Consider the following 57,671-nt stretch of genomic DNA (forward strand, 5'->3'; position numbering starts at 1 on the left):
ATTGATATTACAAATGTAGAAGCTTTTAAAAAAGACCCTAAAATAAATAACCTACTAAAATCAGGAGGAGCAATTGGCGCTTATTATGTGGAGTCTCCAGCTATGAGAGGCTTAATGCAACAACTACAAACACAAGATTATTTAGGATTAGTAGCAGCAAGTTCTATTATCAGACCAGGTGTATCTGGTTCAGGAATGAAAGAAGAATTTATTAAAAGACATCGTCACCCAGAAAAGCGTAGAGAGGCACATCCAATATTATATAGTATTATGCCAGAAACTTATGGTGTAATGGTGTATCAAGAAGATGTTTTGAAAGTAGCAAATCAGTTTGCAGATTTAACTTTAGGCGAAGCAGATGTACTTAGGAGAGGGATGAGTGGTAAGTTTAGATCTAGAAAAGAATTTGAAGCAGTCGAAGAAAAGTTTATTCATAATTGCAGAAATAAAGGGTATGCGGACGATTTAATTTTTGAAGTGTGGAGTCAAATTAAAAGTTTTGCAGGTTATGCATTTGCAAAAGGACATTCGGCGTCTTATGCTGTAGAAAGTTACCAAAGTTTATATTTAAAATGTTATTTTCCATTAGAGTTTATGACTGCTGTGCTTAATAATGGCGGTGGTTTTTATAGTGCAGAACATTATTTTCATGAAGCCAGACAACAAGGTGCAACTGTTTGTTTGCCTTGTATAAACACAAGTGATCATCCAAATAAACTAATTGGTTCCTCAATTTATTTAGGTTTTGGTTATTTAAAAAAATTAGAAACATACACAGTAAAAAGAGTTTTAACAGAAAGGCAATTGCATGGTTATTTTAAATCGTTAGATGATTTTATTGATAGGGTTTTGATTAGTATTGAACAATTAACAATTTTAATAAGAATAGATGCTTTTAGATTTACTAATAAACCTAAAGTAAAATTACTTTGGGAAGCTATATTTAAATTGAATGCTAAAGGAAAAGAAAGCATACAATCTAAATTATTTAACACAGAACATAAGCAATTTTTTTTACCTAAATTAGATAATAATTGGATTGAAAACGCTTATGACGAAATGGAGTTGATTGGTTTTCCTTTATGTAATTATTTTGATTTAGTTGATCAACCTATGGAAGCCGGACATTTAGCTTCTGAAATGAATCAGTTTATTGGTAGAAATATGCTTATTTATGGAAACCTAGTAACTACGCGTTATAATAAAACATCACAAGGCAAATTAATGAGGTTAAGTACTTTTGTAGACCGAAAAGGGGCTTATTTTGATGCTGTTCATTTTACTGATGTAGTCAATCAGTATCCAATTAATGGATTAGGTGTTTATGCATGTTACGGTAAAATAACAGGTAGATTTGGATTTTATAGCATGAGTATTATTTGGAGCAAAAAACAAGCAATACTTAAAGATCCTAGAAATGAATAATTTTAAAAAGTATTTAAATATACTAAACTCTTTGTTTCTATATCATAAAAAGGAGATTGTCCATGTTGATTTTTTTCTAAATTATTAATTGGCAAATAGCGTTGCGTTATTAGTGACTTTAAATCTAATATGTCTTTTTTGGTAGCAGGTTTGTTTTCTGATGATGTAAGTAAAGCTTTTAAACCGTCTGCAAGTATGTTTCCAGCAGCAGCATTTCCAATTCCAATAGCACTAATGGATTCATTTTTGGTTTGTTGTGGAGTTGAAGTAGTGCTTATGTTTTTACTTTTTAGTTGAGAAGTGGTTAATGTATTAGGTACAACTTGTCTATAATGGTAAGCTTTAGATCGGCATGAGTTGCTACAGTATTTTTGTACACGTCTACGTGTTGGTTCAAACTCTTTATAACAATATTCACAAGTGTACAGTTTCATTTTTATGTAATTTAGCGTAAAACAAACGTTTGTTTTACGCTAAATTACATGTTATTCCTGAATATTGAAAATCTGATTTAATATCGCTTTCTCAGCTTGTTGTTCAGAAACTAATATTTTCAGCTTTGGTTTTACTGTTTTATTAGGATTATATTCTTTAGTTTTTTCTAATAAATTATCAAAAAAATCATTACTACTAATAGGATATTCTTTTTTACTATTAAGTTCTGAGATTTCTTTAGTTACAGTTAAGTTTATATCAGATTTAATATTTTTAAAATTTGTTTTAATTAAATGTAATACATCTAGCCTGTCATTAGGCATTATTTTTTGATTAGGGTAAAATTGTTTTACAAAGTCTTCAAAATGTTTTCTATAAGAGTTGAATTGAATAGTGAAAATGCCCAATATTTTGTTATCTAAATTACGTATTTGAGACGTGTTATTTCTGATCCAATTAGCAACATATAAAGCGCCTTCAGCTTGTTCGTAATATTTGTCTAATAAGTAAGAGAACTCAATCTCTTTTAGTACGCTTTTCATTTGTATGAGATCAAAAATAATTTCTCTAAGATTAGTAATTTGCTTCATGAATTTATTGCCATCAGTATCAAGGTCGAACTCATAAATATTGATAGATTCACTAATAATTAATAATTTTTGATCAAAGACATTTTTCATTACAGTTTTACTTCGTTCTTCTAAAATATCTGATTCAAATAAAAAAATTGGCACATAAAATATTAAATTGCTCCAAGTTTTAAATGTCAATTCATTATAGTAATTATTTAAATCTAGTTTGCTCATTTATTCATTCGTATTTTTTAACATTTCAGAATAATCATTAGGTAACTCAGCATCAATATCTCGTAAGTATTTTTCTAAAGCGGACATACTTAAATGACCCGTAATTAACATTAATTTACTTTTAGCTTCAAAAGGTGACGACTCTTTAACTAAGGCTCTATACAATTTAGTAATGTATGTGTGTCTAAAACTATATAGTCCATAGTCTATACCTAAATCAAATTTTTGTTTTACACTTTTTTTAAATCTTTTAGAATAAAAATCTCTTCTATTGTTAAGTTTAGCTTCCCATTTACCTCCAATTTTATCACCTGCAAATAATAAGTCATCAGGATCAAATAGAGTAAGGTCAGGTAATTCTCTCCATAATAATTCAGGAATGATTTTAGTTTTTAAAGGACTGTTTTTAGCTTTAAATTGTATGGTTTTGTTAGCGATATTTATATTTTTTATTTGCAGTCGACAAACTTCTATAGGTCTTAATAAATTATAGGATATAAATTTTATAAAAAGTAAAAGTACTTTGTCATTTTCTTCTAAATGATTAAAAATAGCCTCTTGAGTTTCTTGCGTGTATGTTTTATTTCTGTTGGGTATCGTTTTTAAAGTCGGAATTTTTTTGACAAAGTTTGATTTAATAATTTCATTGTCTTCTAATACTTGAATAATACTACTTAATTCTGTTCTGTAATTATTTCTATTTCTAGCACTTGTGTTTTCTAAAATATTATTTAAAAATTCAAAAGTGATTTTTTTAGTTAATTCATCAATCGTTTTTAATGCTGGATAAGTTTTATTTAACCATTTTAAAAATACATCAATTCTGTTTTTATAACCTCTAAAGGTTGTTACACTAACTAATTGCTTTTTATAATTAAGCGCAAAACCAAAAGCTTCTTGAATATTTATTTTAGGAGTCTCAATCTTCTCTTTCAATTGTGGTGTTGAAGTTTCTTTAACTTCTTCGACATGCTTTATTTCAGTATTAACATAATTAAATGTTACTTCAGGTTTTTTTGTTTTCTTTTTTAAACTAGAATGTAATTGGCTATTATCCTCAAAAGGTGAATACCCTTGTTGTAAAAATTTAAGTAGTGTTTTTCTATATTGAGTTAAAACTTGTAGACGATCTTCTTTGGTTTTATACTTATTAGCATCACCATAAAAAGGAGTGACACGTTTTAATTTATCGGTTTGAGGATCTCTGTAAGAGAAATAAACGTACCATCGCTTAGATAAATCACCTTTGGCGTCGTAAATTTTTGGTGTTGAATATTGTTTTTTCTTTTTCAAATCGTATGCACTATCGTATTCACTTTCGTATGCAAATGTAATGATCTGTTTAAAATTAAGCATAAAAAAAACGGTTTAGAAGACTAAACCGTTTAAATACAGTGATTTAATTTGTAGCGAGAACGAGATTTGAACTCGTGACCTCCGGGTTATGAATCCGACGCTCTAACCAACTGAGCTACCTCGCCATAATTTTGAGAGTGCAAATATATAAAGAATATTGAATGTGGCAAATAAAATTTCAAATAAAAATTTTTATTTCAATTTTTTTCTAAACTTATTAATTAATGTATATATTGGACAAATAATAATAGACAAGAATACAATTAAATGGAAGATAAAATAAAGTACGAGATGGAATTTGTAGTACATGCTTCTCCATCATTACTATACCAATATATATCAACACCTTCTGGATTATCTGAATGGTTTGCAGATAATGTAAACTCTCGTGGAGAATTATTCAAATTTATTTGGGACGGTTCTGAAGAGCAGGCTAAATTAATTACAAAAAAATCAGGAGAACGTATTAAATTTAAGTGGTTGGTAGATGAAGATGATTCATATTACTTTGAAATAAAAATTCAAGTAGACGAAATAACTAAAGATGTTTCAATTATTATTACTGATTTTGCAGAGGAAGATGAGGTAGAAGAAGCAAAAATGCTTTGGACCAATCAAATCTCAGACTTAAAACAAGTCATAGGTTCTGCTTAAAAATACATTCAATTAAAGTATATTTGTCCCATTGAAAAATGGGACTTTTTTTATGATAAATTTTAACGGAACACTTCAAGATAATAACGTAGTAATATCTAATACAAATCGTGGTTACTCTTATGGTGATGGACTTTTTGAAACCATCAAAGCTGTACATGGTAAGCTATTGTTTTTTGAAGATCATTATTTTAGACTAATGGCTTCAATGCGTATTTTACGTATGAAAATACCAATGAGTTTTACAATGGAATTTTTTGAAGAAGAAATAAAAAACACCCTTGAAGCTAATGGTTTACTTAGTAAATCTGCAAGAGTTAAAATTCAAATCGATAGATTAGAAGGTGGTTTATACTTACCAAAATCTGATGGTGTAAACTATATTATAGATGTTAACGCTTTAGACGAAGATTTTTACTTGCTAAATGATAATAAATATGAAGTCGATTTATATAAAGATCATTACTTGTCACCAAGTTTGTTGTCTACTTTAAAGTCTAGTAATAAGGCTATTAATGTCATAGGTAGTATTTATGCTAAAGAAAACAGACTAGATAACTGTTTGCTGATTAACACTAATAAAAGTGTTGTAGAGGCTTTAAATGGAAACCTGTTTTTGGTCAAAGGACAGACCATAAAAACGCCACCATTATCTGATGGTTGTTTAAAAGGAATTTTAAGACAACAATTATTAGAAATTATCAAACTAATACCAGAATATACTTTAGAAGAAGCTTCAATATCTCCTTTTGAGTTACAAAAGGCAGATGAACTGTTTACAACTAACGTTATTAAAGGAATACAGCCAATTACTAAATACCGTAAAAAAATCTTTACAAACGAAGTTGCTAAAATGCTACTACAAAAGTTAAATGTAAAAGTTAGATTAGGTTAGTTGTAACTTGGGTTTTCTGGAGCATTAGACCAAATAGAATAATCTTCACCAAGTTCAATCATTTTTTCTTTCCAAAAGGTTTCATAGCTTTTTTCAATGATATCCTTTTTGTAAGTATTTTTGGTAACAACCCATGCATTAGATTTTAATTCGGTCTCAAGTTGGTTACTATCCCAACCAGAGTATCCTAAAAAGAATTTAATGTCATTTGCTGTAATTTGATTATTTGCAATTAAATCTGCAACAATATTAAAATCTCCTCCCCAAAATATACCTAAAGATATTTCCACACTATTTGGTATTAGGTCAGGACGTTTGTGTATAAAGTAAAGATTGTCTTGTTCAACAGGTCCACCATTATAGACATCAAAAGAGGCATCTATTTGTGGTATCAAGTCGCTTATCGAGTAATTTAAAGGCTTATTTAAAATAAAACCAATAGCGCCTTCTTTATTATAATCTGTTAGAAGTACTATTGATCTATTAAATGATATATCTCCAATAATTGAAGGTTCAGCAATTAATAAGTCACCCTTTTTTGGTTTGGTTGTAGTCATTGTAAAAGGATTAGGTTATTTAAATGTAGTATTTTTTTTGTTAAAAAACAATTATTATCAATTATATCAAATAAAAAAAGCCTTCATATTGAAGGCTTTTTTGAAAATATTTTAAGCAAAGGTTTAGTTTACAGCGTTTGCTAAATCAGAACCAGCTTTAAACTTAACTACGTTTTTAGCTTTTATTTTGATAGTTTTTCCAGTCTGAGGATTTCTTCCGTCTCTAGCAGCTCTTTTAGATACTGACCAAGAACCAAATCCTACTAATGAAACTCTATTACCCTTTTGTAAAGATCCTTCAATTTCGATTAACGCACATTCTAAAGCTTTCTTTGCAGCTGCTTTAGTAATTCCTGCGTGTTCTGCCATAGCATCGATTAAATCTGTTTTGTTCATAATTTTAATTTTAATTATTAATAAATAGTTGATTAAACACTTTTTTGTTAAATCCTTTACAAATTTATACGGATTATGCTACTATGCAAGTAATAGCAAGGGAAAAGCATGTATTTGTTAATAACTTTAGTCATTTGTTAATAAACAAGGTGTGTTTTTGTTAATTTATTGTAACATCAATGGTGATAAGGGTTTACAGCATTTTTGCTTGCTGGTCAAATTGGTAACCATTTAAAAGTGATTTGATATCCATGTTACGTTTTCCTGGTAATTTAATATCTAATATATTTATAAAACCCTCTTTTACAGCAACCTTAAGTGTGGACTTGTCACTTATAATTGTCCCAATATTAAGATTGTGTGATTCTATTTGTTTTTCGGCTTTATAAATTTTAATATCCAATTGGTCGTCGTTGTTATGTAATTTACACCAAGCTGCAGGATATGGGCTTAATCCACGTATCTTATTATATATATTGTCTATAGTATCTGTAAAATCTATTTTACAATTGTCTTTATTTAGTTTGTACGCAGTTTTACTTATTGCATCTTCTGGTTGTGGTGTGGTTTTGACCTCTCCAGTTTCAATTAATTTAATAGTTTCAATCACAAGACTACTACCAATATGCATTAATTTGTCATGAAGGCTTCCTGCGTTTTCATTTGGATTAATATCTAACTCCTGTTGTAAAATCATTTCACCAGTATCAATTTTTTCATCAATAAAAAAAGTAGATACGCCTGTTTTTGTTTCACCATTAATAATAGCCCAATTAATTGGCGCTGCACCACGATAATTAGGTAATAAAGAGGCATGAAGATTAAAAGTTCCATGTTTAGGCATTGCCCATACAACTTTTGGTAACATTCTAAAGGCTACAATAATTTGTAAATCGGCCTTTAAAGCTTTTAACTGTTCTAAAAAAGCTTCACTTTTAAGATTTGTAGGTTGTAAAATAGTTAGACCCTTTGATTTTGCAAATACTTTTACAGCAGATTCGTTTAGTTTACGTCCTCGTCCAGCAGGTCTGTCTGGTGCAGTAATCACTCCAACGACATTATAGTTATGTTCTAAAATGGTTTTTAAAGTGGTCACCGCAAAATCTGGTGTTCCCATAAAAACAATTTTTAAGTCCTTTTTCATAAATGTTTTAATTTGTAACTATTAGTTTTTGTAATTTCAATAGTATTGTCTTCCAATAATATTTTTATTGTAGCATTAATTTGTGCTTCTGTAAAGGGTAAAGCAGTAAATAAAGCTTTTGATGTTTTTGCACCAAATTCTAAATTAGTAATTATACCATGTTTTACTGTTTTAATGTTTGTTTTTGGTTTTGCTTTCGCGGAAATACAAACACTACAAATTCCGCATTTGTCAACGTCTTTTTCACCAAAATAGGTTAATAATTGAATGCTTTTGCAAATTTGGTCATTATTAACGTAATCTAAAACAGCTTTTACTTGTTTTTGTTTTAGTAAGTTTTGTTGTTTAATAATGGTAGCAACACGGTTTATTGTTTTTTCGTCTTCACGAGGTTCAATAAAAGTGATTTGAGCATCAGTTTTATTAATGTTTAAGGTTATAATTTGATCTTTTTCTAACTGTGTCAAAACCGAAATTAGTTTTTGTTCTTGCACATTAGCTTTTTCGGCAATTAGGCTACTATTTATTTTGGTGCTATGTTCAAAAATTCCACCATAGGTTCTTAAAATAGATTTAGTAATAATTTCAAAACTTTTATGTGTTTCTAAATATCTAAATAACGTATTGCTTGACACTGTAAACTGTACTTCAATACGTTTATTAAACTGTTTGCTTAAAGTTATAATACTTGTATTATTAAGTATGTTTAGTGTGTTGTAAGTCGTTACAGTGTTAAACTTATAGGTTTTACAAAAGTCATTAAAATTAAAATCAAAAGTTTGATAGGTCCCTTCACCATATGAGATTTGAAAATAACTACACAATTTACGGTATACCAATTTAGTGAAGTCCACAGTTGGTAATACATTTAAAAACTGTTTGTTTAATGCGTTATCATCATTTTTGTTTTTAAGTATAACAGCATAAGCCTTAGTCTCATCACGACCTGCACGTCCAGCTTCTTGAAAATAGCTTTCAATACTATCCGGAAGGTTAATGTGTATAACGGTTTTAACATCAGACTTGTCAATACCCATTCCAAAAGCATTTGTAGCAACCATAACTTGTTTTTTACCTAAAAGCCAATCATTTAAATGTTGATCTTTTAGCGTGTTATTTAAGCCTCCATGATAATAAGTGCTAGTGATGTTTTTTTGTTCTAAATATTGAGTGATTTCAAGAGACAAGCGTCTGTTTCTAACATAAATTATGGATGGTTGTTTGTTTTTATTTAATATGGCTTCAAGTCTAAAGTATTTGTCTTCTTCTTCAAAAACCATATAAGCTATGTTTGGTCTGTAAAAAGATTGCTTAAATACTTTAGGGCTAATAAAATCTAATTCGGTTTTAATATCCTCGATAACTTCGGGAGTAGCACTTGCTGTTAAAGCAATAACATTAACCGTAGGATGTAACTGACGTAAAATAGTTATGTTTTTGTAAGCAGGTCTAAAGTCATTTCCCCATTGACTAATACAATGGGCTTCATCTACAGCAATAAGGTTAACATTCATTTGTCTTATACGATCTTGAACTAATTCTTGTTGCAAGCGTTCTGGAGACAAATACAAAAACTTATAATTACCATAAATACAATTATCCAATAGAGTGTCTATATCTTTGCTGGATATTCCGCTAGTTAAAGCAATTGCTTTAACGCCTTTTTTTTGTAGCGCTTTAACCTGATCTTTCATTAAAGCCACTAAAGGCGAAATAACAATACATATTCCTTCTTTAGCTAAAGCAGGAACTTGGAAACACACACTTTTTCCTCCACCAGTTGGTAGTAAGGCAAAAGTGTCTTCATTAGCAATAACAGCATTAATAATATCTTCTTGAAGTGGTCTAAAGGCTGTAAATTTCCAATAACGTTCTAATATGTTAATTGGATGTTTCATTTACAAAGCTTTAACGACATCTAAAATATGTTGCGCTCTAGTTTCGATACTTCCAAAAGGCACATCTTGCAGATTGTAATCGTATTTTTGATACGTTTCTAATAGATTTTGGTGTATTATTTTGGCTTGTTCAAAACTTTCGTAACGTACAGCGTCACTTTTATATATTTCTTGCCAAGGTGCTAAAATAAAAACATAATCATAAGTGTTTTCTTGACATGACTTTACAAAGTTTTCTGGATAGTCTTCTTTTGCATATTCCATGTATGCCACAACGTCAGGTATACCTCTATCTAAAAACACAAACTCATTAGTGCTATTTGTAGCATCAATATATTGTTGCTCGCGACCTTTAAGTAACAACTCGCTAAATAATAAAGGCTGAGTTAAAAACATTTGATCAATGCCTTTTTCTCTAGCTTCCAGCGTTACTTGACGTGAAATCTCTTCGTAACATGTGTAACCACGTTTGTTTAACTCGTTAATAATTGCCGATTTTCCTGTACTTGGGCCTCCTGTAATGACTATCTTTTTTGCTTTCAATTGAAAAAAATTTATTGGTAAAAATCCGAAATAAATTCATTAAAAAAAAATCTAAACAAAATGGTATATTTGTTGCTTATTAAATAGCTATGAATAAGACACCAAATCCAGAAGAATTTTACGCAAAATTAAAAGAACAATTACAAGATACTGCGCTTTGGCCAAATGAGTATTTGTATAAATTTATAGTGTTATCTGATTTACAGAAAATAGCAGAAGTAGAAGCTATTTTTGATAACATGGGAGCAGTTATTAAAACTAAAGAATCTAGTAATGGTAAATACACCAGTGTATCTATTAACGTTAGAATGAAAAATCCTGATCACGTTATTGAAAAGTACCTTGAAGTTACAGAAAAAGTAGAAGGCGTGATAAGTCTTTAATTTTTTTTTGTATTTTGCACAAGCATTATAAAAACTTCAATGCACACTTATAAATTCTACACTTTTTTATTTTGATAGACGACATAGAGTATAACACAGAGCGTGAACATTTAATTATTCCAGAATATGGTCGCCATATTCAAAAAATGATTAATCATGCCAAAGCACAAGACACTAAAGAAGAGCGCAACAAATTAGCAAAATCAATAATTGCAGTAATGGGTAACATGCAACCACATTTGCGTGATGTACCAGATTTCCAGCACAAACTTTGGGATCAATTATTTATCATGTCTAATTTTGAGTTAGATGCTGATTCGCCATATGGAGCACCTTCTAAAGAAGAATTATCAGAACGACCTCAACCTTTAAAATATCCTCAGAACTTTCCTAAATATCGTTTTTATGGTAATAATATAAAAACAATGATTGATGTTGCCAAAACATGGGAAGAAGGTGAAATGAAAGAGGCTTTGACATATACCATTGCCAATCACATGAAAAAGTGCTTTTTAAATTGGAACAAAGACACTGTTGAAGATAAAGTGATTTTTGACCACTTATTTGAACTATCAAATGGTGAAATTAATCTTAAAAACTCTGAAGAAGATTTGACTGATTCTTCTAGATTAATGAAAGCATCAAGCGGAAAAAAATACTCCAATAACAATAATAAAAAAGGAGGTCACAAAAAAAATAATAATCAAAACCGAAACCGAAAAAGATACTAATCACATTTATGGGAACATTTAAAATTGAAGGTGGTCACCAACTAAAAGGAAACATACAACCTCAAGGTGCCAAAAATGAAGCGTTACAAATATTATGTGCAGTTTTATTAACTCCAGAAAAAGTAACCATAAATAACATACCTGATATTATTGATATTAATAAGCTAATATCACTTTTAAGTAACTTAGGGGTTAAGGTTGAAAAATTATCAGAAAGTACATACTCTTTTCAAGCGGACGATTTAAATTTAGAATATTTAGAATCTGCTCAGTTTAAAAAAGAAGGTAGTTCTTTAAGAGGGTCTATTATGATTGTTGGACCTTTATTAGCACGTTTTGGTAAAGGGTACATTCCAAAACCTGGAGGTGATAAAATTGGACGTCGTCGTTTGGATACTCACTTTGAGGGTTTTATAAATTTAGGAGCAAAGTTTAGATATAATCGTGAAGATTATTTTTATGGTGTAGAAGCCGATAAATTAATTGGTACAGATATGCTTTTAGATGAAGCTTCTGTAACAGGAACAGCAAACATTGTAATGGCTGCTGTATTAGCAGAAGGTACAACAACTATATACAATGCAGCTTGTGAGCCTTATTTACAGCAACTATGTAAGATGCTGAATAGAATGGGAGCAAAAATTTCGGGTGTTGGATCTAATTTACTAACTATTGAAGGTGTTGATAGTTTAGGTGGAACAGAGCATACTATGTTACCTGATATGATTGAAATTGGTAGTTGGATAGGTTTAGCTGCTATGACAAAATCAGAACTTACAATTAAAAATGTAAGTTGGGACGATTTAGGACAAATACCAGATGTGTTTAGAAAATTAGGTATTACTGTTGAGCGTAAAGGAGATGATATTTATATTCCTGCTCATAAAGATGGTTACCAAATACAAAATTATATTGATGGTTCTATTTTAACTATTGCAGATGCACCTTGGCCAGGATTTACTCCTGACTTATTAAGTATTGTTTTGGTTGTAGCTACACAAGCAAAAGGTGAAGTTTTAGTGCATCAAAAAATGTTTGAGAGTCGTCTGTTTTTTGTGGATAAATTAATTGACATGGGAGCAAAAATTATACTTTGCGATCCACACAGAGCCACAGTAATGGGACATGATTTTAAATCACAATTAAAGGCAACAACAATGGTATCTCCAGATATTAGAGCAGGTATATCGTTATTAATTGCTGCATTATCTGCAAAAGGAACTTCTACAATACACAACATCGAGCAAATTGATAGAGGTTATCAAAAAATTGTAGAACGTTTACAAGCTATTGGAGCCAAAATAGAACGTATAGAAGGAAATTAAAATTAAATAAAAAGACATAAAAAAAGCTTCAGTTTTGCTGAAGCTTTTTTTATGCATTATTTTTTCTATTGATCCATGTTATAAAAATACTGTTCGCTAGCAATTTTGCCATCTTTTACTTCATATACACAAACCTCTTCCATTTGTTGTCTTCCACCTTCTTTAAAGGTACAATCAAAGCTCATTTTTGCAGTAAAAAAGTTTCCTGCAACTATTGGTTCTCCAATCTCACTTGAATGAAGGTTTTCAACGTTCTCATACCATTGTTTACTTTTATTCCAAACGTTTTCTTTTCCAGAAACAATTTCTCCTGGCATTCCTGGCATTTCTCTGCTAACTACATTATCAGCGTAAAGTTCTGTAACGCAGTCTAAGTTTTAACCTTCTCTGCACATATTAGCCCATTTTTGAGCAACTTCTTGTGTGTTCATAATATTTAGTTATTTGTTTTATTAAATATATTAAAATTTTGATTTACAAAGTGTTAGCTTAGTGTTATTCTGGTGTTAAACAAAAAAGTATCCATTAAAACTTAATGGATGCTTTTATTTAAACTATATTTTATATTACGGATTAGTAGACCATAAAGCTGCACTTTTTAGCATAGCTCGTCTAGGTAATTTTAATCCAGCAACAACTAATTCTGCAAAATCTTCAGGCTGTAAGACACTGTCTTCTGAGTCTTTATTAGCAATACCAAGATCTATAGACATGTCTGACGCTATTGTACTTGGTGTTAACGTACATACTCTAATATTGTTTTTACGGACTTCTTTCATTAAAGATTCTGACATACCAATAACTGCAAATTTTGAAGCAGAATAGGCAGATGTACTAGCGTTTCCGTTTAATCCTGCAGTTGATGAGACGTTAATTATATCACCTTCATTTTTATTAATTAAAATAGGCAATACTTCTTTAGTAACATAATACATACCTAAAAGGTTAGTTTGTATAATTTTTGTCCATTGGCTAACTTCCATATCATTAAAAGTTCCAAAAGCAGCAATACCTGCATTATTAACTAAAATATCTACTGTGCCAAAAGTTTCAATAATTTTAGCAATACCATTTTTAACTTCGTCATAATTACCAACATCAAAAATTGAATATGTGGCTTTCACTCCATAAGTTTCTAACTCAGTAACTGTCTCTTTTAGTGTGCTTTCTGTACGTCCAGTAATGGCTACGTCAATACCTTCTTTGGCAAATGCAATAGCTGTTGCTTTGCCTAATCCTTTACCACCACCTGTGATTATTGCTTTTTTATTTCTTAAACTACTCATTGTATTTGTTTTATTGTGTCAAAATTAAACTAGTTTAAATGTACAGAAATCTAAAAACCGAAGCTAAGTTTTAATCAAGGTTAACATATAATTAATATTAAGGTTAATTAAAACTTTTGAGAAAAGTAAGCAATTAAAAATATCCAAGATAAGTATAGTGTAGTATAAAAGGTAGCATACATTAAAGAAAGGCCTAAGTTGTTTTTTGTAGTTTTAGATTTAGAAAACACTAATTTTAAAGCTCTAAAAAAGACCCAATATAACATAGCTAAAAGGATAAAAATAGAAAACCAAAATATAGCTTCTATTAAAATTAAAAACAGAAAAAGTAAAACTGAAGTTACTATCCAGAATAAAAACGATACGACAATACCAATAATAACATCTTCGGTATCAATAGTTGGTACTTGTATGTCTGGAAACGAACCTGCTGAAGATATATAATCTCCGGATTTAAGTGTTTTAATTTTTGGGTAATTATCTTTTAGTTTGACGCCAGTATAAAGTCCATATGTCATAAATAAGATTAATACTGTTCCAATAATTGATAATGATAAATATAGGTTTAAAGTTACAGATCTGTTATAATTAATACCAGTTAGATATACTGTAAGAGCTGTAATAGTAATAACTATTAATGATACAATAAATACAGATTTACCTTTAAGATAGGTTTGTTTTGCTTTCAAGTATTAAATTTTTATTTAGTTGTTCTATAACTTCATTTCAAGATTTTGCCCCATAAAACATAAGTTCAATATCTTATTCAAGATTAAATATAGGAAATAAAAAAAGAGGAATTTTACTTCCTCTTTAATATTGTTAAGCAACAGCTTCTTTATAAACCTTTAAGCAGCGTTCTCTAGCTTCTTTATGATCTACTATAGGTTTGGGGTAAGTTAACTCTTGATAATCCGGAACCCATTGTTTAATATATTCATGTTGTTTGTCAAATTTGTCAATTTGTGTTGTAGGATTAAATATTCTGAAATAAGGAGAGGCATCAACACCAGACCCAGCAACCCATTGCCAGTTTCCAACATTACTGGACATGTCATAATCATGAAGTTTTTCGGCAAAATAAGCTTCTCCCCAACGCCAATCAATTAATAGGTGTTTACATAAAAAACTTCCAACCAACATACGTACACGATTGTGCATAAAACCGGTTTGATTAAGTTGTCGCATACCAGCATCAACTAAAGGGTAGCCTGTTTCACCTTTACACCAAGCTTTAAATTCGGTTTCATTATTTCTCCATTCGATTCTATCATATTTAGCTTTAAAAGCATCTTTATGAGTGTCTGGGAAATGCCAAAGTATTTGCATAAAAAATTCTCTCCAAATTAATTCTTGCCAAAAAATTTCATTGTCTTCAGCAATAGCTTTTTTAACCATTTTACGTACACTTACAGTCCCGAAACGTAAATGAGGTCCTAGTTTAGAGGTCGCATCTTTAGCAGGAAAATTACGTTTGTCTTCATATTCTTGGATTAATGTTGGTGTTACATTGTAATCCTCAATGTTTTGTGATGCGCTTTTAAAACCAATGTCACTTAACGTCAGATTTGGTAGTCTTGTATGCTCAATTAAATTATCTAAATGACTATTGGTATAATAAATAGTTAAATCATGAGATTTAAAAGTTTCTTTCCATAACCGCATGTATGGTGTATAAACCACATAAGGTTTTCCGTCTTTTTTAACGACCTCATCCTTTTCAAAAATGACTTGATCTTTATACGTTTTAAAGCTAATGTTATTTTTATCTAATAATTGTTTTATGTTTTTGTCTCTTTTAGTCGCATAAGGTTCATAGTCATGATTAGTAAAAACAGTGTCAATCGTAAACTGTTCCATTATGGTTTTAAAAGCGTCTTCTGGTGTATCATAATATATTGCTAAACTACTATTATGTTCACTTTGCAATGTATTACGCATGGTTTGTAGAGTATCAAAAATAAAATTGACTCTAGCATCATCCTCAGGTAATTGCTCTAAAATATTTTTATCAAAAATAAAAATAGGCAATACAGGAAGGTCTGATTTTAAAGCATTAAAAAAACCAACATTATCATCCAATCTTAAATCGCGTCTAAACCAAAAAATATTTACTGTAGTTGCCATGTATTAATATTTACCAAAAAGTTGTTCTAATTTTTCTGTTCTATATTTAAAAATCTCTTCTAATTTTGGTTTAACCAAAATAGGATGTGCCAATTGGCCTAAAATGCCTAACGGAATTTTGTAGTCTATAATGTCTTCCATTTCTACACCACCATCAATTTCTTTAATAAAATGTTTATGATGCCATAGTGCATATGGTCCAAAGCGTTGCTCGTCTACAAAATACTCGCCTTCTTTTATGTGTGTTATTTCAGTAACCCATTTTGTTTTAATGCCTAAAACAGGTGTAACAATGTATTGTATAATTTGTCCAGCAAACATTGGTCTATCTGCACCAGATAAGATATCAAAACTCATGTAATCAGGAGTAATTGCTTTTAAATTTTTAGGATCAGATAAAAAATCCCAAGCTTGAGCTTTTGTAATTGGTAAATTCTGTTTTTTATGTAATCTGTAAATTTTCATGATACTACTGTTTAATTATTTATAAGAATATAGGCATTAAGAGAAGTTGCAATTAGCATCCAAATCATGTATGGTAAAAGTAAATAGCTTCGTTTTTTTAAATCTTTCTTATAATTGAAAAAGAAGAAAAATATAAGCACTGTAAGTAAACTTATGATTATTAACCCAACCAAAACCATATGCTGATTAAAAAATACGTAATTCCAGCTAACATTAAGTATAAATTGAATTACAAATAACAGTATTGGTAAATTAGTTTTTTTAGTGTTGAATAAATACGCAAGATATACCGAAAAACAGATCATTATTAACGTCCAAGCTACACCAAACACCCAACCTGGAGGTGTCCAAGGTGCTTGGTTTAAATTAATATACCAATCTGTTAATGGACCATTACCCATTAACCAACTGCCAATAGCTAATCCACTAAAGTTGATAATTAAAAATAATACTAAGGCTTTAAATATTTTCATTTTAGATACTTAGTTATCTTAGAACTATTTGGTTTTGTAGTAGAGTAGTAGTAGTCCAACCATTGTCCTTCAGGGCTTACTAAATACTTTTGAAAGTTCCATTTAACTGTAGAGCTCTTTTTTCCATTTTTTTCCTTTTTAGTTAACCAACTGTATAAAGGATGTTGTTGTCTACCTTTTACTGCTATCTTTTCTGTTATTAAAAAAGAAACACCATAATTTACTTGACAAAATGACTCAATAGTATCGGCAGTTCCAGGTTCTTGGCTTCCAAATTGGTTACAAGGAACACCAATAATTTGTAACTTGTCTTTGTGCAGGTCGTAAAGGTTTTGCAAGTCTTTATATTGTGGCGTAAAACCACACTTTGAAGCAACATTTACAAATAAAATATACTTGTTTTTAAACTGGTTCAAATCTATAGCTTTGCCTTGTAGGTTATTGATTTTAATATCGTAAATACTAGGTAGATTGTTATAGTCTATAGTTACTGAATTTTTGCTAAATAAGGTAGCAGCAAATGCTTTTAAAGGATTCATAAATAACTATATTTTAAAGCTTACTATCCCACAATCCATTTCAAATATTTGTCCTGATATTGAAGCTGATTTTTCTGAAGTTAAAAACTGAGCCATATCTGCTACCTCCTGTGGATTTAAAAACTTTTTAAGCGGATGTCTTTCCTTCATGTTTTCAATCATTTTATCATTACGAAGTAGTTTTGATGCTAAATCAGTATCTGTCACTGTTGGTGCAATAGCATTAATCCTTACTGTTGGCGCTAATTCTGCACCTACTGATTTTACTAAACCTTCAACAGCACTTTTAGAAGCAGCAACACTAGCATGAAAAGGCATCCCTAATTTTGAAGCCACAGTACTAAATAATACTACAGATGGGTTTTGACCTTTTTTTAAAGGGTCGACATATTTTTGAATTGCTTTGACAGCACCAATAACATTAATTTCAAAATCCGCTCTAAAATCATCTAGTTTTAAACGACCAATAGGTTTCAAGTTTATGCTTCCTGGACAATAAATTAACGTGTCTACTTGATCAATCTCAGGTAAATCATCTGTTAAAATATCGCAAGAGTGATGTGCTAAGTTTTTATGACTAAAATCTGGAGCAGTACGACTAATGTTGGTGACTTTGTGAGTCTCTAAAAAAGTGTTAGTAATGGCTTTTCCTATGCCTTTACTACCACCAATAATGACTAAATGTTTCATAGCTTTTTTTTAAAATTAGGTATAAAAAAAGTGGTATTAATAAGATTGCTCTTATTAAATAATACCACTTAATATGTAATTTAATAGTTATCTACAACTTATGCAGCAGATGGTCTTCCTTTTAAACGCTTTTCAATTTTTTGTTTGATAGCGGTTAAATCTTTCATAATATCCATTAACTTAGGATCTTTGTTTTCTTTGTAAAGTTCATTTACTCCAAGGATTAAATCCTTAGCTTCTCTTGATGCAAGAATACGATCGCTAGTAGTGATAAATTTGTGCTTTCTTTCTGAAAATTCGATTGCTTTTTCTACGATACTCATAATGCTACTCTTTTAAATAATTTTGTAATTCGGCTATTTTTTCTGGTGTATTAAATTGTCCACCATAAAACGTCGTCACTGTTGCAGAAGATTCATCTTTAATACCTCGTGACGATACACATAAGTGTTTGGCATCAATAATTACCGCAACATCTTCTGTATTTAATGTTGCTTTTAGGTCTTCTGCTATTTGATTTGTTAACCGTTCTTGTACCTGAGGACGCTTAGCATAATACTGTACAATTCTGTTTAATTTTGATAAGCCTATAACTTTTCCTGAAGAAATATAAGCTACGTGAGCTTTACCTATAATGGGTACAAAGTGATGCTCGCAGTTGGAGTAGAAAGTGATATTTTTCTCCACCAACATTTGATTGTATTGGTATTTGTTGTCAAATAACGCAATTTTTGGTCTATTTTGAGGGTTTAATCCAGAAAATATTTCATCAACATACATTTTGGCAACTCGTTTTGGTGTTCCTTTTAGCGAATCATCTGTTAAATCTAGTCCCAAAACATCCATTATTTCTTCAAAGAGAATAGCAATTCTTTCTTTTTTATCACTGTCCGAAAGCTTAAAAGCATCTGCTTTCATTGGTGTTTCAAGTCCAGTGTAAAGGTGATCGTCACCTATATCTTCATGATCAAAACCATTAAGGCTGTATTTGTCATGATCTACTACTGTGTTTTGTTTGTTCATTTTGTCTTTTTAATTGCTGTATTTGGTTTAACATGCCAAATCAAAGCAGGTTGTTTATTTATCTAACGTTTAGATATTTTGTTATGTGTAATCTGTTTTTGTCTAGAGCATTTAAAACGACCCTCTTCAAAAGGTCTTTTTTTACTATGTTTTGTGCTTCTACCTTGTACGCGTTGTCTCCACATTTTAAAGCTGCTCAATTTCATTTCACGACGCATTAATTCAATAACGTCTTGTTCTTTTAAACCAAATTGAAACTTGATAGCATCAAAAGTAGTACGGTCTTCCCAAGCCATTTCAATTATTCTGTCGGTTTCTTCTATTGTAAATTCTTTTTTCATTTAAAATGGCGAAAAATTGTATTGTTCGTCAAATTTCACCTTTTCATTCATCAATTTATTAAAAAACTTCTTATTTTCTCTAAAAGTTTTGTTATTTCTGAAATGAATAAATTTTCCATTTGAATGTATACTAGATCCGTTGGTCTTGTAAACTACTAATTTATAATACGGAATTGCCCAAGTAAAATTTTTTAATCCTTTGGTAATATGTATTAAAATACCTTTTGGTCTTAACTCTATATTACCATAATTAGTATCACTAACTGTATTCAAAATTGATGCCATATTTGGACTGACATCGTCCACAATCATTCTTTTAGATCCAATACCTTTCAATTTTATTATTTGTAAAAATGAAAATGGCTTACCAACTAAATTATCTATTAACTTGTTGTTATCTTTATTGTTATGTGTTGTGTTTAAAAGCAATTAATGTAATGTTAATTTTTATATATATCAAATATATAAAATGTTTAACCTTTATTCTAATTAGTTAAACAAAAATTAACATATTATTTGTTTATACAATTATAACAGTTACTTATTGTTAGGTATTAGGCGTTTACGGTCGTTAAGAGTATGTCGTAATAGTATGCGTTTACTTTCTTTTTTTACTAAAGTATTGTCTTTCATGTTCCAAAGTGTATCACTAGCAAATTTTCTTGTTTGTTTTTCGTTTACTATTGGAAAAGGATAATCTCTTCCTAATTGAAAATCTGTTAGTTGCTGATCAAAATATGTCATTGTACTTGGGTCATGTACAAACGCAGTGTCCAAATTTGCTAATTCGGGTACCCATTGTTTAATAAACAAACCTTCAGGATCATGCTCCAAGCTGTTTTTTAACGGATTATAAATACGTAACATATTTATACCAGTTTCGCCAGCTTGCATTTGTATTTGTGGATAATGTATGCCTGGTTCAAAATCTAAGAATAGACTTGCTAAATGTTCGCTCATGTCTTGCCAAGGTTGCCATAAGTTATGTGTGAAAAATGAAACTACTAAAGCACGCATTCTAAAATTTAAATAGCCAGTTTCTTGTAAACATCGCATGCAAGCATCTACTAACGGAAAACCTGTTTGTCCAGTTTTCCAGGCTTCTTGATGTTTTAAATTAACGGGTTTGTTAAGTTTATGATAGCCTTTGTTTACACTTTTAAACTCCATTTGATGTTCCATTTCAAACTTTTGTATAAAGTGTGCTTGCCAACGTAGTCTAGATACAAATGCGTTTAAGTGTCTTTTGTGTGTTTTGTGTTTTACAACGTCTGATGCACCATTTATAACTTGTTTAATAGATAAATTACCCCAAGCTATGTAAGGTGATAACCGACTGCAACCTGTTCTGGCATCTAAGGGTTTTGAGATATGATACATGTAATTATGGTAACGACCATTATAAAACGATTTCATGTATTTTAATCCTGTTGTTGTGCCTCCTTTTTGAAATATTTTTGAATATTTCGTTGTCACGGAAACAGTGTTTAGTTTGATTTCTAGTGTTTCAATTTGATTGATGGTTAGTAGCTGGCTAGGTTTCGGTTGAAACTGAAACTCGGCTTGCATCATAAAATCATTCCATTGCTCGTACCAATTGTGCCTATTAGTTAGTCCACGTTGTACGCCATTATTGTCGTTTTCTGTCCAAGTAATATTATTTTTGGCTAGAAATTCCGCGAAAGCGATATCACGATTAAAGGTTGATAAAATACCAGTTTCTTTATGAGAAAAGATTTGAGTAACTGTGAAATGGTTTTGTAGATGTTTAAGTAAGCTAATTATTGAGCTGTTAACTACTAAAATTTTAGAATTATAGGGTTGTAACTGTGTGTTTAAATCCTGTAAAGACTGTTTTACAAAATCCCAGTGACGTTTACTATAATGTTTGTCTTGCAATAAAAAATCCTCGAAAACATAGAGTAGGAGCGTGTGCTGACCTGAGTTTAAAGCATTAGTAATGGCTTCGTTATCTTGTAGTCTAAGGTCGCGTTTTAGCCATACTATGCTTAGGTTTTGTTTCATTTTTATTGATTTCTCTTTATTACTTCTCGATACAATTTGCTCGAACCTCACAAATCACTCGAAGTGATGTTGCGTGTCTATTTTATCTTTCTAATTCTGTTATTATCTATTCTTTTACGTAATCGTCACATCGCGTGATTTTTTGTTTTTCTCTAAAAATTGTATCGAGATGATTTTTAAAAACTATCAGGATTTTCAATAATTTGTTGTGCTTTTTGTTTAATTGCACTTACTTGTTTTGCATCCATTTTATCTAATAGACTGTACATCATTTTCATCCTGAAATTATTGTCCAATTGTGGGCGTTTATCGTCAAGAAAATTCCAATACAAACTATTAAAAGGACAGGCTTTGTCGCCTAATTTTTCTTTTTTATTATAATAACAAGAGTCACAATAATTACTCATTTTATTAATATAGCTTCCGCTAGAGACGTAAGGTTTGGTAGCTATTTTTCCGCCATCAGCAAACTGACTCATTCCTCTTGTGTTTGGTAATTGAACCCACTCTACAGCATCTACATAGATACCCAAATACCATGCGTCAACATCATCAGGATTAATTTGCGCTAGTAAAGCAAAATTACCTGTTACCATTAACCGTTGGATATGGTGTGCGTAACCATTATCTAAACTATTGGTTATGGCTTGTTTTAGGCAATTCATTTTTGTATTTCCTGTCCAGAAAAAAGCTGGTAAAGTATTAGTGTTTTCTAGATGGTTAAGTGTTTTGTATTCTGGCATTAAAGCCCAATACATGCCACGCATATATTCTCTCCAACCAATAATTTGTCTAATAAAACCTTCTACTTGGCTAATTGCTATGTCTTGACCATGTTTGCGCCAATAATTTAATACAGTATCGACTACGTTTTTAGGAGAAATTATTTTAAGGTTAATTGCAAACGATAATCTAGAGTGAAATAAATAGACTTGGTCAGTGTGCATAGCATCTTGGTAGTCGCCAAAATGAATCAATAGTTCTTCGCAGAAATATTTTAATTGGTCTAAGGCTTGTTCTCGGTTTATAGGATAGCTAAACGTTTTTGTTTCAAATTTACCAATGGTTTTAACCTCTTGCTTGTTTAGCAAAGTAACGATATCGTTTACCTTATTTTTATAATATTTATAACTTGGTATAGGATGCTCTCCTTTCCATTTATTACGGTTACTTTTATCGTAATTCCATTTGCCACCTTCAGGTTGGTCTGCAACCATTAGTATATCGTGTTTTTTACGCATGTCACGATAAAAGTTTTCCATTAAGTATTGTTTTTTACCTTTAAAAAACTGTTTTAAATCATGACGTTTGGTATAAAAATGCTCTGTTGAAACCGATTTAGTTTTAATGTCTAATGAGTTACTGAAATTTGATAATTGTTGATCCAAACGATACTCATCTGGTAATTGATACTCAAAGTTTGTAATGCTATGTTGTTTTATTAAGTAGTTAAGATTACTTGTTAAATCTTGCGTATTGTTTTTATCGTCAAGCTTAAAATATATCACTTCAAACCCACTGTTTTTTAAGTGGTTTGCAAAATCACGCATGGCAGCAAAAAAGCCAATTACTTTTTGGATGTGGTGTTTAACGTAGTCGGTTTCTTGACGCATTTCAAATAAACAATACGTGATGTTGTCAGGATTATCTTTATACCAACTGTGTTTGCTGTTAAGTTGGTCGCCAAGTATTAGTCTTAGTGTTTTCAAATGGTAAGTGTGTGTTAATTAATGATTACAGCTTGAGTAAAATACAATAACTAAAACAGAGTATCTTGTAACCATAAGCGTTGGTATTTTCCATTGGCATCGTAACGTTGGGCTTGAAGCTTGACATTAAAAACACGATCTCTAGGATCGTTACCAACACCTGCTACGTATATCCAATTTCCGTAGTTGCTGTGTACATCATAATCTATAAGTAAACTTTCAAAATAACTAGCTCCAATGCGCCAATCCAGTTGTAAAGATTTAGCAAAATAGCTAGCCACATTTTGACGACCACGATTACTCATCCAACCTGTTTTTTTAAGTTCAATCATATTGGCATTTACAAAAGGTTCTGGTGTATTGCCATCAATCCATTGTTGTATTTTACTTGAGTTAGAAGACCAAGAGTATTGTTTTTGTAATATGCCTTCTAATTTAAATATATGGTTGCCATGTTTTAAAGAGACGTATTTAAAATAGTCACGCCAAATCAGTTCAAAAATTAACCAATACGTCGATTGATTTTTAAAATGAAGTTGCTCAAAGCGCATGACTTCAAAATAAATTTGCTTAGCAGATAAACTTCCATTAGCTAACCAAGGCGAAAATTTGCTACTAAAATCTGTACCAATCAATCCGTTTCGCGTTTTTTTATAAAAGCCTAATTTTTTAGTTTTAAAAAAATAATTATTTAAACGCTTTAACGCTTCGGTTTGTCCTCCTTTAAACGGAAATGCATTGTTAGGTTGTGATGTAATGGACTCCAATCCTAAATCGTTTAAATCAGGAATAGTAGTGTTGTTGGTAATGTTTGTATTTTTCGCTTTCGCTGAAATTACCTCAGTTATAGGTCTGACCTTACAATGTTTTTCGCACTGTTTTCTAAATTGTGTAAAAACATTTGGCAAAGCTTCCGTTTGAAACGGAATATCCTCTGGATGAAATAAAAATTGATCAAAATCATCATTAAAAGTTACCGATTTTGGACAAGACCCTTTGACTTGGTTTATAACCGAAACTTCTTCTGAAGTCCATTCTTTCTGATAATAAAAATCAGTAATAGGATAGTCTTTAATTAAATTTGAAATGGCACGTTCTGGAGTTTCCGTGTAAACGAATAAAGGAATATTTAATTTGTCTAATTGTATTTTTAAATCTTTTACGGTTTCAATTAAAAACTGAGCTCTAAAACGCTCTGTTTTTTTAAAACCATAAGTTGTAGTTGCAAAATCTCTTGGATCAAAACAATAAATTGCCAGTACAGTTTCGCTATTATTTAAAGCTTTTGTTACCGAAATGTTATCGTGAGTTCTTAAATTATTTTTAAACCAAATTAGACTGGTTTTGTCTTGTTTGTTCTGCATTTTTGACTACAATATTTTACGTTCTCCCAATTCTTTTCCCATTTTTTTCTCCAACTAAATGGAAGCCCACAGGTTATACAGTTTTTAGATGGTAAATGTTGTTTTTTTACTCCTTTAGGCATTAGCTATTTTGTTAATCATACCTTTAAAAATAAAACCATGAAACGGTAAAACACTATACCAATACAATCTTCCTGCTAATCCACGAGGTCTAAATGTGGCACGTTGGTAGACTTTACCTTTTGCAACTTGAAACTCTAACCAAGCTTCTCCAGGTAATTTCATTTCGGCAAAAAGGATTAACCTTTTTTGGTCTTTATCTGCTAATAATACTCGCCAAAAATCTAATGCATCACCAGTTTTAATATCTGTTTTATTAGTACGTCCACGACGTAAACCAATACCACCAACAAGTTTGTCTAAAAAGCCTCTAATTTTCCATAAAAATGTACCATAATACCAACCGTTTTCTCCACCAATAGCCCAAATTTTTTCCAGAGTACGTTGCTCGTCAAGGACCTTTTGCTCTTTGATGTCTTTAAAGCAACCATGTTTTGGTACTTTAAGGTATTTAGTTGAAGCTCGTTTTTTAAATCGACTATTAATTAGTGCATCTTTCCAGCTTGAGATAATCTCATTACCTTCAATTTTAGCAAAAGCATATTTTATGGCTTTTTTGTAGCTTACTGGTTGAATATCTAAAATAGAATTGATATTACTTTTTTGACCAATTATTTCTATTCCCATACTATTTACCAATGATGATGCTAGTTTGTATGATGTTGAGGTTACGAAATATAACCAATAACTAGATAATTTTGGTGTCATTATTGGAACCGTTAATATGTAACGTTTAAGCTTTCTAGCTTCAGCAAATTGTAGTAGCATTTGCTTATAAGTCATGACTTCTGGTCCAAAAATATCGTGAGAGGTGTTATATAATTCGGTTTTACCTAAACCTTTAGTTAAAAATGCTAATACATCTCTGACACCAATAGGTTGTGTTTTTGTGTTTAGCCATTTTGGAGCAATCATTATAGGTAGTTTTTCGACTAAATCTCTAATAATTTCAAAACTAGCGCTACCAGATCCAACAATTATACCTGCTTTAAAAACGGTTAAAGCATAATGCTTGGATTGTAAAGTAGTTTCGACATTTTTTCTAGATAATAAATGTTTAGATAGTTTAGTGTCGTTTGTAATTCCGCTTAGGTAAATAACTTGTTTAACATTAGTCGTTTCAATATAATTTTTGAAATTTACAGCACAATCTTCTTCCATTTTATGAAACTGATCTACAGAATTTGACATAGAATGTATCAAATAATAAGCTGCATCAATATCTTTAGGAATATTAGTAAGTGTTTCTGGTTTTAAGAAATCAGCCTCAACAATATGAAGATTGTCTTCTTCAGGATATTGACGTTCGGTTCTTAATTTTCCTCTTACTGCACAAACAACAGTGTGACCTTGCTCTAGTAGTAACGGAATAATGCGCTTACCAATGTAGCCTGTTGCTCCTGTTACTAATATTCTCATGGTTTTAATTTTATATGGTTTGTTGTTCTTGATGTAATTTTTTATTCTTTAAAAATTACTAGAACTGACGTTGTGTCTTTCTATAGTTTTTCTTTCTTTTTTGGTCTTTGGTATTCTAAACGTTTTTCAAGTTTTGGTATGGCATAACCATCTAAACCATTAATTGCAGCAATATTGGCTTTAGATAAGTTTACAAAACCATCATCTTCCAATAGATTATCCTTAATATACACTCCGTTTATTTTACCTATAACAAGTATGGTATTATTTGCTTTAATAATGTAGTCTTCAACAAAACTCATATCAAGTTGTAAAGGTGAATTCTTTACAAAAGGAGCAGGACAATCATCTTTATATTCTGCTTGTAAATTGGTTACATCAAATTCAGAAATAGTACTATCATATTTAGCTGAGGTATGATGCGCATCTTCAAAATTATTTAACTGGATAGGGTTTATTGTGTATTTACCAGTCGTTTTAATATTATCATAGGTATTTCTAGTTACAGTTGTTGGTCTACAAAAAAAACCAAGCAAAGGTGGATTGCTGCCAACATGTGTTACAGAACTAAAAACTGCTACATTTTCTTGACCATCTGCAGATTTTGTACCAATTAAATTAGCGCTTTTAAACCCTGAGCAGCTATTTATTAAATTTATTTTAAATAAATGCTCAAGGTTATCGATGTCTTGTCTGCTAAAATATGCCATTTAAAGATTTTTGAAATTGTTAATTTTTATGTCTTTTGCTTTTAAATCAAACATTAAATTGTACAATCCAAAAAAGGTTCTGTTTATATAAATGAAATGCTTAGACCCTCTGTTTCCGTTCATTTTTTTAAGTTCAGTACTTTTACTGTAGCGTTGTCCCATTTCTGAAATAGCATTGAAAAATTCTGGATCAGAAAAATCAAAAGTTTCTTCATGAAATGGTTTAGTGAACAAGCTTAATAACTCATGAAACATTGCCGAGAAAAACGCTAGTTCTTCTTCAGAATCGTCTTTTCTTAATATTTCTAATTCGTACATTGTGTCTGTAAACAACGTTTTGTTGTTAATAACATTTGGCTTAGCAAGTTCAAAATAAGGAACGTAAAACTCTTCCGGAACAGTTTTCATGCAACCAAAATCTAAAGCAATTAAATCGCCTGATTTAGACACCAAAAAGTTTCCAGGATGAGGATCTGCATGTACTTTTTTAATAACATGCATTTGATACATGTAAAAGTCCCAAAGGGCTTGCCCCAAAATATTGGCTTTGTTTTGATCTGTATTGTAGGCAGTAAATTCTGATAAATGCTCACCTTCCATCCAATCCATTGTGATGATTCTTTCTGAAGATAAATCTTCATAATACTCAGGGAATTTAAGATTAGGTATGTGCTTGCAAGCCTCTACAATTGCTTTACTTTGTTGAACTTCTAGAATGTAATTGGTTTCTTCAACTAATTTATTTTCAACTTCTTGAAAGTATTTATCCGAGTCTTTACCTTTAATATTAAACATTTTAATAGCAATAGGTTTTACCAAAGCCAAATCTGTAGCAATGCTATCTGCAACACCTGGATATTGAATTTTCACAGCAAGTTTTTTCCCATCCTTTTCGGCTAAATGCACTTGGCCAATACTGGCTGCATTTACAGAATTAAGATTAAAAGTGTCGTAAATTTGGCTTGGTAGTTTCCCGAAATACTTTTTAAATGTTTTGCTAACTAAAGGAGCTGATAATGGCGGAACAGAAAATTGTGCTAAAGAAAACTTCTCCACGTAAGCTTGTGGTAAAATGCTTTTTTCCATGCTTAGCATTTGAGCAACTTTTAATGCACTTCCTTTAAGCTGTTTTAAACTATCATAAATGTCTTCAGCATTATTTTTGTTGAGTCTATCTTTAGCTTCAGCTTCAGTTTTGGTGATTTTGTCACCATAATATTTTATATAATTAACACCAACTTTTGCACCTGTAGTTACCAGCTTGGTCGCTCTAGATATTTTTGATGTTGGTATTTTGTCTATTGTTTTCAATAGTTTTAAATTTAAATGGGTCGATACTTAAAATAGTATCCTACAACACACTCTAATTATGAGTGTTATAATTAACTTGTTTTTACCTTTTCTTTAAAAATGAATTTCCCGAAGTCAATTAAACTTTTTAAAGGAGCAATGTTTAATACATCAAAGCTTGTGTTAACAGATTTTTCTATAAATATGTCTGTTTTTTCAAATGAAGCAGAAGTGTCATCCATCCAAAACTTTAAAGTTAATAGCAATTGAAGCCAAGCAGTTTCGGTTAAACCTTTGTCTTGTATTTTATTTAATTGCTCTTGTTTAACATCAATTAATTCTATATCTAAATCTTTAATGTAATGTGTGAAACTTGTTTTTAGACCTGATAATATTTTATAATTTTTTAAGCTGTTTTTATGTTGATGTAAAGCATAAATCACATAACTTCTGTTGGCTGTTAGGTTTTCAAAAAAAGTGAAGTAGAAGCTTAATAGTTTATTTCTTGGCTCAAAATTAGCATAGTCCTCGCTTGCTTCAAGCGCTTTGTGTGTATTATCAAAAAAGGCTTGAAAGATACCTTTTTCAATAGCTTCAAAATTACCAAAGTGTTCATAAAACTTAGCTTCGTCAAAATTATTTTGCTTTGCAAAAGCATAAATACTTTTAGGTTTATGATTGTGTTCAAGGACGTAATCCATGTAAAATGAGATAATGTCGTTTGAGCTAATTGTCTTTTTTTTTGCCATCATGTAAAATTTGATGGTATAAAGATACAAAATGTTTAACGATATTTTAATATGGTTAAACAAAATTTAACAAGACTTTGTGTGACCTTCAATTTGTGAGGTGAATTTTTGATATAAAAAAACATCCTAAATTAGCTTGTAAGAAGCTATTTTAGGATGCTAATGTAGATTTATATAAATAATATGTTTTAGGCGATTGCTTTGTTGAAAATATATTTCATTTCAGTAGCAATTTGTGTAGATCGCTCTAGATATTTTTCATCTTGTAACTCTGTATTATCGTATGCTTTAGGATCTTCAAATGTAATTGGTATGCGTTTTTCTGCTCCAGCAATAAATGGACAGCCACCATCTGCTTGAGAGCACGTCATTATTGCAGCAAAATTAGAGGTTGGATTAAATGTATCGTCATATGTTTTAGAAAATCCTATAATTGGCAGGCTATTATCATCAAATTTAATACTGTAAACAGGATTGTTGCTTTCGGCAATTATTTTAATATCAAAGCCTGTTTTAGCCAATGTATCTGCTACTTTAGGAAACAATGCTGTCGCTTCTGTACCTCCAGAATAACAAGCCACTTGGTTAATCTTAAAATAGTCTGCCATGACTTGTGCCCAAATTTGAGATAAATGACTACGTCTTGAGTTGTGTGTACAAATAAAATTAATGTTTATGGGTTGTTTAGTCGCTTTTTTATCTTTAATAAAATCTATTAACGGTTGTAAAACAGTTTTACGTTGATCTGTTATAGTTTCAATAGTTAACGTGCTTATATAATCTTTGATTTTTGTGTTCATTTTAAATGAATTTTAGATACCAATAATTTTATTTCGTCTTTACAATATGATGTTATCAAGCCTAACACCATTTAATTGTTCTATTTTTTCTTTGTAGCCAATTTGTCTAAAATTATTATTTGTGTGCAATTTTAAACTAGCTATGTTATTAGGCATTATACTGGCTTGTAAGCTCCAGATGTAACAGTGTCAAGCCTACTTTTTTAAATGGTTTATTTACTTGTGTAGTTTAACAACATCCAGATCCAGGCGCACAAGAGTTACCTGCTTGTATTTCAGAAAATTGTAATTTTTGTTTTGGCTCAGGTATACCACATTTGTCTTTAGCTAAACAGTCTGTTACTAATGACGTTAACTTAAATGTATTGTCTTGAAACTCTATTCCGAATTTTTGAATTGTTTGTTCGCCTTGAAATTCTACTTCAATATCTAAACCTTCTAGATTAAAAATGTTTTCAGATAATTGAATGATATTAACCAATTTTTCAGGATGTAATCTATGATCATAATCATCTGCATTCCATAACTGAAAATTTACCTTTTTTTCTTGTCTTTCTGTACCACCACAGTCTATAAAATTTTTGGTAACTAGTCCCACTTCCGTGACATGAAAGTGACTTGGTACTAAGCTACCATCAGGTAATGTAAATGAAATAGTGTCTAATTTTGATAAGTGTGTTTTAATTTCTGATAATGTCATAATTTGTGTTTTTATTATGATTAATGTATTGGTATTAGCAACAAGTATTACTGTTTAAATCGTTGTCCAAAAATCCGTTTAATATGGTTTTCATTGCAGTCCAATTGTCTGTGTCAATACAATAACAAACACTTGTACCTTCAATAGTACCCTGAATTAAACCTAATTTTTTTAATTCTTTTAAATGCTGAGAGATTGTAGGTTGTGCCAAACCTATTTCTTCCACTAAATCACCACAAACGCAAGTATTAATTTTAAATAAATGCTGAATGATTGCAACTCTTGCAGGATGCCCAAAAGCTTTTGCAAATAGAGCAATTTGATTTTGTGAATCTGAAAATTTTTCGGTTTTAACTAATCCCATTTTTATTTTATTAATTTGTACATCGCAATATTACGATTAATATATTAATTAGAAAAATTCTCTACTATTATTTTAAGGTTTTATTAACAAACAAGGTTGTAGTTATGCTTAATTTTACGTTAATAAAAATCAAAAATATAACCATGAAAAAATTATTTACACTAATTATGGTATTGACAGTGTCTTTTGCTGTTAATGCACAAATTGAAACGCCTCAACCTAGTCCGTTTCAAAAAATAGAACAAAAAGTTGGTCTTACAGATGTAACTTTAGAATATTCAAGACCATCTATGAGAGGTCGTGAAATATTTGGAAACCTAGTTCCTTTTGGAAAATTATGGAGAACAGGAGCAAATAATAATACAATAATTAACTTTGGTAGTGATGTTACAATAGGAGGAAAGGCTTTAAAAGCTGGATCTTATGCTGTATTTACAATCCCTAACAAATCTAGTTGGAATGTTATTTTTTATAGTGATACAAATAATTGGGGAACACCAAAAACATTAGACGAATCTAAAGTTGTTGCAAAAGTATCTGCAGAAGTTTATAACTTACCTATGGATATTGAAACGTTTACAATATCATTTGACGATTTAACTAACGATTCAGCAATGTTAGGTATCATGTGGGAAAAAGCATATGTTGCTGTTAAAATTGATGTAGCAACTGATAAAACTGTTACAGATGCTATTAATAAAACCATGAATGGACCTAGTGCTAACGATTATTATGCTTCTGCACGTTACTATTTAGAATCTGGTAAAGATATTAAGCAAGCGGTTACTTGGATGAACAAGGCTATTGATATGTCTAAAGATTCTCCTAAGTTTTGGTGGTTACGTCAACAGTCTTTAATTAACGCTAAAGCTGGCGATAAAAAAGGTGCGATTAAAGCTGCAAAGCAGTCTTTAGAGTTGGCAACTAAAGCAGGTAATGCTGATTATGTAAAAATGAATACAGACTCATTAAAAGAATGGGGAGGAATGTAATCTAAAGATTATAAAATATAAAAAGTGCAATCCATTGGGTTGCACTTTTTTTTTAATCTATTTCTTCAAGTTCAAAAATATCATGAACAGAAACGTTAAATACTTTAGATAATTTTAAAGCTAAAACTGTAGACGGTACGTATTTGTTTTTTTCCATAGCATTTATGGTTTGTCTACTAACGCCTATTTTATTTGCTAAATCTGCTTGTGTTAAATTATGAATAGCACGATGTACTTTAATTTTATTCGTCATAATTTCTAGATTTATATTTAAGAAAATTAAAACGTATTATAAAAAATAATAAAGGTGTAAACATGTTAAAAATTAAAACTTCAAAAAAGGTCATATTGTATACTAATACAATTGCAAACATTAAAACTATATAATTAAATATAATAGCCCAAACTAAAGATGTTTTTCTTAATTGAAAAATAAATTCATCTTCTATTTTCTCTTTACTAAATCCTACCATTAAACCACCAACAATAATTAGTATTGCAACAATTTCATCTAAAATACCATTTTCGATTATTTTAAAGAAACCATTGTTACTGTCAAATAAGCTATCAGAATTATACAAAACCAATACATTAGTTTGTAATAATTCACCATCTAAAATAGTTTTGTAAAATACAATTCCTGTTAGTAAGCCTAATATTAAAATTACCCATCCTATTACTTTATAGTTGTTTGATAAAAGATAATGTGTTTTCATGTCTAAATTTTTTCATGTTTCAACAAATGTAAAGTTTATTTTACATTTAGACAAGTTTATGTGTCTTTTTTGCAGTCCTAACAGTTTGATAATTTCAATTTTGAGCATAAAAAAACTGTAAAAATTAATTTACAGTTTTAAATTGTCATACTTAAATAGCTAATTAACTATTCCTGTTTTTATTGATTTCATCTTGAAGTTGACGTCTAACTTTTTGTTCTCGCTCTAGCGCATTACGTCTGTGTTCTTCAAATTCGTTTTCTGTTTCTTCTAATTTTAACTTAGCTTCTTTAGTAACAGAATTACTGTTTTTAAATTTATAAATAAAGAAGAATAAAAATGCTAATAAACCACCAATAATAGACCAAAGTAAAGTATTGTAACCAGTTTTACTCATTTGTAAACCTAGTAAAGACATATTGTCTTTTTCAATATTGGTTTCTTTTAAGTCTGTTTTTGTATTTGATAAGTTACTTTTTAATTTGTCAATTTCTTGAGTTTGAGATAGTACTTTATTTTGAGTGTCTAATAATTCTTTTTTTAATGCGTTTACAGAGTCTAATGTGTGTGATTTTATTTTGGCAACCCACTCGTTTCTTATAACTTCAAAGGATTGTCCGCGTTGATCTCTCCAATTAGTAGACTTTTTAGTAAGGTATTCAAATTGATTTTCAAGCGTACCAGAGTCTAAAGATAGTTTGTCATCATCTTCATTAGTTTGTGCTTGTGTTGTAATAGTAAATGAAAATAAGAAGATAAAAACTGTTGCTAATAATAATTGTGTGTGGCGCATTGTATTGTATTTGTTGTCTATCGCTTTGCGAAAATATAAAAAATAGGGTTTAAAAATAACAAAAAGCCTCACAAATGCGAGGCTTTTATATATACGACTGTAAATACTATTTAGATGTTAATAGTAAGTAAAACGTCTAACTTTAGCAATATATTTTGCTAACCTAATGACTTGATGACTGTAACCATACTCATTATCATACCAAACATAAACGATTGCATTTTTACCATCTTTTCTAACTATAGTAGCTTTACTATCATAAATAGAAGGCGCAGAGCTACCAATAATATCACTTGATACTAGCTCATCACTCATTTCGTATTTAATTTGCTCGACTAAATCACCTTCTAAAGCATACTTTTTAATAGTAGCATTTATACTGTCTAAAGATGTTTTGGTGCTAAGTTCTAAATTTAAAATAGCTAAAGATCCATTTGGTACTGGTACACGTATTGCGTTTGATGTTAATTTACCTTCAAAACTTGGTAATGCTTTAGAGACTGCTTGTCCAGCTCCAGTTTCGGTAATAACCATATTTAAAGCAGCAGCACGTCCACGTCTGTACTTTTTATGGAAATTATCTACTAAATTTTGGTCATTAGTGTAAGCATGTATAGTTTCTAGGTGTCCACTTTTAACACCATAAGTATCTTCCATTGCTTTTAAAACAGGTGTAATGGCATTGGTTGTACATGACGCAGCAGAGAAAATATCTATTTTGTCAGGATCGTTTTGTAAATGGTTGACACCATAAACAATATTAGGTATTCCTTTTCCAGGTGCTGTTAATAAAACTTTGTCTGCTCCAGGAGAATTTTTTAAACGTGTTAAAGCTTCTTTATCTCTAAAGACACCAGTGTTATCAATAATTAAAGCGTTGTTAATACCATACTTTGTATAGTCAATATCTTCCGGTTGGTTGGCCGAAATAATTTTAACCGTTGTACCGTTAATAATTAAAGCTTCGTTTTTTAAATCTGTAGTTACAGTTCCAGAAAAATCACCATGTACAGAGTCATTACGTAATAATGCAGCACGTTTTTCTAAAACAGTAGCATCGACTTTACCACGTGTTACAATTGCACGTAAACGTAATTGACTACCTTTTCCAGTACGTGTCATTAACTCTCTTGCAACCAAACGTCCAATACGTCCAAAACCATAAAGTACTACGTCTTTTGGTTTAATATCTTTAGTCTGACTAGCTCCTTTTAATTTAGTCGAAACAAATGCTAATGCATTGCTGTATTTTTTTTCTTCTAAATGATACTCGTAAGTTAATTTACCAATATCCAATTTAGCAGGTGGAACATCTAAAGTTTGAATAGCTTGTGCAATTTCAACCGAATCGAATATAGAGATTGGTTTTTGAACAAATTCTCCAGCATATTCATGAAGGTTTAAAATTTCGGAAACATTTCTATCAATTAACTGATTTCTAAAAATCACTAATTCTATAGATTTGTCATACCACAAATCGCTAACAATTTTAATAAATTCGACTGTAGCACGTCGTCTGTCTGCTTGAAACGCTAATTCGTTTTCGTAAGTTTCGTTTATGGACATTTTAAATTATTTAGTATGTGTTGTTAATTTAGACTTCTAAATTTTCGGCAAAAGTATAGATTTCAAACGATTTCGTAAAGTAAAAAGTGTAAAAAATAAAAAAGCTCTTAATTTTCAAAATTAAGAGCTTTTTCTAGCAAAGCAATCAAGGATTATCTTAGTCCATAACGATTAGTTTCTCCTTTTGAGTTTATAAGCTCAATACTTAAAGGTTGATAGGTATCTCTATTGTTTAATATAGCTTCTACATCTTCAATACTATTAACTTTTTTGTTATTAATAGCAGTAATAATATTGCCTTCTTCTATACCTTCACTTCTTAAATATTGACCATAACTACCGTTTATCCTCAAAATTTTTACACCATTATCCGTTTTATATTTTTTTAAATCTTCGGGTTTAGCCTCTTTAATAACACCTATAAATGGTAAAACAAAGGTATTGTTTTTAAGTAATGTGACTTGTACATTTTTAAGTTGGTCATCACGAAGTAAAGTAATGTTTACAACATCATTTGGACGTTTAGAGTCTAAAAAACCTCTAAGATCACTAAATTTTCTGATTTTAATATTATCTATTTTCTTAATAATATCTCCACTTTTTATACCTGCAACTTCTGCACCTGTATCTTCCTCTACATCATCAACATAAAAACCTTCTGTTTCACCAATGCCCAGTTTTTCCGCGAAAGCGCTATTTAAAGAACCTCCAGAGACACCTAAAATTCCATTTTGGACATTACCAAACTCCATAATATCTTGCACTACCTTTTTAGCAATATTACTTGGTACAGCAAAGGAGTAACCAATATAAGATCCCGTTTGAGACGATATAGCAGTATTAATACCAATTAACTGACCAGCAGTATTAACTAAAGCACCACCAGAATTTCCTGGATTTACAGCAGCATCAGTCTGAATAAAAGACTGCGTGCTACGACCACTTAAGTCTCTAGATTTGGCACTTATAATTCCTGCTGTTACTGTAGACGTAAGGTTAAACGGATTTCCGACAGCCAAAACCCATTCGCCAATTTTAGCAGTATCACTATCGCCAAAAGTGGTGTATGGTAATTGCTCATCACTTTCTACTTTAAGTAAAGCAATGTCTGTTTTTGGATCTGTACCAACAATTTTTGCTTCTAATGTACGGTTATCATTAAGTGTAATGCTTAATTGTTCAGAGTCTTCAATAACATGATTATTAGTAATAATATAACCATCTGGCGATATTATAACTCCGCTTCCAGTACCTAACTGTCTTTTTTGTGGTACACGACCATAAAACAAGTCTTGTAAAGTGGGTTGTGCAGTATTTAAAGCCACGTTTTTAACGTGTACTACAGCATGCACAGTTTGATCTGCAGCAGTGGTAAAATCTATACCTTCAGCAGCAGCTAAAGTAGTGGTTGTTGTGTTGTAATTGGTAGGTAAAAAAACAGGATCATCCTGTGTGTTTGTATTTGCAATTTTCGGTTCTTCTTTTTCAAGAAAGGTTTTGTATGTTCCTAGGGTAATTGCACCTCCTAATACCGAAACTAAAACCAAAGTTAACATCTTCTTCATAAAAAACTTAGTTTAGATTTATTAGATAACGATTAAAATTAATTAATTATTGAATGTCAATTTCAACTTTAACGACGTTTTAACAACTGAAAAAACTTATATTTGTCATTCAATTTAGTACACCAATGACATTAATTTTTTATAAATATCAAGGCACAGGTAACGACTTTGTCATGATTGATAATAGACAGCAAATTTTTGATAAAGACGACACCAAATTGGTCGCATTTTTATGTGATCGTAAATTTGGAATAGGAGCAGATGGTTTGATTTTACTAGAAAATCATCCTGAAGTTGACTTTAAAATGGTGTATTACAATGCAGACGGAAACCAAAGTACTATGTGTGGTAATGGAGGACGTTGTTTAGTCGCTTTCGCGGAATTTTTGCAGGTTGTTAAACATGAGACTACTTTTGAAGCCATTGATGGATTACATTATGCCAAAATCCAAGACAATTTAGTCCATTTACAAATGAAAGATGTAGACAGTATAGATACCTTTGATACACATCAATTTTTAGATACAGGATCACCACATCACGTTCAGTTTGTTAAAGATATTGCTAATTTTGATGTTAAAACCGAAGGTGCAAAAATTAGATACGGACAACCTTATAATCAAGCAGGAACTAACGTCAACTTTGTCCAGCAAGAAAATGAGGATACGTTTACTGTTAGAACTTACGAAAGAGGAGTAGAGGACGAAACCTTATCCTGTGGTACAGGTGCAACTGCAGTTGCAATAGCTATGCATGATTCTGGAAAAAGTACAGCTTCACAATTAAATTTAAATGTACCAGGAGGACAATTAAAAGTATCTTTTAAAAAAGATAATGATACCTACAAAAAAGTCATGTTAATTGGACGAGCAACACAAGTTTTTAAAGGCACAATTACATGTTAACATTAACAGGTAAACATATATATTTACGTGCTTTAGAGCCCGAAGATTTAGCATTTATCCATACTATTGAAAATGACGAGTCTATTTGGGAAATAAGCAATACCATTACACCTTACTCTAAGTATCTAATAAAACAATATTTAGATAATGCTCATAAAGATATTTTTGAAGTTAAGCAATTACGTTTAGTCATTTGTAATAACAATCATGAAGCTTTAGGTATGATTGATGTCTTTGATTTTGATTATAAAAACAGAAGAGCAGGTATTGGTATTTTAATTAAACAAACGCAAGACAGAGCTAAAGGTTATGGTAAAGAAGCGGTACAATTGCTATGTAATTATTGCTTTAAGCATTTAGATTTACACCAATTATATTGTAATATCAGTGAAGATAATACTGCAAGCTTAGCCTTGTTTAAAAATCAGGGATTCAAAGAAATAGGTTTAAAAAAGGATTGGAATTTTTTAAACGGACAATACAAAAACGAATATTTATTTCAATTAATTAATACCAATGTATATTAAAAAAATTTTAGTAGCTATAGCATTAATTGGCTTAGTGGTAGCTGCCTATTTTGCCTACTTTATTTACGGAGCCATGTTTAAACAAAACACAGCTTTTAATAACGATCAAGCATTTATATATGTGCCAACTAATGCAAGTTATGATATGGTTAGAGCACAATTAGAACCATTATTAAAGGATATAGACAGTTTTGATGCTTTAGCCGAACGTAAAAAATACACTACTAATATTAAAGCTGGTCGTTTTGCAATTGATAAAAACATGAGCAATAATGATATTATAAACTCTATTAGAAGTAAAAACTTACCATTAAAATTAAGTTTTAATAATCAAGAGCGTATTCAGAATTTAGCTGGTCGTATTGCTCAACAAATAGAACCAGATAGCCTAAGTTTACTTCAAGCTATGACAGATAAAGCGTTTATGGATAAGCATAAGTTTACTAAGCAAACGGTTTTAAATATGTATGTGCCTAATAGCTATGAAGTGTTTTGGAATACTTCAGCTGAAGGGTTTAGAGATAAAATGTTAAAAGAATATTTCCGATTTTGGAATCCTTCCAGACAAGCCAAACGAAAAGCTTTAGATTTATCGGTTAATGAGGTTGTAACCATTGCATCTATAGTTCAAAAAGAAACTGCAAAAGTGGACGAAAGACCAAGAGTAGCAGGAGTTTACTTAAACCGAATCAAAAAAGGTATGCCTTTACAAGCGGATCCAACGGTTATATATTCAAAAAAATTAAAAGAAAACGATTTTGATCAAATCATAAAACGTGTATTATATAAAGATCTTGAAATAGATTCGCCTTACAACACTTATAAATACGCAAGTATTCCTCCAGGACCTATAACAATGCCAGATGTTTCTGCTATTGATGCAGTCTTGAATGCAGAAGATCATGATTACTTTTATTTTGTTGCTAATGTTAAAAACTTTGGTTACCATAAGTTTGCCAAAACACTTAGCCAACATAATGCAAATAAAAACGAATATGTACGTTGGATCAATAGTCAAGGTGTAAATAGATAATTGATTGATTAAATTTTTCACACTTGCTTTTTGTCTTTGTTTTATTTTTACTGCTGCAGCACAAACCAAAACAGCGTCTTTTTTTAAACCAAGTGATACATTACATACTAAAAGGCGTAAATCCGTTATAATAACAGAGGCTAGTTTAGCCTCATTATCTATTATAGGTTTAAATACATTATGGTATTCTGACTATAAACGCTCTAAATTTCATACAACTAATGATAATTCTGAGTGGTTTAAAATGGATAAACTAGGTCATAGTTTTACTGCTTATCAATTAGGACGTTTTGGTGCTCAAACTTTAAATTGGAGTGGTGTTTCCAAAAAAAATCAATTGATTTATGGTGCAACTTTAGGTTTTTCTTTTTTGACTGCAGTCGAAATTTTAGATGGTTTTTCATCAGAATGGGGATTTTCTTGGGGAGATTTTACTGCTAATGCAGCAGGTGCAGGCTTGTTTATTGGACAAGAACTGTTATGGGATGAGCAACGATTGCAATTAAAGTATTCGTTTAGTCAAAGTCCATATGCAAATCAAAATCCAAATAAATTAGGAAATGGTTTATTAGAAGAAATTTTAAAAGATTATAATGGTCAAACCTATTGGTTAAGTGCTAATTTACAGTCATTTTATAAAGACAGTAAGATACCTAAATGGTTAAATTTAGCAGTTGGTTACGGAGTCGATGGATTACTATATGGCAATGAAAATTTACAGAATGTGAGTTTTCCTAATCAAAAAAGAACCAAACAATTCTATTTAAGCTTAGATATGGATTTAACAAAAATAAAGACTAATTCTGTCTTTTTTAAGCAGTTTTTTAACATAATTAATGTGATAAAAATACCTTTTCCAACACTTCAAATTAATAGTAAAGGTAAGCTAAAAGGACACTTAATTTACTTTTAACATAAGTTAACATATTGATTTTCAGTATTATTAAAATTGTTGTATATTTGCACGCTGAAATTTAAGTCTATAGATTATTAAAAAACAGACTTTTAAATCAATACAAATGAAAAAAAATATTGGAAAGTTATTATCCCTAGCATTTACAATATCAATTTTACTAATCGTTGTATTTTATAATACAACTGAAAATGTTAAATTAATAGATAAAATTGAAACTGACAAGGTTGACTTTGAAAATATAGAACACAAAGAGATTGCTTCTAATTTACAATCTTACCAGTTACCAGAGTTTAGTCCTGAATTAGGAAAAACGTTTACTGGTTTTAAAGAAGCCTTAGGTTTTAAAGAATCGCAAAACGATTACTTTAGAGTTAACCAATTTGGATATTTAGGTAAATATCAATTTGGAAAAGGTACATTAAGATTGATAGGTATTTATCATCCACAGTACTTTTTAAGCAATCCAGAATTACAAGAAAAAGCATTTATAGCTAATGCGCAACGTAATAAATGGGTTTTAAGACGTGATATTAAACGTTTTAAAGGAAGTTACATCAATGGTATTAAAGTAACCGAATCTGGAATATTAGCTGCTGCGCATTTAGCAGGTCCAGGAAATGTAAAAAAATACTTAAGAAGTTACGGTCAAAATGGTTTTGCTGATGCTAATGGTACAACTATTAGACATTACTTAAAAAAGTTTTCTGGCTATGATACGTCTTTGATTAAAGCTTCAAAACGAGTAAAAGTAGAGTACGATAGAGCTTAAAAGCTAGGTTTATGAATTATAAATAGTGTTGGTCTTTTATGTAGGTCAACACTATTTTTTTTCCATTGACTGGCTGTTTTTGTTTTAATTAATTCAGTTGGCAAGGTAATGTCACAAGCGACGCATATTTCTGTACTATCACTTAAAGTGTTACATAAATCTTCCATAAATTTATTATTTCTGTAAGGTGTTTCAATAAAAGATTGTGTTTGATTATGCTCAAAACTTAAACGTTCTAGACGTTTTATTTCAGATTTTCTTTCATTTTTATCAATTGGCAGATACCCATTAAAAGCAAAGCTTTGTCCATTCATCCCAGAAGCCATCATAGCTAATAGGATAGAGGATGGTCCAACTAAAGGTACAACTTGTATGTTGTTTTTATGGGCTAAACTAACAATGTCAGCTCCTGGATCTGCAATACCAGGACAACCAGCGTCAGATAATAATCCCATATTTTGTCCTTCTAAACAAGGTGTAATAAAATTTGGTAAATCTTGTGGCTCAGTATGTTTATTTAACTCAAAAATGGTAAGGCTTGATTGTTGTTTTTCTGGAGCAATGCTTTTTATAAACTTTCGACCTGCTTTAGAGTTTTCTACAACAAATGTATCTAAACTGTCTACAATAGTCTTGATTTGAGCTGGTAGTACTAAAAACGGATTAGAGTCTCCTAAGGTGTTTGGTATTAAGTATAATTTACCTTTAGTCATGGTCGTTTAAAGTATTTAATTAGGTGTTACTATTTAGAGTTGAGCTTATTTTTTGACAAGCATCATTTAATAAAGTATACACTTTTTCAAAACCATTGTTTCCTCCATAGTAAGGATCAGGAACATCAAGGTTTTTATTAGGAAAGCTTTCGTTTAAAATTAGCTTTACTTTTGATTTGTCTATTTCGTTTTCAGCTAAATCTAAAATATTATCATAGTTTGAGTTATCCATAGCATAGATAATATCAAAATCTAAAAAATCTTGTTTTGTAAACTGTCTAGCACGTTGTTTGGTAATGTCTATATTGTGTTTTTGTGCAGTAGTAATAGATCTTGGATCTGGTTTATTACCAATATGATAGCTACTTGTGCCTGCTGAATCTACGATGTATGTATTGTCTAACTTTGATTTTAAGATACCTTCAGCTAGAGGAGAACGACAAATGTTTCCTAAGCATACCATTAAAATTTTAGTCATTTTGTAATATATTTATACTGTAAGCTTCTTAGTTAAATCCTCAACGTATTTTTTAAATTGCTTGTCTGTAGCTGATAAGTTGTCTACAGTTTTACAAGCGTGTAATACAGTTGCATGATCACGTTTACCAATTTGAGATCCAATACTAGCTAATGATGCCTTGGTTAGTTTTTTTGCAAAAAACATAGCCAATTGTCTAGCTTGAACAATGTGACGCTTTCTAGTTTTAGATTGTAGTGTGTCTACATCCATTTGGAAATAATCAGAGACTATTTTTTGAATGTAATCTATAGAAACTTCTCGTTTAGTATTTTTAACAAATTTTTCTACAACCTGCTTTGCTAACTCAATATTAACTTCTTTTTTATTGAAAGACGATTGGGCAATAAGCGATATAATAGCACCTTCAAGCTCTCTAATATTAGATTTAATGTTTTTAGCAACATAGTTGATAATATCTTCAGGCATCTCTACACCATCACGATATAATTTGTTTTTTAAAATAGAAACTCTGGTTTCAAAATCAGGAGTTTGTAACTCGGCTGAAAGTCCCCATTTAAATCTCGATAATAAACGTTGTTCAATATCTTGCATGTCCACAGGAGCTTTGTCACTAGTTAAAATAACTTGTTTTCCATTTTGGTGCAAGTGGTTAAAAATATGGAAAAACACATCTTGTGTTCCTGATTTTCCTGATAAAAACTGAACATCATCAATAACCAATACATCTATTAATTGATAAAAATGTATAAAGTCATTACGGTTGTTCTTTTTTACAGAGTCTATATATTGTTGCGTAAATTTTTCAGCAGAAATATATAATACTGTTTTTTCAGGATATTTATCTTTTATATCCACACCTATAGCATGTGCTAAGTGTGTTTTACCTAATCCAACACCACCAAATATTAATAACGGATTAAAAGAAGTTCCTCCTGGTTTTGCAGATACAGCTAAACCAGCACTACGTGCTAAACGGTTAGAGTCACCTTCTAAAAAGTTATCAAAATTATAGTTAGGATTAAGTTGAGATTCTATTTTTACGTTTCTAATTCCTGGAATTATAAACGGATTTCGTAATTCGCGATTTTTGTTATTAAGAGGTACATCTACATCCTGAGACTTTACAGCACTTCTATTAGAACTCGGAATTTTTTCTGTAAACGGTTGTTTGTTGCCATACGTGTTTTCCATTTTAATAATGTAAACCAGTTTGGCAGTATCGCCTAACTCTTTAGTTAAAGACACTTTTAACAACTTTACGTAATGCTCTTCTAGCCATTCGTAAAAAAATTTACTTGGGACCTGAATGCTTAAAGCATTATCTGCAAGTTTTACCGCTACAATAGGTTCAAACCATGTTTTGTAAGCTTGTGGTTGGATATTATCCTTTATAAAAAGTAGACAGTTATTCCAGACCGATTGCGCAGTTATACTCATGTTAATTTTAAAATATATTAAATGTTAGTTATTTTTGCCTGTATAGCGATTAAGACAACTTAGTTTCTAAGCGTGGCAAATATGTGAACAAAAAACGTAAAAAAAAAATGATTTACTATTGAATATTCAGTTTTTTTTCCTCATGTTAGTTTAGGCAATCAAGCTACAAAAAATAATTAGATAAATGAGTATAAAACAAGATGAAATTGAAATAAGAGTGCGATATTCTGAAACCGATCAAATGGGTGTCGTTCATCATGCGAATTACGCATTATATCTAGAATTAGCTAGAATTGAGTGGTTAAGAAAATTAGGGATTTCTTATAAAAAAATGGAAGAGGAAGGTGTTGGTTTACCAGTGGTATCTTTATCCGTAAATTATAAAATTCCTATCCTTTATGATGACGTAATTACGGTAAAAACCAAGCTGAAACAAATGCCTACAGCACTGGTAGAGTTTGAGTATGAAATTGTTAATAAATCAGGTCAAATTTTAAGCACAGCAAGTGTGATTTTGGCATTTTTAAATATGAAAACAAAACGACCAACTAGACCTCCAAAATATTTTTTAGAAGCTTTAAAAAATTAATATTACAAAATTTTGATGTCAACTTTGTAAATCGAGTCAAATATTGATTTTATAGATTCGGCCTCTTTTTTTCTAACCGAAATTGTTATTTCACAGTTTAATTCTAATTTTTGATTGATAATATTTAAGCTTTTTTCTTTAATAACCCTCATGACTTTGTTCATTAAATCATATTCACAAGTAATTAAATAATCAATATTTATAGTACGCTCAATTATATTTGATGCTTCTAAGGCTAATTGTGCACCTGTGCGATAAGCATTAATTAAACCACCAACGCCAAGTTTAACACCTCCAAAATAGCGTACTACTACAATTAAAACGTTTGTAACTTCAAAAGATTGTATTTGACCATAAATTGGCATTCCAGCACTATTGCTAGGCTCACCATCATCATTAGCTCTGTAAGCAATGGTTTCGGTCCCGATTTGATAGGCATAACACCAATGTCTAGCCTGATGGTGTTGTTTTTTTAAATCCTCTAGATGCTGTTTAATTTCATCTTCTGTAGTGACAGGATAGGCATAGCCAAAAAACTTAGAGTTTTTGTCTTTAAATAAAACCTCTTCACTGGGTTTAGTAATAGTTTTATAAACGTCTGCTTCCATAAATTAAGCTGAAGTTACCAAAAGTATAGCAATTACAGCAACACCAATGCCTATCCAGTTTTTAAGCAATAAACGTTCTTTAAAAAAGAGTAGACCTAATAAGGTAGATAACATTACAATTGATACATTATTAACTGTAAATATTGTCGAACTTTCAAAATTATCAGCATTTAATGCTTTAAGTAAAGTGTAGATGGAGTAGTAGTTAACTATTCCTAAAATAAAACCAGATATTAAACTTTTAGGATCAAATGTAAATTGTTTTTGTATCGCTTTCGCGGAAAGCATGCCTATACCAATTAATCCTGCAATTAAAAAAATTGAGGCAGAGAAGATAGGAATACCATTTTCTGGTACAAAAGTAGTTTCGACATATTTTATTGTGGTATCTATAGTACCAGAGCCCAAAAATAGTAACAACGGAAGCCATAGGCTTTTAATCGAAAATTTTTCGTTGGATTTAGCTTTTAATGAGGCTAGATAAACAGCCACTAAAGCTAATAATATACCCAATGCTTTTTGTAAGCCTAAGTTTTCATTGTAAGCAAATAGTCCAAAAATAATAGGAATAACGACACTCATTTTACTTGCAACCGAAGCTACAGATAAGCCTAAGCGTTGCGCTGTTAATGCCATAACATTAAATATTGTAACAAATAAAAAACCTAAAAATATGGCTCCAAAAAACCATTTCGATTGTATTACATCTGTAACAACAATTGGTGCTTCATAACTTAATATTCCACAAGCAAATGCTGTAAAATAATTGAAGACAATAGTTTGTAAAGTGTTTATGTTTTGCTTTCCTACAACTTTAAAAATGACAAAAATTAGTGTCGATGCACAAATACTAAGAATTAAAAACATTAAAACAATTCTTTTTTAATGGTGAATAGATCTAGGATATCTTCGGTTTTGGGGTCGTTATTCCAAACATTAATTCCTAATTTATTTGCAGTTACTGTATTTTCTTTTGTATCGTCAATAAACAAACATTCTTCAGGTTTTAATTTGTTTTCGTTTAAAACAAAGTTAAAAATATCTGTATTTGGTTTACGTAACATGATTTGGTGTGATAAATAGAATTTATCAAAGCATGCTTTAAAATCTTCGTAAAACGGAATGTGTTTTTTAATACAGTCTATATGCAACTCATTGGTGTTGCTTAATAGTATTAGTTTGTAATTTTTGTCTTTGGCTAATTGTTGTATAAATTCTAATCGTTTTGATGGAAAATCACAAATAATATAATTCCAAGCATCAATTAATTCTTTTTTTGAAAGTTTTGGAAAGTTGTTTAAATAAAAATCTAAAAACTCGGTAGTCTCCATTAAGCCTTGTTCATAAAGTGCGTTTATAGCAATAAGTTCTTCTGACAGTTCATTGATTTCAAAAAGCTCTAAGGCGTTTTTCATTGCACCTTCTTTATCAAGATTGATAAAGACATCTCCAAAATCGAATATAATTGTTTTGATCATTTACTTTAGTTTTAAACAAATGCAAATATCTTATTTTTATATTCAATCAGTCGTGTATTTTTGAGAATAGTTTGTTTAAGTGTTTTATTAATAGTTAATCTGAAAGTTTTTTTTGGTAATTAAATTCTGATTGTTTTAATTTCTTGTGCTTATTATTAATTAATATATAGTTTATCTAAACTTAATTATCAACAGTTCTGCAAATAAATATTTATTGTAATTAACTTAATATGTTTTAGAAAAACAATTGGATGAAAATAATAAATACTAGAACTATCAGCGGGAAAGGTTCTTTTTTTTGGTTTTTCTTTTCCGTTATAATGTTGGTCAGCTTCTGCTACATCACCAGCTTTTGTTTTATTAACTCTTATGACTGGTTTTATTTATACATCTTTAAAAATTACCAAAAACTAAAAACCACAGCTGTAAAAACTGTAGCTTTATCATTTTTTATGTAATATGTTCTACAAAAGCCACAGGATGAAAATGCCATACATTTTTTCGCTTGTATTAAAGGTATATTAAGCTAAAAAGGTATATAATTTATATGCCTTAATAATTTTTCTTTATCAAAGATTAAAATAGACTTATAAGAATTAATAGAACCATATCCATTTGTCATAACTAAAATTAATTGATGACTATCTTTTATATAAACTTCAATATTATCAAAATTAGGCTCATACAAATTATTAAAAATATCCTTGTCTAAATTAAATCTAATATCGTTATTCACTGTAATTCTTTTAATTTCTCTTAAAGGTGTTTTATCATTGCCAAAAACCTTTTTTGAATCTATTCTACTGATAAAGTTATTTTCGTCAAATTCAATAGAATGTTTATCTTTTTCAAAAGATCCAGCTATAATTTCAATAGATTTTTTTTTGTCTTTACTTAATAAAAAAATCGTGTCATTTGATTTCTTTTTAATGGACAACCTTGAATATGGAAAACTATCTATGGAAAAAGCTTTTGACTCATCCAACTTATTTATGTTTATTATGTTTTTCCTTAATCCGTCTTTTTCTTCTTTATCATCATAATAGCTACTAAAAAAAGTAATAAGAGTGTTTGGATTTACTTTTTTTATTCTGGAGTTATGTACATATGCTATTTTGCCATCAAGAGTTTCTATTTCAGACCAATTTGACTCTTTCAAAGGAACATAAGTAAAATATTCACCCTCTAATATTATGAATAAAACTTCGGAAGACGATGAAGGTTTTTTCCTAGCATTAGTATAACCATCAGAATCATTTATCAAACCTATTTCTTTTCTAACCTTTTTAGGGATTATAACAGTATGAATTTGATTCTCCTTTTTTTGAATTATTGTATCATTAATTTGATCTCTTTTTGTATTATCAACTTTCCCTTTACAAAAAAAGAAAAATAACATTGGTATTAAATAGATGATTTTTTTCATTAGTTTTCTATTGAGTATTTGACCTTTTACTTTGCTCTTTATCTTTTGGATCAACTTTTAAGTCATAAAATTTATATACATCTTTTATATCTCCATCATAATCTTCGATATAACAATATATAATCTTACCCTCATTTTTCAATTTAGTGTAAAGCTTCCCTAATTCTTTCATTGCTGAATTATAAACCCTAACACAACCATATGTGCTCATTAAATCTCCTTTATCATTAATTGCTGATCCATAACCATTTGTATGACCAGAGTGAATTGCAATTCCTGTTCTTCCATTATTTGTAGCTTTCTTAAACTCTCCTGTAGTACCTTCAAGCATAATCATTCCATGATTACCAAAACTTGTGTGTCCTACTCTTTTTTTAGGATAATAAACTGTAGTTGTTTTTCCTGTTGGTGTATCTCCATTACCTTCCGCTTTTAATCTATTACTATTCGACCCTCTAGCTAAAGAATGTGTTTTAAATAGAACACCTGAACTATTAAATACGACTAGTGGACCTTGTAAATCTCTTGACTTAGGGGTAATTACATTAATATATACCTCGTTAGCTTTAGCAGTATGTTTATTATCAAAAGTGTGATTAATTCCGCCAGTAATCAACTTCATATGTTCAACAAAAGCAATTGGATGGAAATGATAAATACTAGAACTATCAACAGGAAAAGTTCTTTTTTCTTCTGGTTTTTCTTTTCCGTTATAATGTTGGTCAGCTTCTGCTACATCACCATCAGTGATTTGATCCCAAAAACACAGGTTGTTAATTTTGTCTTCTAACAAAACTTTTTTTGCATCACACGCTTCTTCTAATTTTGTTTTTTTTAGCTTCTGAAGCTAAATTTACTCCTTTTTCATAAACTTTGTCTATTTCTGTGTTAAATAGACCTGTATTATGACCAAAAGACTACGTTTTTTTGTTTTTGTTTATTTGTTATTTTATATATTTAACTGTGACGCTTACATCGACAGGGAGAAAATAAAAACTTCGTGTTCAAAATGATTGATATGGCTTTATAAAATTTTAAAACCAAACAAGCTTTTGCTTCTTAAAAAACAAAAAAACCACAGCTTAAAAAACTGTGGCTTAATTATTATCTTATTTCTTAAAGCTTACTCATATACACCACTAGTTACAAACTAGCGGGAGTTGAGGTTTATCACGAATTAAAAACCATCAACATTACCTATATCACACCATTTTAAGACAATAGAACCATTCTCTATTTTATTTGTAAAAGGATTTTGCTTAAACTCTCTTTCTTTAGTTCTTCTATTATAAAAACCATACCATTCGAATTGCAATTCAGCTTCCATATTATTAATAATCTTACCTATTGGCTTGTTTAAAGAAAAAGAAGTAGCATCTTTTAAATCACTTGGTATAGGGTTTAATAATGGTGGGGAAAAATAAATATAATACTCTGTATCATTAATTCTCGTAAGTCGTGAATTAAAAAAAATATTTTTTGTTTTAAACTGCCCACCAACTAAAAAGAAAACATAATCATCTCCTTTACAATCTGTAGAAAATTTCATTTTTTTAAGCTCGTAAATAGTTTCATATGTAATTTTCTCTTCCTCTTCTAACTCTTCTTTCTTTAACTCACTTTTACCCGTAAAAGAAGTTTTTCTCATTATAACGTTATCCATAGGATCACATTCACCTTCATATTTCCCATATTTACATATCAACTTTACTTCATTTTTATTATCATCAAATTTTAATTGTTTTATAATTGGATGATTTTTTACTTGATATGTATTTTTCGTTATTAGCGAAGCTTCTACTTTGTCTTTCATTGTACACATAAGATTAACCATAGCTATCTTAATTTTTATATTAAGACTATCATTCCATTGTACTTTTAATTCTTGCATTGTGTATTCTTCAACTAACCCAGACATTTTTTTATACGAATACAAGTATGTTACAAATTCTGTATCAGTTAGTTTTTCTGAAGTAACTTTAGAAGAAAGTAATAAGCCTGACTCTATTTTATCACCTTCATTTTTTTCTTTTTCATTTGTTTTACAAGAAAATAAGCATACAGTTAAGCATGTTATAATAATTCTATTTATAAAAATTGACATGACTTTTAATTTTATTGATTTTTTTATTTAATCCAAGTTTGAGGATCTACTATATTTTCTCCTGTATTTGCTTTCCCTTCGGTAGGGTCATAATGCTCCATTTTTCCTGCAGAATTTTTTTTAAGTATTTCATAATGTAAATGACAATCAGTTCCATTTTCTTTAGCCTTAGCAGAAGCACCTATTTCACCAATAACTTGTCCTTTTTTAATCTTATCTCCTATATCTACTAAAAAAACACTTAAATGAAAATATTTTGTTTGAAAAGTTCCATCTTTAGACTGTATCGTTACTCTTCTTCCTGCTCGTTGTTTTTTATCATCATTTTCTTGTGCCTGTATTACAATACCGTCATGGGTAGCTATTACAAGAGCACCATAATCATCATATCCAGAACCAAAATTTATATCAATTCCATTATGATTATGTCCATTTCTAGGCCCAAAAGGACTTCCAAATCTTCTTTTATGTCCATTATGAAATTCTCTAACTGGCCAACCCCCTTCATTATTTGATAAAGTTTCACCTTTACAATAGTCAAAACCAAATTCTTTTAAAAATCCTGGTTTTAAATGTAAATCAGTAATACCCTTTACTTCTTCTCTATAAAACTTACGGTAATTCATCAAACAGCTATCACTCATATGTTCTGCTGGTTGATAGGTAGTACGATCTGGCATTAGATACCTACTTTTTTTATGTTCAAAAGGTATACCTTCATTAGGTAAACTAGCCCAAATTTTACTCGCTTTTGTTCTAATAGCTTTTTCTATTTGCCCTTCAGCAAGTAATTTTATTAGTCCTTTTTCATGATGTTTCATATAAATAATACACAGCTTATCTTGAGAAAGTGCAGAAAAATCTGGTATATTATATTTAGCGATAAGGTTTCTTGCAGGAATAGGTTCACCTACCTTTTTATGGTCTTTAACTATATACCCTTGTAGTGTCCAATAAGTTTCTCTCAACATTTGATATGCACCTGCAGCACTAGAACCTAAATATACAGTTTCTGGATGCTTACTTAAATCAGTCATGGTTTGATGTCCATAAGAAGTTGTATAGCCTTTTTCTCCTACAGATCCTTCTCCTACACGTAACATTCTCATAAATGCCCTAACTCTTGCTTCTGCATAACAAATTTCACCTGTTTCACTTCCTTCCCCAAAAATAAGTTTCATGTGATTTATAAAAGCAATAGGATGGAAGTGAAACACATTTTGAGTGTTAGGAAAGATTCTAGGTAATTTTTCCTCATTGTCATTTTCTGTGGTCTTATCAGTAGTCTCTTCTGTTTTAACTGCTTCAGTTGTATCTGGATTATTGGAGGTTGATAAATTAGTAGGTTCTTCAACTATTCCTCCTCTAAAATCTAAACCAGTATTTTTGTTGTTTGTTTCTGGTTTAGGTTTAGGTGGATTGTACGTTTTTTTGCTAGCTTCTTTCCAGAACATTAGTTTATCTACTTGATCATCTATTGCATTAAGTTCACCTTCTTTTAATTCATCAACAGATCCTCTGTATTCTTCAGGTTGTTTATTAATAAAATAATCGTAAAAACCAGCAACTTCTGTTCTTATTTCACTTTTTTTATAGGACCATTCGTTTTTATGTTTACAAACTATTTTAGAAAAAAGTCTTGAAACTCTTTGGATCTGTATGCTAGGTCTATTTCATGGCTAGATATTACATTACTGTGGTTTCTGTCCATTTGATACCATAGCGCATTTACTAAATCTGTTTCAGAATTTTCTTCGCCTAAATAGTCTTGTACTACGTACATATATTCTTTAATACCATCTTCAATTATATTGAACCCAAATTTATCCCAATTATATGCACTAAACAAATTTTTTTTAGCTATCATGGAAGATTTTATCCATCCTTTTTGCGTGTAAACTCCAGATTTACTGTCAATAATTTGTTTACAAACTACTGATTTGTATTTACCTTCTGTAGTTGTAATTTCTTTAGAATGGTTTATGTCTATTATAGCATCTTTAGAGGTACAAATAGGATCTAGAGTTTTATTATTATCTGGCATGACCCAATATACTTTTTGTACGTCAGAAAGTAATTTTGTTTTTTCGCCACTCTTAGCATTACGTTTGCCATCTTTTATTATTTTATTAGTGTTTTCATACTCAATGTGGCACTCGTTACAAACGAGCGCTAACGAGGAAAGACAAACAGACAATTTTTAGACTGATAAAAAAAATGCTTACCAATAAAAAGTTTAAAGACTTTTTCGCTAAAAATGCTGCAACACTTTAAAAAAAACAAAGCTCTAAGAACATTTTTTTAACCTTTTAAGCTGTCAGACATACTGGGTTCATACAATAAAATTACAAAAAACTAAAGATCAGTATCTTAATAAGATATTTCTAATAATAGGGGAAAGATACGGGGAAAGTAAATAGCTATTTAAAATTTACACAATAAAAAACCACAGCTACCAAACTGCGGTTATATGTTATTTTTTTAGTTGCACGAGCAAGATGCTCGCGCTAGCGGGGGGTAATTTGATACACTACCAACTTATTACAAATCTCTTAAATCAGAGTCTTTTAAGCTAAAAAAAGCATCTTCCCCAACTTCTTTTTCATTGATTAATGCCCATTTTCCATTTCTTTGATATTTATAAATTTTTACAACTGCAGGAAAACTGTAATCATAATAACTAGGTTCATCGTAACCTTCATAAATTGGCTCTAACTTTTCTCCTGGAAAATATAAAGCTACTATATCATAATTATCAAAAAGATGAAGAGAATTATTAAGGTTTTCTAAATCTTTATTGATGTTATTCTCTGAAAAATACTCTGTTTTTTTAGGATAAAAATAGATTATTAAATCACATTTATTACTATTGTAAGTATATTTTAGTAGTCTTTTTTTAAAATCAATTTTTTTCTCAATACAACAATCTTTAAGGTCAAAAAAATTAACTTTTGAATAAGTGATACTATCTACGCTCTCAACAAGTATTAGAGGTTTTGAAACCTCTTTTTTTTTGTTTTTTTTACAAGCAACAATTGCTAATATTAATACTATATATATGTATTTCATTTTTTATTTTTTACTTGGTGTAATAAATCTACAAGGGTCTGCTGTATATCTTTTTGTTACTGTTGGATGATTTATTAGATGTCTCGAAGTTCTTTTCCATTTCAATTTAGCAACTCCTTGTAAATTAATTGCTTTTGAGGCACCGTGAGGTCTTTCTTTAAAATTAATAGCTTCTATGGTAGTTACTACATCATCACTTTTGTTGTAATCAACTACTACTCCTGTATGACCGTTAGAGCCTGAATGATTTACCCACAAGAAGATATCCCCCTTTTTAGGAATATAATTTTCATCTTGTACGACTAGTAAATCTGGGTGTTTTTTTGCAAACTTATCTAAACCAGAAGTGTTTAGATGTTTAACCTTCTCGCTCCATCCAATTTTTTGAAGATATCTACATACTAATTCTGAACAATCAGAGTATTTTAACGCTTCATCTGATTCAGATGTTCTTAAGGTTGGTCCTTCTTGAACATATAAAACTTTATAATTGCTTCTTACATCTGCTTTTTCATGACTAATAGCTATGGATTCTAACCATTCAATTCCTGCTTGTATATCTAAACCACTACCACAAATCAACTTCATATGCTCCACAAAAGCAATTGGATGAAAATGATAAATACTAGAACTATCAGTAGTAGGAAATGTTCTTTTTTCTTTTGGTTTTTCTTTTCCGTTATAATATTGGTCAGCTTAAGCTACATCACCATCAGTAATTTGATCCCAAAAACACAGATTATTAATTTTTTCTTCTAACAAAACTTTTTTTGCATCACGCGCTTCTTCTAATTTTGTTTTTTTAGCTTCTGAAGCTAAATTTACTCCTTTTTCGTATACTTTGTCTATTTCTGTGTTGAATAGAGTTTATTGTAGCTAAAAGATATACTTTTTTAATTGTGGCTTATACGTTATTTTTTATATATTTAAGTTACGCTTACATCTTCAGGTAGAAAATAAAAATTTCGTGTTTATAATGATTAATATGGAGTTATAAAACGTTAAAACTAAACAAGCCTTTATCTCATGGAAAAAAATCTACAACCTATAGCAAGCTGTGGTTTTTTATATACTTTTATTCTCTTTATAGGGTGTTAGTTGTAAACTAGAACCAGCGTGAGAGCTAACCAGCCCCTCCAGAACTTAAAATTTTCACTTTACCATCTTTCTTGACAATGTCATACCAATAAGTAGATTCTACAAAGTGCTCTTCTTCTCCATCATCAAATATCTCACTACAGTCAAAGAAATACAATAATGTATCACAAGATTTCTTTTTCAGATTTTCCCTAGCTTGACAGGTCCTATCCAAATATCGTTTTTTTAATTCTACTCTGAATTCTTTTGGTAATTCGATTAATGTTTGATCTACGTTATTTATATTTTTTTCTAAACCTTTAAAAAAGGAGTTGAGCTTAGTGATTTCTGCTTCATTAAAGCATGGAGAAATGCTTTCTTTTTTAATAACATTGTTTTCTTTCTCTAAAGTTGCAACACTTTTTATTTTAACACTATTCTTCCCTGTCGATTGATTAGAATTCCTGCAACTAACAGACCCTACTAATAATATAGCTAAGATTACTTTTTTTATCATTTTATCTACTTGATTTATAACTTCCGTCCGCATTTTTATTCATTTCAGGAAGAGTAAAAGATTGAACTTTATATTTCTTGGGCTTCATAATTGCAAATTCTTGACCTATTTTGACTGTCCCATATTTTATTTGTTGTTCTCCTGCAACCCTACTACCCTGATTACCTCCAATGTAAACATATCTATTTGTCATTGAGTTTTTTCCAACAATAAATGCGCAATGTGAATAACTCAATACAATTACAGCTCCTACAAAGGCTTCAGTTTCTTCTCCTTCTTTCCAACCATCTGCAGCTTTGCTTTTTGCCGCAGCTTTTAAATTACCATGTGGCCCCCAATCGAATGCATATGAGTTAGCTCCAGAATTAATTTTTTTGTAACTCTTTGTTTGATCAAAGCACCAACTGACAAATGATGCACACCAAGCTATTTTATAATTATGTCCCTTGGCTGTACCTGCATTATGATACTCTGATATTTTCTCTTTCAACGGACTCTCTTTCTCTTTAATTCCTTTGTAAGTTTCAAACTCCTGCAATATATATTCTACCCAAGGTGCTTGTGTTGGTGCAGTAATCAACTTCATATGTTCAACAAAAGCAATTGGATGGAAATGATAAATACTAGAACTATCAACAGGAAAAGTTCTTTTTTCTTCTGGTTTTACTTTTCCGTTATAATGTTGGTCAGCTTCTGCTACATCGCCATCAGTAATTTGATCCCAAAAACAAAGATTATTTATTTTTTCTTCTAACAAAACTTTTTTTGCATCACGTGCTTCTTCTAGTTTTATTTTTTTATCTCCTGTAGCTAAATTTACTCCTTTTTCGTATACTTTGTCTATTTCTGTGTTAAAATCACTGATTTTATTTTTAATATCCCATTCATTAAAATGTTTACAAATAAGCCTACTTAAATCTTTTACAGCAGTATCTTTTTGCATTGCATTGTTCAACTCGTTTTCTGTTAAGAGGTTGTTTTGGTCATCATCGTATTTTTTTAGCTTTTCCCATACTTTGTTAACAAATTTTTTAGGGGTATTATTAGTAAAAGATTCGCCAAAATGATAAAAATAGTTGTTGTCAGGGTCTTCAAAAACTTCCCAACCATAACTTTCATCTAACCAATTGTAAGGGTTTATAAATGTTAAATCACTTTTTTTAATCCAACCTTTATTTGTTTTTTGTTTTCCTTTACCTTGTACGTTATACCAGTCTATATCTTTATTATCTTTTGTAGTAGATATTTTACGTGCGGTTATTTTTTCAGTCGTTATTATGTCTGTATTTGTTTTTTTAGGTTCTTCTTCGTAATAACTTTTAATATCTTGTGTTAAAGTAACCCAAGTATTTTTATCCCCTACTACCTCAGTATTATCAACCCAGTATTTTTTGTTTTCTTTTGGGTGATTATATTTTAACTTTCTATACTTTATATGTTTGGCATCTTTGCTTCTTGCTATAGATTCAGCTTTTTTTGTTGTTTTTGAAAATTCACCATTGGCATCTTTTTTCATGTAGTCAGAAAAGTAAAGTTTTTTGACACTCGAATCTAATAAATTATTAAAATCAGAATTTACTTTTTCAAAAGAACTTATTTGATAATATTTACCAGTTGAGTTCCATTTTATTCTATTATCAAAAGTCACTATTCCTTCTATATCTTCAAAACCTATTTGGGTGTAATGGTCTTTGATTTCTAATATTTTAACCTTGGTGTCTTTTTTTAAAAAATTACAAGGCTTTGCAATCTGTAGAGTTTTTCCTTTAGGAATTTCTATAGTTGTCTGATTATCGTCACCAACATGATTTTTTAAAAAATTATCGACTTCAGTATCATCTGTAAAAACTTCTAAATGAACACAATTGTATGCGTTTTGCTTTTCAAAAGAATATTGTGCTGGTACACCAATTATATCTCCAGCTTTAATTGATGTGTCTACATTTTTTACACTATTTAAAACGATGTCATTTTTTAAGGTTTTTTTTATTTTTAAATCTTTTTTTAGGATGTATTCTTCTTTTCCTTTGATTTTTACCCACTCATTATCTACTATTTCTATTTCTCCTAAATCATTTTCTTTTTTTTCAACTCTAATAAAATCACTTTTACTATTTGGTTTTTTTCTTACAATAGCTCCTTTTTCTGATGTAGGTATGATATCTTCCTCGATATTAATTATAATAGTACCGTCTTTTAAACTTTTAACTCTGTCACCTGAAGTAGCCATAAAAAGGTCATGATCTCCCTTATAGTATACAGGAGTATAAGTTGTTTTATGTTGGTATATCCAATGATCGACAGAAAAAGAAGCTCCTAAGATATAGCCTTCTTCTTTAGTACGAATTTTTTTGGTAGCAGAGTTAACATCGTAAGTAACTTCTGTGCCTTTAGGTAAAACGTGCTTTACCTTGCCTCTTTTTACTTTTTTTCTATCTATAGTTACTGTTTCTAAATCAGTTCCTGATCTTAGGCGTAATCCTTTTTGTTGTGCCTTACCTGAAACTTTTGCTGTATATTTTGCATATAAATCCGGAATGTTTTTACCATTATTTTTTTCTAGTTCCTTCTTTGGCATCAAATGCATATATAAACTGTAAAACCTAAGTTTTTGCGTAGTAGGTTCTTCATCTTTATTTTTTTGCTTACCTGGACTTTCGTAATTATGTTGGACGAGTATAAAACTATTAGAATACTTTCTTTGTGTGTCTTTTTCTAATAAATAGTCTTCTGCAAATCTGTAAGCTATAATTCTACCATCTGCAATTGCACGAACACAATTAGACCCTTCTATATGTATGCCTCCATGCCAAGAACTTAATCGTCCTATAGGGTAAAAGCCAAAGCTATTGTTGTGTCCATAATAACGTTCGTTTAACTCTTCGTTAGTTAATTCTTTTTGTACAACGTTTTTATTAGATAACTCTCTATCTGATGGTAAAATTGGATATGATATTTTTTTTAGACTCATAAATTTATATACTAAAATCTAATAAACTTAAATACCCATTTTTTTCTGCTTCCTCACGAAGCGCCTCTTGCTGTGCTATAGCCTCATTTAATTGGCTTCTGCGACCTGTTATAGACGCCATGACTTTTAGTGTAGGATTAATTGTTGGAAATGGTATTTTATGAATAGGCATTACTGATGTGGTTGGGCTAACACCTGTGCCAATTAATACGGTTGGTTCGCCTTGAGTTATTTGTCCACCATGTGCAGTTAAGCTACCTACGGTTGCTGCAGGTTTTCCGCCAATTAAAACGGTACCTTCACCCATAACTATTGTGTCTGGTGGTCCAATACACGTACATAAATCACCCATTACTGCTGCAGATTTACCACCAATTAATACTGTTGGTACACCTGGTCCAACTACTGGTCCACCGACATGAGGTGGAGGAGGAGTTCCTGGGTTTAACATTGGGCATACATGCATGCTTCCTATTGTTGCTGCTGGTCCTGGCATAATTTTTAGGGTTTAATTTATTTTTACAATTGCTCCTGAAACTTCTGTCATTGCGCTACCTGATACTTTGGTTTGTGCACTATTAACTTCTGCAGAGGCTTGACCTTCTATAATTGCGTTTATACCTGTTATTGTAGCATCACTTGAGGCTTCAATAGCTACGGAAGCATCACTATTAATT

65 protein-coding genes, 1 tRNA gene and 1 pseudogene (2 of these 67 cut by a window edge) are annotated in these 57,671 nt (G+C 30.4%); 13 read left to right on the top strand and 54 right to left on the bottom strand.

The window, feature by feature from the left end; all coding sequences use genetic code 11:
- Positions 1-1,425 carry the 3' portion of a DNA polymerase III subunit alpha gene (locus JAO71_RS08585; protein ID WP_203000260.1) on the top strand. Its footprint begins 1,533 nt before the window's first position, so only the last 1,425 of its 2,958 coding nucleotides appear in the window; its start codon lies beyond the left edge, outside the window; the stop codon is at positions 1,423-1,425.
- A 2-nt stretch (positions 1,426-1,427) separates the two neighbouring features.
- On the opposite strand, the gene JAO71_RS08590 is transcribed toward JAO71_RS08585, so the two are convergent.
- The 4 genes from JAO71_RS08590 to JAO71_RS08605 form a co-directional block, all read right to left on the bottom strand.
- Positions 1,428-1,859, bottom strand: coding sequence for a hypothetical protein (locus tag JAO71_RS08590; protein WP_203000262.1), 432 nt, complete (start codon positions 1,857-1,859; stop codon positions 1,428-1,430).
- Between the two features lie 51 nt (positions 1,860-1,910).
- On the bottom strand, positions 1,911-2,666 hold the full coding sequence (locus JAO71_RS08595; RefSeq protein WP_203000264.1) for a hypothetical protein: 756 nt from the start codon (positions 2,664-2,666) through the stop codon (positions 1,911-1,913).
- Positions 2,667-4,022: a tyrosine-type recombinase/integrase gene (locus JAO71_RS08600; protein WP_203000265.1), complete on the bottom strand. Its 1,356-nt coding sequence runs from the start codon at positions 4,020-4,022 to the stop codon at positions 2,667-2,669.
- Between the two features lie 51 nt (positions 4,023-4,073).
- A tRNA-Met gene (locus JAO71_RS08605) sits at positions 4,074-4,147 on the bottom strand.
- Positions 4,148-4,289: 142 nt separating this feature from the next.
- Here JAO71_RS08605 and JAO71_RS08610 point away from each other — a divergent pair.
- Positions 4,290-4,676: an START-like domain-containing protein gene (locus JAO71_RS08610; RefSeq protein ID WP_028291342.1), complete on the top strand. Its 387-nt coding sequence runs from the start codon at positions 4,290-4,292 to the stop codon at positions 4,674-4,676.
- Positions 4,677-4,728: 52 nt separating this feature from the next.
- Positions 4,729-5,571 (top strand): aminotransferase class IV, encoded by an 843-nt coding sequence (locus tag JAO71_RS08615; RefSeq protein WP_203000267.1) that lies wholly within the window; start codon positions 4,729-4,731, stop codon positions 5,569-5,571.
- Here JAO71_RS08615 and JAO71_RS08620 read toward each other — a convergent pair.
- The 5 genes from JAO71_RS08620 to JAO71_RS08640 all read right to left on the bottom strand — a co-directional run bounded on the left by JAO71_RS08620 (position 5,568) and on the right by JAO71_RS08640 (position 10,109).
- A complete protein-coding gene (locus JAO71_RS08620; protein WP_116824451.1) occupies positions 5,568-6,128 on the bottom strand; it encodes a YqgE/AlgH family protein in 561 nt (186 codons plus the stop codon). The two genes, JAO71_RS08615 and JAO71_RS08620, sit on opposite strands and share 4 nt — an antisense overlap.
- A 123-nt stretch (positions 6,129-6,251) precedes the next feature.
- A complete protein-coding gene (locus JAO71_RS08625) occupies positions 6,252-6,524 on the bottom strand; it encodes an HU family DNA-binding protein (protein ID WP_028281811.1) in 273 nt (90 codons plus the stop codon).
- 193 nt (positions 6,525-6,717) lie between these two features.
- Positions 6,718-7,668, bottom strand: a complete 951-nt coding sequence (gene fmt / locus JAO71_RS08630; RefSeq protein WP_116824452.1) for a methionyl-tRNA formyltransferase — start codon at positions 7,666-7,668, stop codon at positions 6,718-6,720.
- Positions 7,665-9,566 (bottom strand): RecQ family ATP-dependent DNA helicase, encoded by a 1,902-nt coding sequence (locus JAO71_RS08635; protein ID WP_203000269.1) that lies wholly within the window; start codon positions 9,564-9,566, stop codon positions 7,665-7,667. The genes fmt and JAO71_RS08635 overlap by 4 nt, the downstream gene beginning before the upstream one ends.
- The gene (locus JAO71_RS08640) at positions 9,567-10,109 is read right to left on the bottom strand and encodes an AAA family ATPase (protein WP_028291347.1); all 543 of its coding nucleotides are present in this window, start codon (positions 10,107-10,109) and stop codon (positions 9,567-9,569) included.
- Positions 10,110-10,198: 89 nt separating this feature from the next.
- Between JAO71_RS08640 and JAO71_RS08645 the strand changes: the two genes are divergently transcribed.
- The 3 genes from JAO71_RS08645 to murA all read left to right on the top strand — a co-directional run bounded on the left by JAO71_RS08645 (position 10,199) and on the right by murA (position 12,548).
- Positions 10,199-10,492, top strand: a complete 294-nt coding sequence (locus JAO71_RS08645) for a DUF493 family protein (protein WP_028291348.1) — start codon at positions 10,199-10,201, stop codon at positions 10,490-10,492.
- 71 nt (positions 10,493-10,563) lie between these two features.
- The gene (locus JAO71_RS08650; RefSeq protein WP_054850652.1) at positions 10,564-11,223 is read left to right on the top strand and encodes a DUF4290 domain-containing protein; all 660 of its coding nucleotides are present in this window, start codon (positions 10,564-10,566) and stop codon (positions 11,221-11,223) included.
- 8 nt (positions 11,224-11,231) lie between these two features.
- Entirely contained in the window at positions 11,232-12,548 is a 1,317-nt protein-coding gene (gene murA / locus JAO71_RS08655) for a UDP-N-acetylglucosamine 1-carboxyvinyltransferase (protein ID WP_028291350.1), read from the top strand.
- 65 nt (positions 12,549-12,613) lie between these two features.
- On the opposite strand, the pseudogene JAO71_RS08660 reads toward murA, so the two are convergent.
- From JAO71_RS08660 to JAO71_RS08770, 23 genes and pseudogenes are all read right to left on the bottom strand, one after another.
- Positions 12,614-12,910 (bottom strand): annotated as a pseudogene (locus JAO71_RS08660) (SnoaL-like domain-containing protein); the annotation flags it as partial.
- 204 nt (positions 12,911-13,114) lie between these two features.
- A complete protein-coding gene (locus tag JAO71_RS08665; protein WP_203000271.1) occupies positions 13,115-13,834 on the bottom strand; it encodes a 3-ketoacyl-ACP reductase in 720 nt (239 codons plus the stop codon).
- A gap of 107 nt (positions 13,835-13,941) precedes the next feature.
- Positions 13,942-14,523 carry a hypothetical protein gene (locus JAO71_RS08670; RefSeq protein ID WP_028607096.1) on the bottom strand — a complete coding sequence of 194 codons (582 nt, stop codon included), beginning with the start codon at positions 14,521-14,523 and terminating at the stop codon, positions 13,942-13,944.
- A 133-nt stretch (positions 14,524-14,656) separates the two neighbouring features.
- Entirely contained in the window at positions 14,657-15,961 is a 1,305-nt protein-coding gene (locus JAO71_RS08675) for a cryptochrome/photolyase family protein (protein WP_203000273.1), read from the bottom strand.
- Positions 15,962-15,964: 3 nt separating this feature from the next.
- A complete protein-coding gene (locus tag JAO71_RS08680) occupies positions 15,965-16,426 on the bottom strand; it encodes an SRPBCC family protein (protein WP_028291355.1) in 462 nt (153 codons plus the stop codon).
- A gap of 11 nt (positions 16,427-16,437) precedes the next feature.
- The gene (locus JAO71_RS08685) at positions 16,438-16,899 is read right to left on the bottom strand and encodes a TspO/MBR family protein (RefSeq protein ID WP_054850657.1); all 462 of its coding nucleotides are present in this window, start codon (positions 16,897-16,899) and stop codon (positions 16,438-16,440) included.
- Positions 16,896-17,438 carry a glutathione peroxidase gene (locus tag JAO71_RS08690; protein ID WP_116824460.1) on the bottom strand — a complete coding sequence of 181 codons (543 nt, stop codon included), beginning with the start codon at positions 17,436-17,438 and terminating at the stop codon, positions 16,896-16,898. The genes JAO71_RS08685 and JAO71_RS08690 overlap by 4 nt, the downstream gene beginning before the upstream one ends.
- 6 nt (positions 17,439-17,444) lie before the next feature.
- Complete coding sequence (locus JAO71_RS08695; protein WP_203000275.1) at positions 17,445-18,128, bottom strand: SDR family NAD(P)-dependent oxidoreductase; 684 nt, start codon at positions 18,126-18,128, stop codon at positions 17,445-17,447.
- 98 nt (positions 18,129-18,226) lie between these two features.
- The gene (locus tag JAO71_RS08700) at positions 18,227-18,451 is read right to left on the bottom strand and encodes a hypothetical protein (protein WP_028291359.1); all 225 of its coding nucleotides are present in this window, start codon (positions 18,449-18,451) and stop codon (positions 18,227-18,229) included.
- A 4-nt stretch (positions 18,452-18,455) separates the two neighbouring features.
- Positions 18,456-19,151, bottom strand: a complete 696-nt coding sequence (gene folE / locus JAO71_RS08705) for a GTP cyclohydrolase I FolE (RefSeq protein ID WP_028291360.1) — start codon at positions 19,149-19,151, stop codon at positions 18,456-18,458.
- 62 nt (positions 19,152-19,213) lie between these two features.
- A complete protein-coding gene (locus tag JAO71_RS08710; protein ID WP_028291361.1) occupies positions 19,214-19,492 on the bottom strand; it encodes a TIGR03643 family protein in 279 nt (92 codons plus the stop codon).
- On the bottom strand, positions 19,493-19,921 hold the full coding sequence (locus tag JAO71_RS08715; RefSeq protein ID WP_116824462.1) for a hypothetical protein: 429 nt from the start codon (positions 19,919-19,921) through the stop codon (positions 19,493-19,495). It abuts the gene before it with no gap.
- Positions 19,922-20,029: 108 nt separating this feature from the next.
- Entirely contained in the window at positions 20,030-21,517 is a 1,488-nt protein-coding gene (locus JAO71_RS08720; RefSeq protein ID WP_203000277.1) for a cryptochrome/deoxyribodipyrimidine photo-lyase family protein, read from the bottom strand.
- A 176-nt stretch (positions 21,518-21,693) separates the two neighbouring features.
- Complete coding sequence (locus tag JAO71_RS08725) at positions 21,694-23,226, bottom strand: cryptochrome/photolyase family protein (protein ID WP_203000279.1); 1,533 nt, start codon at positions 23,224-23,226, stop codon at positions 21,694-21,696.
- 50 nt (positions 23,227-23,276) lie between these two features.
- Positions 23,277-24,590 (bottom strand): DASH family cryptochrome, encoded by a 1,314-nt coding sequence (locus tag JAO71_RS08730; RefSeq protein WP_203000288.1) that lies wholly within the window; start codon positions 24,588-24,590, stop codon positions 23,277-23,279.
- Positions 24,560-24,712 (bottom strand): DUF2256 domain-containing protein, encoded by a 153-nt coding sequence (locus JAO71_RS08735; RefSeq protein ID WP_082395967.1) that lies wholly within the window; start codon positions 24,710-24,712, stop codon positions 24,560-24,562. Before JAO71_RS08735 ends, JAO71_RS08730 begins: the two co-directional genes overlap by 31 nt.
- Entirely contained in the window at positions 24,705-26,129 is a 1,425-nt protein-coding gene (locus JAO71_RS08740) for an SDR family oxidoreductase (protein WP_203000290.1), read from the bottom strand. Before JAO71_RS08740 ends, JAO71_RS08735 begins: the two co-directional genes overlap by 8 nt.
- 80 nt (positions 26,130-26,209) lie before the next feature.
- The gene (locus JAO71_RS08745; protein ID WP_203000300.1) at positions 26,210-26,839 is read right to left on the bottom strand and encodes a flavin reductase family protein; all 630 of its coding nucleotides are present in this window, start codon (positions 26,837-26,839) and stop codon (positions 26,210-26,212) included.
- Positions 26,840-28,150, bottom strand: a complete 1,311-nt coding sequence (locus JAO71_RS08750) for an ABC1 kinase family protein (protein WP_028291368.1) — start codon at positions 28,148-28,150, stop codon at positions 26,840-26,842.
- Between the two features lie 71 nt (positions 28,151-28,221).
- Complete coding sequence (locus tag JAO71_RS08755) at positions 28,222-28,878, bottom strand: TetR family transcriptional regulator C-terminal domain-containing protein (RefSeq protein WP_116824467.1); 657 nt, start codon at positions 28,876-28,878, stop codon at positions 28,222-28,224.
- 188 nt (positions 28,879-29,066) lie between these two features.
- Positions 29,067-29,678, bottom strand: coding sequence for an arsenate-mycothiol transferase ArsC (locus JAO71_RS08760; protein WP_116824468.1), 612 nt, complete (start codon positions 29,676-29,678; stop codon positions 29,067-29,069).
- Between the two features lie 229 nt (positions 29,679-29,907).
- Complete coding sequence (locus JAO71_RS08765) at positions 29,908-30,378, bottom strand: DUF6428 family protein (RefSeq protein ID WP_116824469.1); 471 nt, start codon at positions 30,376-30,378, stop codon at positions 29,908-29,910.
- A 34-nt stretch (positions 30,379-30,412) separates the two neighbouring features.
- Positions 30,413-30,742 carry an ArsR/SmtB family transcription factor gene (locus tag JAO71_RS08770; protein ID WP_054850669.1) on the bottom strand — a complete coding sequence of 110 codons (330 nt, stop codon included), beginning with the start codon at positions 30,740-30,742 and terminating at the stop codon, positions 30,413-30,415.
- 143 nt (positions 30,743-30,885) lie between these two features.
- Here JAO71_RS08770 and JAO71_RS08775 point away from each other — a divergent pair, with 143 nt between their 5' ends.
- Positions 30,886-31,734, top strand: a complete 849-nt coding sequence (locus JAO71_RS08775) for a DUF2911 domain-containing protein (protein ID WP_116824470.1) — start codon at positions 30,886-30,888, stop codon at positions 31,732-31,734.
- A 52-nt stretch (positions 31,735-31,786) separates the two neighbouring features.
- Here JAO71_RS08775 and JAO71_RS08780 read toward each other — a convergent pair whose 3' ends face one another.
- From JAO71_RS08780 to JAO71_RS08800, 5 genes are all read right to left on the bottom strand, one after another.
- Positions 31,787-31,987 (bottom strand): helix-turn-helix transcriptional regulator, encoded by a 201-nt coding sequence (locus JAO71_RS08780; protein ID WP_028291374.1) that lies wholly within the window; start codon positions 31,985-31,987, stop codon positions 31,787-31,789.
- Positions 31,977-32,450, bottom strand: a complete 474-nt coding sequence (locus tag JAO71_RS08785) for a hypothetical protein (protein WP_116824471.1) — start codon at positions 32,448-32,450, stop codon at positions 31,977-31,979. The genes JAO71_RS08780 and JAO71_RS08785 overlap by 11 nt, the downstream gene beginning before the upstream one ends.
- 163 nt (positions 32,451-32,613) lie before the next feature.
- The gene (locus JAO71_RS08790; RefSeq protein WP_028291375.1) at positions 32,614-33,243 is read right to left on the bottom strand and encodes a hypothetical protein; all 630 of its coding nucleotides are present in this window, start codon (positions 33,241-33,243) and stop codon (positions 32,614-32,616) included.
- 117 nt (positions 33,244-33,360) lie between these two features.
- Positions 33,361-34,809, bottom strand: a complete 1,449-nt coding sequence (locus tag JAO71_RS08795) for a glyceraldehyde-3-phosphate dehydrogenase (RefSeq protein WP_116824472.1) — start codon at positions 34,807-34,809, stop codon at positions 33,361-33,363.
- 152 nt (positions 34,810-34,961) lie between these two features.
- Positions 34,962-36,374, bottom strand: coding sequence for a trypsin-like peptidase domain-containing protein (locus tag JAO71_RS08800; protein ID WP_028607114.1), 1,413 nt, complete (start codon positions 36,372-36,374; stop codon positions 34,962-34,964).
- 125 nt (positions 36,375-36,499) lie between these two features.
- On the opposite strand from JAO71_RS08800, the gene dapF reads away from it, so the two are divergent.
- The 5 genes from dapF (at position 36,500) to JAO71_RS08825 (ending at position 40,524) form a co-directional block, all read left to right on the top strand.
- Positions 36,500-37,279 (top strand): diaminopimelate epimerase, encoded by a 780-nt coding sequence (dapF, locus tag JAO71_RS08805; protein ID WP_203000302.1) that lies wholly within the window; start codon positions 36,500-36,502, stop codon positions 37,277-37,279.
- Positions 37,273-37,806: a GNAT family N-acetyltransferase gene (locus tag JAO71_RS08810; protein WP_203000305.1), complete on the top strand. Its 534-nt coding sequence runs from the start codon at positions 37,273-37,275 to the stop codon at positions 37,804-37,806. Before dapF ends, JAO71_RS08810 begins: the two co-directional genes overlap by 7 nt.
- The gene (mltG, locus tag JAO71_RS08815) at positions 37,796-38,839 is read left to right on the top strand and encodes an endolytic transglycosylase MltG (protein ID WP_028291380.1); all 1,044 of its coding nucleotides are present in this window, start codon (positions 37,796-37,798) and stop codon (positions 38,837-38,839) included. The genes JAO71_RS08810 and mltG overlap by 11 nt, the downstream gene beginning before the upstream one ends.
- A gap of 4 nt (positions 38,840-38,843) precedes the next feature.
- The gene (locus JAO71_RS08820) at positions 38,844-39,752 is read left to right on the top strand and encodes a DUF2279 domain-containing protein (RefSeq protein WP_215906980.1); all 909 of its coding nucleotides are present in this window, start codon (positions 38,844-38,846) and stop codon (positions 39,750-39,752) included.
- A gap of 106 nt (positions 39,753-39,858) precedes the next feature.
- Entirely contained in the window at positions 39,859-40,524 is a 666-nt protein-coding gene (locus tag JAO71_RS08825; protein ID WP_028291382.1) for a hypothetical protein, read from the top strand.
- Here JAO71_RS08825 and JAO71_RS08830 read toward each other — a convergent pair.
- From JAO71_RS08830 to dnaA, 3 genes are read right to left on the bottom strand one after another with little or no spacing between them, the layout of a single operon-like run.
- Positions 40,521-41,237, bottom strand: coding sequence for an SAM-dependent methyltransferase (locus tag JAO71_RS08830; RefSeq protein WP_203000307.1), 717 nt, complete (start codon positions 41,235-41,237; stop codon positions 40,521-40,523). The genes JAO71_RS08825 and JAO71_RS08830 overlap by 4 nt on opposite strands.
- A 19-nt stretch (positions 41,238-41,256) precedes the next feature.
- Positions 41,257-41,715 (bottom strand): low molecular weight protein-tyrosine-phosphatase, encoded by a 459-nt coding sequence (locus tag JAO71_RS08835; protein WP_203000309.1) that lies wholly within the window; start codon positions 41,713-41,715, stop codon positions 41,257-41,259.
- Between the two features lie 12 nt (positions 41,716-41,727).
- On the bottom strand, positions 41,728-43,155 hold the full coding sequence (dnaA, locus tag JAO71_RS08840; RefSeq protein WP_028291385.1) for a chromosomal replication initiator protein DnaA: 1,428 nt from the start codon (positions 43,153-43,155) through the stop codon (positions 41,728-41,730).
- Between the two features lie 190 nt (positions 43,156-43,345).
- On the opposite strand from dnaA, the gene JAO71_RS08845 reads away from it, so the two are divergent.
- On the top strand, positions 43,346-43,744 hold the full coding sequence (locus JAO71_RS08845) for an acyl-CoA thioesterase (protein ID WP_028291386.1): 399 nt from the start codon (positions 43,346-43,348) through the stop codon (positions 43,742-43,744).
- 2 nt (positions 43,745-43,746) lie between these two features.
- Here the strand turns inward: JAO71_RS08845 and JAO71_RS08850 are convergent, their stop codons facing one another.
- From JAO71_RS08850 to JAO71_RS08915, 14 genes are all read right to left on the bottom strand, one after another.
- Positions 43,747-44,352 carry an IMPACT family protein gene (locus JAO71_RS08850; RefSeq protein ID WP_203000311.1) on the bottom strand — a complete coding sequence of 202 codons (606 nt, stop codon included), beginning with the start codon at positions 44,350-44,352 and terminating at the stop codon, positions 43,747-43,749.
- A gap of 3 nt (positions 44,353-44,355) precedes the next feature.
- Positions 44,356-45,219: a DMT family transporter gene (locus tag JAO71_RS08855; RefSeq protein WP_203000313.1), complete on the bottom strand. Its 864-nt coding sequence runs from the start codon at positions 45,217-45,219 to the stop codon at positions 44,356-44,358.
- Positions 45,219-45,830: an HAD family hydrolase gene (locus tag JAO71_RS08860; protein WP_203000315.1), complete on the bottom strand. Its 612-nt coding sequence runs from the start codon at positions 45,828-45,830 to the stop codon at positions 45,219-45,221. The genes JAO71_RS08855 and JAO71_RS08860 overlap by 1 nt, the downstream gene beginning before the upstream one ends.
- Before the next feature lie 526 nt (positions 45,831-46,356).
- On the bottom strand, positions 46,357-47,256 hold the full coding sequence (locus JAO71_RS08865; protein ID WP_203000317.1) for an SH3 domain-containing protein: 900 nt from the start codon (positions 47,254-47,256) through the stop codon (positions 46,357-46,359).
- 7 nt (positions 47,257-47,263) lie between these two features.
- On the bottom strand, positions 47,264-48,049 hold the full coding sequence (locus JAO71_RS08870; protein WP_203000319.1) for a L,D-transpeptidase family protein: 786 nt from the start codon (positions 48,047-48,049) through the stop codon (positions 47,264-47,266).
- A gap of 384 nt (positions 48,050-48,433) precedes the next feature.
- A complete protein-coding gene (locus JAO71_RS08875) occupies positions 48,434-49,360 on the bottom strand; it encodes a hypothetical protein (RefSeq protein ID WP_203000322.1) in 927 nt (308 codons plus the stop codon).
- A gap of 23 nt (positions 49,361-49,383) precedes the next feature.
- Positions 49,384-50,814 (bottom strand): peptidoglycan DD-metalloendopeptidase family protein, encoded by a 1,431-nt coding sequence (locus JAO71_RS08880; protein WP_203000323.1) that lies wholly within the window; start codon positions 50,812-50,814, stop codon positions 49,384-49,386.
- Positions 50,815-50,981: 167 nt separating this feature from the next.
- A complete protein-coding gene (locus JAO71_RS08885) occupies positions 50,982-51,557 on the bottom strand; it encodes a hypothetical protein (protein WP_203000325.1) in 576 nt (191 codons plus the stop codon).
- Between the two features lie 344 nt (positions 51,558-51,901).
- Positions 51,902-52,429, bottom strand: a complete 528-nt coding sequence (locus tag JAO71_RS08890; RefSeq protein ID WP_203000327.1) for a hypothetical protein — start codon at positions 52,427-52,429, stop codon at positions 51,902-51,904.
- A gap of 3 nt (positions 52,430-52,432) precedes the next feature.
- Positions 52,433-53,017: a CHAP domain-containing protein gene (locus tag JAO71_RS08895; RefSeq protein WP_203000329.1), complete on the bottom strand. Its 585-nt coding sequence runs from the start codon at positions 53,015-53,017 to the stop codon at positions 52,433-52,435.
- A gap of 535 nt (positions 53,018-53,552) precedes the next feature.
- Positions 53,553-54,056: a hypothetical protein gene (locus JAO71_RS08900; RefSeq protein ID WP_054850680.1), complete on the bottom strand. Its 504-nt coding sequence runs from the start codon at positions 54,054-54,056 to the stop codon at positions 53,553-53,555.
- Positions 54,025-56,994 carry a C40 family peptidase gene (locus JAO71_RS08905; protein WP_203000331.1) on the bottom strand — a complete coding sequence of 990 codons (2,970 nt, stop codon included), beginning with the start codon at positions 56,992-56,994 and terminating at the stop codon, positions 54,025-54,027. Before JAO71_RS08905 ends, JAO71_RS08900 begins: the two co-directional genes overlap by 32 nt.
- A 4-nt stretch (positions 56,995-56,998) precedes the next feature.
- Entirely contained in the window at positions 56,999-57,490 is a 492-nt protein-coding gene (locus JAO71_RS15950) for a PAAR domain-containing protein (protein ID WP_028291392.1), read from the bottom strand.
- A gap of 12 nt (positions 57,491-57,502) precedes the next feature.
- On the bottom strand, positions 57,503-57,671 hold the final stretch of the coding sequence (locus JAO71_RS08915) for a type VI secretion system Vgr family protein (protein ID WP_116822469.1). The gene runs 1,643 nt beyond the window's last position; the window shows 169 of its 1,812 coding nt (coding positions 1,644-1,812); its start codon lies off the right edge, out of view — the gene reads right to left on this strand; its stop codon occupies positions 57,503-57,505.

The sequence above is a fragment of the Olleya sediminilitoris genome, from assembly GCF_016785945.1.
GTDB classification, from domain to species: Bacteria; Bacteroidota; Bacteroidia; order Flavobacteriales; family Flavobacteriaceae; genus Olleya; species Olleya sediminilitoris.

Bases quoted from the DNA above. Each gene is read 5' to 3' on its own strand.
- JAO71_RS08700 (WP_028291359.1), bottom strand. From the start codon at position 18,451: ATGAGTATCGTAGAAAAAGCAATCGAATTTTCAGAAAGAAAGCACAAA.
- JAO71_RS08895 (WP_203000329.1), bottom strand. From the start codon at position 53,017: ATGAAGTTGATTTGTGGTAGTGGTTTAGATATACAAGCAGGAATTGAA.
- JAO71_RS08765 (WP_116824469.1), bottom strand. From the start codon at position 30,378: ATGACATTATCAGAAATTAAAACACACTTATCAAAATTAGACACTATT.
- JAO71_RS08780 (WP_028291374.1), bottom strand. From the start codon at position 31,987: ATGACGAATAAAATTAAAGTACATCGTGCTATTCATAATTTAACACAA.
- JAO71_RS08760 (WP_116824468.1), bottom strand. From the start codon at position 29,678: ATGAACACAAAAATCAAAGATTATATAAGCACGTTAACTATTGAAACT.
- JAO71_RS08695 (WP_203000275.1), bottom strand. From the start codon at position 18,128: ATGAAACATTTAGTCATTATTGGTGGTAGTAAAGGCATAGGAAAAGCC.
- JAO71_RS08600 (WP_203000265.1), bottom strand. From the start codon at position 4,022: ATGCTTAATTTTAAACAGATCATTACATTTGCATACGAAAGTGAATAC.
- JAO71_RS08855 (WP_203000313.1), bottom strand. From the start codon at position 45,219: ATGTTTTTAATTCTTAGTATTTGTGCATCGACACTAATTTTTGTCATT.
- dapF (WP_203000302.1), top strand. From the start codon at position 36,500: ATGACATTAATTTTTTATAAATATCAAGGCACAGGTAACGACTTTGTC.
- JAO71_RS08590 (WP_203000262.1), bottom strand. From the start codon at position 1,859: ATGAAACTGTACACTTGTGAATATTGTTATAAAGAGTTTGAACCAACA.
- dnaA (WP_028291385.1), bottom strand. From the start codon at position 43,155: ATGAGTATAACTGCGCAATCGGTCTGGAATAACTGTCTACTTTTTATA.
- JAO71_RS08825 (WP_028291382.1), top strand. From the start codon at position 39,859: ATGAAAAAAAATATTGGAAAGTTATTATCCCTAGCATTTACAATATCA.
- JAO71_RS08890 (WP_203000327.1), bottom strand. From the start codon at position 52,429: ATGAAATACATATATATAGTATTAATATTAGCAATTGTTGCTTGTAAA.
- JAO71_RS15950 (WP_028291392.1), bottom strand. From the start codon at position 57,490: ATGCCAGGACCAGCAGCAACAATAGGAAGCATGCATGTATGCCCAATG.
- JAO71_RS08735 (WP_082395967.1), bottom strand. From the start codon at position 24,712: ATGCCTAAAGGAGTAAAAAAACAACATTTACCATCTAAAAACTGTATA.
- JAO71_RS08620 (WP_116824451.1), bottom strand. From the start codon at position 6,128: ATGACTACAACCAAACCAAAAAAGGGTGACTTATTAATTGCTGAACCT.
- JAO71_RS08610 (WP_028291342.1), top strand. From the start codon at position 4,290: ATGGAAGATAAAATAAAGTACGAGATGGAATTTGTAGTACATGCTTCT.
- JAO71_RS08800 (WP_028607114.1), bottom strand. From the start codon at position 36,374: ATGAAGAAGATGTTAACTTTGGTTTTAGTTTCGGTATTAGGAGGTGCA.
- JAO71_RS08905 (WP_203000331.1), bottom strand. From the start codon at position 56,994: ATGAGTCTAAAAAAAATATCATATCCAATTTTACCATCAGATAGAGAG.
- mltG (WP_028291380.1), top strand. From the start codon at position 37,796: ATGTATATTAAAAAAATTTTAGTAGCTATAGCATTAATTGGCTTAGTG.
- JAO71_RS08595 (WP_203000264.1), bottom strand. From the start codon at position 2,666: ATGAGCAAACTAGATTTAAATAATTACTATAATGAATTGACATTTAAA.
- JAO71_RS08770 (WP_054850669.1), bottom strand. From the start codon at position 30,742: ATGGGATTAGTTAAAACCGAAAAATTTTCAGATTCACAAAATCAAATT.
- JAO71_RS08680 (WP_028291355.1), bottom strand. From the start codon at position 16,426: ATGAAAATTTACAGATTACATAAAAAACAGAATTTACCAATTACAAAA.
- JAO71_RS08730 (WP_203000288.1), bottom strand. From the start codon at position 24,590: ATGCAGAACAAACAAGACAAAACCAGTCTAATTTGGTTTAAAAATAAT.
- JAO71_RS08720 (WP_203000277.1), bottom strand. From the start codon at position 21,517: ATGAAACAAAACCTAAGCATAGTATGGCTAAAACGCGACCTTAGACTA.
- JAO71_RS08745 (WP_203000300.1), bottom strand. From the start codon at position 26,839: ATGGCATATTTTAGCAGACAAGACATCGATAACCTTGAGCATTTATTT.
- JAO71_RS08635 (WP_203000269.1), bottom strand. From the start codon at position 9,566: ATGAAACATCCAATTAACATATTAGAACGTTATTGGAAATTTACAGCC.
- JAO71_RS08835 (WP_203000309.1), bottom strand. From the start codon at position 41,715: ATGACTAAAATTTTAATGGTATGCTTAGGAAACATTTGTCGTTCTCCT.
- JAO71_RS08785 (WP_116824471.1), bottom strand. From the start codon at position 32,450: ATGAAAACACATTATCTTTTATCAAACAACTATAAAGTAATAGGATGG.
- JAO71_RS08685 (WP_054850657.1), bottom strand. From the start codon at position 16,899: ATGAAAATATTTAAAGCCTTAGTATTATTTTTAATTATCAACTTTAGT.
- JAO71_RS08690 (WP_116824460.1), bottom strand. From the start codon at position 17,438: ATGAATCCTTTAAAAGCATTTGCTGCTACCTTATTTAGCAAAAATTCA.
- folE (WP_028291360.1), bottom strand. From the start codon at position 19,151: ATGAACAAACAAAACACAGTAGTAGATCATGACAAATACAGCCTTAAT.
- JAO71_RS08790 (WP_028291375.1), bottom strand. From the start codon at position 33,243: ATGCGCCACACACAATTATTATTAGCAACAGTTTTTATCTTCTTATTT.
- JAO71_RS08645 (WP_028291348.1), top strand. From the start codon at position 10,199: ATGAATAAGACACCAAATCCAGAAGAATTTTACGCAAAATTAAAAGAA.
- JAO71_RS08755 (WP_116824467.1), bottom strand. From the start codon at position 28,878: ATGGCAAAAAAAAAGACAATTAGCTCAAACGACATTATCTCATTTTAC.
- fmt (WP_116824452.1), bottom strand. From the start codon at position 7,668: ATGAAAAAGGACTTAAAAATTGTTTTTATGGGAACACCAGATTTTGCG.
- JAO71_RS08880 (WP_203000323.1), bottom strand. From the start codon at position 50,814: ATGTTCTGGAAAGAAGCTAGCAAAAAAACGTACAATCCACCTAAACCT.
- JAO71_RS08810 (WP_203000305.1), top strand. From the start codon at position 37,273: ATGTTAACATTAACAGGTAAACATATATATTTACGTGCTTTAGAGCCC.
- JAO71_RS08850 (WP_203000311.1), bottom strand. From the start codon at position 44,352: ATGGAAGCAGACGTTTATAAAACTATTACTAAACCCAGTGAAGAGGTT.
- JAO71_RS08710 (WP_028291361.1), bottom strand. From the start codon at position 19,492: ATGAAAAAAGAATTTACAATAGAAGAAACCGACAGAATAATTGAAATG.
- murA (WP_028291350.1), top strand. From the start codon at position 11,232: ATGGGAACATTTAAAATTGAAGGTGGTCACCAACTAAAAGGAAACATA.
- JAO71_RS08900 (WP_054850680.1), bottom strand. From the start codon at position 54,056: ATGCGGACGGAAGTTATAAATCAAGTAGATAAAATGATAAAAAAAGTA.
- JAO71_RS08860 (WP_203000315.1), bottom strand. From the start codon at position 45,830: ATGATCAAAACAATTATATTCGATTTTGGAGATGTCTTTATCAATCTT.
- JAO71_RS08775 (WP_116824470.1), top strand. From the start codon at position 30,886: ATGAAAAAATTATTTACACTAATTATGGTATTGACAGTGTCTTTTGCT.
- JAO71_RS08615 (WP_203000267.1), top strand. From the start codon at position 4,729: ATGATAAATTTTAACGGAACACTTCAAGATAATAACGTAGTAATATCT.
- JAO71_RS08865 (WP_203000317.1), bottom strand. From the start codon at position 47,256: ATGAAAAAAATCATCTATTTAATACCAATGTTATTTTTCTTTTTTTGT.
- JAO71_RS08675 (WP_203000273.1), bottom strand. From the start codon at position 15,961: ATGGCAACTACAGTAAATATTTTTTGGTTTAGACGCGATTTAAGATTG.
- JAO71_RS08830 (WP_203000307.1), bottom strand. From the start codon at position 41,237: ATGACTAAAGGTAAATTATACTTAATACCAAACACCTTAGGAGACTCT.
- JAO71_RS08795 (WP_116824472.1), bottom strand. From the start codon at position 34,809: ATGTCCATAAACGAAACTTACGAAAACGAATTAGCGTTTCAAGCAGAC.
- JAO71_RS08740 (WP_203000290.1), bottom strand. From the start codon at position 26,129: ATGAGAATATTAGTAACAGGAGCAACAGGCTACATTGGTAAGCGCATT.
- JAO71_RS08665 (WP_203000271.1), bottom strand. From the start codon at position 13,834: ATGAGTAGTTTAAGAAATAAAAAAGCAATAATCACAGGTGGTGGTAAA.
- JAO71_RS08875 (WP_203000322.1), bottom strand. From the start codon at position 49,360: ATGTCAATTTTTATAAATAGAATTATTATAACATGCTTAACTGTATGC.
- JAO71_RS08625 (WP_028281811.1), bottom strand. From the start codon at position 6,524: ATGAACAAAACAGATTTAATCGATGCTATGGCAGAACACGCAGGAATT.